The sequence below is a fragment of the Eubacterium segne genome, from assembly GCF_014287775.1.
Taxonomy (GTDB): Bacteria; Bacillota; Clostridia; order Lachnospirales; family Lachnospiraceae; genus Eubacterium_G; species Eubacterium_G segne.
Genome location: NZ_JACOOZ010000004.1, coordinates 1 through 57,671 on the forward strand (window position 1 = coordinate 1; position 57,671 = coordinate 57,671).

The 57,671-nt window shown below is 35.7% G+C and carries 61 protein-coding genes (1 of these 61 running past the window's edge); 9 read left to right on the forward strand and 52 right to left on the reverse strand.

Annotated elements, in window-relative coordinates; genetic code table 11:
- Window positions 1-369: hypothetical protein (locus H8S00_RS14070; RefSeq protein WP_366459529.1), on the reverse strand; the 369-nt coding region annotated here is incomplete at its 3' end.
- 9 nt (window positions 370-378) lie between these two features.
- Here H8S00_RS14070 and H8S00_RS14075 point away from each other — a divergent pair.
- The gene (locus H8S00_RS14075) at window positions 379-675 is read left to right on the forward strand and encodes a hypothetical protein (protein ID WP_366459531.1); all 297 of its coding nucleotides are present in this window, start codon (window positions 379-381) and stop codon (window positions 673-675) included.
- A gap of 403 nt (window positions 676-1,078) precedes the next feature.
- On the opposite strand, the gene H8S00_RS06300 is transcribed toward H8S00_RS14075, so the two are convergent.
- From H8S00_RS06300 to H8S00_RS06310, 3 genes are read right to left on the reverse strand one after another with little or no spacing between them, the layout of a single operon-like run.
- Complete coding sequence (locus H8S00_RS06300; RefSeq protein WP_118589413.1) at window positions 1,079-1,603, reverse strand: GNAT family N-acetyltransferase; 525 nt, start codon at window positions 1,601-1,603, stop codon at window positions 1,079-1,081.
- Between the two features lie 44 nt (window positions 1,604-1,647).
- Complete coding sequence (locus tag H8S00_RS06305) at window positions 1,648-2,253, reverse strand: YczE/YyaS/YitT family protein (protein ID WP_021885137.1); 606 nt, start codon at window positions 2,251-2,253, stop codon at window positions 1,648-1,650.
- The gene (locus tag H8S00_RS06310) at window positions 2,243-2,557 is read right to left on the reverse strand and encodes a nitrilase-related carbon-nitrogen hydrolase (protein ID WP_243053075.1); all 315 of its coding nucleotides are present in this window, start codon (window positions 2,555-2,557) and stop codon (window positions 2,243-2,245) included. Before H8S00_RS06310 ends, H8S00_RS06305 begins: the two co-directional genes overlap by 11 nt.
- A 435-nt stretch (window positions 2,558-2,992) precedes the next feature.
- On the opposite strand from H8S00_RS06310, the gene H8S00_RS06315 reads away from it, so the two are divergent.
- Complete coding sequence (locus tag H8S00_RS06315; protein WP_186840290.1) at window positions 2,993-3,229, forward strand: DUF6061 family protein; 237 nt, start codon at window positions 2,993-2,995, stop codon at window positions 3,227-3,229.
- A 56-nt stretch (window positions 3,230-3,285) separates the two neighbouring features.
- On the opposite strand, the gene H8S00_RS06320 is transcribed toward H8S00_RS06315, so the two are convergent.
- The 3 genes from H8S00_RS06320 to H8S00_RS06330 are packed head-to-tail and all read right to left on the reverse strand — an operon-like array spanning window position 3,286 to window position 5,253.
- A complete protein-coding gene (locus tag H8S00_RS06320) occupies window positions 3,286-4,188 on the reverse strand; it encodes a TlpA disulfide reductase family protein (protein WP_118589416.1) in 903 nt (300 codons plus the stop codon).
- 41 nt (window positions 4,189-4,229) lie between these two features.
- On the reverse strand, window positions 4,230-5,075 hold the full coding sequence (locus H8S00_RS06325; RefSeq protein ID WP_347497903.1) for a 4Fe-4S binding protein: 846 nt from the start codon (window positions 5,073-5,075) through the stop codon (window positions 4,230-4,232).
- 34 nt (window positions 5,076-5,109) lie between these two features.
- Complete coding sequence (locus H8S00_RS06330) at window positions 5,110-5,253, reverse strand: CD1871A family CXXC motif-containing protein (protein ID WP_009263530.1); 144 nt, start codon at window positions 5,251-5,253, stop codon at window positions 5,110-5,112.
- A 93-nt stretch (window positions 5,254-5,346) separates the two neighbouring features.
- Between H8S00_RS06330 and H8S00_RS06335 the strand changes: the two genes are divergently transcribed.
- Both H8S00_RS06335 and H8S00_RS06340 read left to right on the forward strand, forming a co-directional pair.
- Complete coding sequence (locus tag H8S00_RS06335) at window positions 5,347-6,027, forward strand: response regulator transcription factor (protein WP_186840291.1); 681 nt, start codon at window positions 5,347-5,349, stop codon at window positions 6,025-6,027.
- Window positions 6,024-7,181, forward strand: a complete 1,158-nt coding sequence (locus H8S00_RS06340; protein WP_186840292.1) for a sensor histidine kinase — start codon at window positions 6,024-6,026, stop codon at window positions 7,179-7,181. Before H8S00_RS06335 ends, H8S00_RS06340 begins: the two co-directional genes overlap by 4 nt.
- A 357-nt stretch (window positions 7,182-7,538) precedes the next feature.
- Here H8S00_RS06340 and H8S00_RS06350 read toward each other — a convergent pair whose 3' ends face one another.
- The 23 genes from H8S00_RS06350 to H8S00_RS06460 all read right to left on the reverse strand — a co-directional run bounded on the left by H8S00_RS06350 (window position 7,539) and on the right by H8S00_RS06460 (window position 27,050).
- Entirely contained in the window at window positions 7,539-8,327 is a 789-nt protein-coding gene (locus tag H8S00_RS06350; RefSeq protein WP_118589419.1) for a metallophosphoesterase, read from the reverse strand.
- Window positions 8,328-8,556: 229 nt separating this feature from the next.
- Entirely contained in the window at window positions 8,557-8,730 is a 174-nt protein-coding gene (locus H8S00_RS06355) for a hypothetical protein (protein ID WP_158576848.1), read from the reverse strand.
- Window positions 8,731-8,746: 16 nt separating this feature from the next.
- Complete coding sequence (locus tag H8S00_RS06360) at window positions 8,747-9,295, reverse strand: DUF4760 domain-containing protein (protein ID WP_118589420.1); 549 nt, start codon at window positions 9,293-9,295, stop codon at window positions 8,747-8,749.
- Between the two features lies 1 nt (window position 9,296).
- A complete protein-coding gene (locus H8S00_RS06365) occupies window positions 9,297-10,349 on the reverse strand; it encodes a hypothetical protein (protein WP_118589421.1) in 1,053 nt (350 codons plus the stop codon).
- A gap of 42 nt (window positions 10,350-10,391) precedes the next feature.
- Complete coding sequence (locus H8S00_RS06370; protein WP_147365744.1) at window positions 10,392-10,823, reverse strand: hypothetical protein; 432 nt, start codon at window positions 10,821-10,823, stop codon at window positions 10,392-10,394.
- A complete protein-coding gene (locus H8S00_RS06375) occupies window positions 10,792-10,953 on the reverse strand; it encodes a hypothetical protein (protein WP_158576849.1) in 162 nt (53 codons plus the stop codon). The genes H8S00_RS06370 and H8S00_RS06375 overlap by 32 nt, the downstream gene beginning before the upstream one ends.
- Window positions 10,935-12,047, reverse strand: a complete 1,113-nt coding sequence (locus tag H8S00_RS06380; protein ID WP_118589423.1) for a hypothetical protein — start codon at window positions 12,045-12,047, stop codon at window positions 10,935-10,937. Before H8S00_RS06380 ends, H8S00_RS06375 begins: the two co-directional genes overlap by 19 nt.
- 88 nt (window positions 12,048-12,135) lie before the next feature.
- A complete protein-coding gene (locus H8S00_RS14140) occupies window positions 12,136-13,359 on the reverse strand; it encodes a helix-turn-helix transcriptional regulator (RefSeq protein WP_118589424.1) in 1,224 nt (407 codons plus the stop codon).
- Window positions 13,360-13,560: 201 nt separating this feature from the next.
- Window positions 13,561-14,844, reverse strand: coding sequence for a group II intron reverse transcriptase/maturase (gene ltrA / locus H8S00_RS06390; protein ID WP_186840293.1), 1,284 nt, complete (start codon window positions 14,842-14,844; stop codon window positions 13,561-13,563).
- An 819-nt stretch (window positions 14,845-15,663) separates the two neighbouring features.
- Window positions 15,664-16,191, reverse strand: coding sequence for an SLATT domain-containing protein (locus H8S00_RS06395; RefSeq protein WP_118589426.1), 528 nt, complete (start codon window positions 16,189-16,191; stop codon window positions 15,664-15,666).
- Window positions 16,191-16,844: a YecA family protein gene (locus H8S00_RS06400; RefSeq protein WP_118589427.1), complete on the reverse strand. Its 654-nt coding sequence runs from the start codon at window positions 16,842-16,844 to the stop codon at window positions 16,191-16,193. Before H8S00_RS06400 ends, H8S00_RS06395 begins: the two co-directional genes overlap by 1 nt.
- A gap of 3 nt (window positions 16,845-16,847) precedes the next feature.
- Window positions 16,848-18,062 carry a nucleotidyltransferase domain-containing protein gene (locus tag H8S00_RS06405; RefSeq protein WP_118589428.1) on the reverse strand — a complete coding sequence of 405 codons (1,215 nt, stop codon included), beginning with the start codon at window positions 18,060-18,062 and terminating at the stop codon, window positions 16,848-16,850.
- Window positions 18,016-18,699, reverse strand: a complete 684-nt coding sequence (locus tag H8S00_RS06410; RefSeq protein ID WP_118589429.1) for a hypothetical protein — start codon at window positions 18,697-18,699, stop codon at window positions 18,016-18,018. The genes H8S00_RS06405 and H8S00_RS06410 overlap by 47 nt, the downstream gene beginning before the upstream one ends.
- On the reverse strand, window positions 18,689-19,966 hold the full coding sequence (locus H8S00_RS06415) for an AAA family ATPase (protein ID WP_118589430.1): 1,278 nt from the start codon (window positions 19,964-19,966) through the stop codon (window positions 18,689-18,691). The genes H8S00_RS06410 and H8S00_RS06415 overlap by 11 nt, the downstream gene beginning before the upstream one ends.
- 163 nt (window positions 19,967-20,129) lie before the next feature.
- Entirely contained in the window at window positions 20,130-20,747 is a 618-nt protein-coding gene (locus H8S00_RS06420) for a hypothetical protein (RefSeq protein WP_118589431.1), read from the reverse strand.
- Between the two features lie 20 nt (window positions 20,748-20,767).
- Window positions 20,768-21,190, reverse strand: a complete 423-nt coding sequence (locus H8S00_RS06425; protein ID WP_118589432.1) for a hypothetical protein — start codon at window positions 21,188-21,190, stop codon at window positions 20,768-20,770.
- Between the two features lie 285 nt (window positions 21,191-21,475).
- Window positions 21,476-21,793, reverse strand: a complete 318-nt coding sequence (locus H8S00_RS06430) for a DUF2651 family protein (RefSeq protein ID WP_117452273.1) — start codon at window positions 21,791-21,793, stop codon at window positions 21,476-21,478.
- A 61-nt stretch (window positions 21,794-21,854) separates the two neighbouring features.
- The gene (locus H8S00_RS06435) at window positions 21,855-23,303 is read right to left on the reverse strand and encodes a MobA/MobL family protein (protein ID WP_117908225.1); all 1,449 of its coding nucleotides are present in this window, start codon (window positions 23,301-23,303) and stop codon (window positions 21,855-21,857) included.
- A gap of 257 nt (window positions 23,304-23,560) precedes the next feature.
- Complete coding sequence (locus H8S00_RS06440; protein ID WP_117908223.1) at window positions 23,561-23,806, reverse strand: complexin-2; 246 nt, start codon at window positions 23,804-23,806, stop codon at window positions 23,561-23,563.
- Between the two features lie 223 nt (window positions 23,807-24,029).
- A complete protein-coding gene (locus tag H8S00_RS06445) occupies window positions 24,030-25,325 on the reverse strand; it encodes a virulence-associated E family protein (RefSeq protein ID WP_117908221.1) in 1,296 nt (431 codons plus the stop codon).
- A 119-nt stretch (window positions 25,326-25,444) separates the two neighbouring features.
- A complete protein-coding gene (locus H8S00_RS06450; RefSeq protein WP_117908219.1) occupies window positions 25,445-25,777 on the reverse strand; it encodes a plasmid mobilization protein in 333 nt (110 codons plus the stop codon).
- Window positions 25,761-26,852 carry a site-specific integrase gene (locus H8S00_RS06455; RefSeq protein ID WP_118564899.1) on the reverse strand — a complete coding sequence of 364 codons (1,092 nt, stop codon included), beginning with the start codon at window positions 26,850-26,852 and terminating at the stop codon, window positions 25,761-25,763. The genes H8S00_RS06450 and H8S00_RS06455 overlap by 17 nt, the downstream gene beginning before the upstream one ends.
- Window positions 26,853-26,864: 12 nt before the next feature.
- Window positions 26,865-27,050, reverse strand: coding sequence for a helix-turn-helix domain-containing protein (locus H8S00_RS06460; RefSeq protein WP_117910131.1), 186 nt, complete (start codon window positions 27,048-27,050; stop codon window positions 26,865-26,867).
- 201 nt (window positions 27,051-27,251) lie between these two features.
- Here H8S00_RS06460 and H8S00_RS06465 point away from each other — a divergent pair, with 201 nt between their 5' ends.
- The 4 genes from H8S00_RS06465 (at window position 27,252) to H8S00_RS06480 (ending at window position 30,831) form a co-directional block, all read left to right on the forward strand.
- Window positions 27,252-27,863 carry a helix-turn-helix domain-containing protein gene (locus H8S00_RS06465; protein WP_117910130.1) on the forward strand — a complete coding sequence of 204 codons (612 nt, stop codon included), beginning with the start codon at window positions 27,252-27,254 and terminating at the stop codon, window positions 27,861-27,863.
- A 31-nt stretch (window positions 27,864-27,894) separates the two neighbouring features.
- Window positions 27,895-28,554 (forward strand): hypothetical protein, encoded by a 660-nt coding sequence (locus H8S00_RS06470; protein WP_117910129.1) that lies wholly within the window; start codon window positions 27,895-27,897, stop codon window positions 28,552-28,554.
- Window positions 28,555-29,413: 859 nt separating this feature from the next.
- Window positions 29,414-30,124, forward strand: coding sequence for a helix-turn-helix domain-containing protein (locus H8S00_RS06475; RefSeq protein WP_117901064.1), 711 nt, complete (start codon window positions 29,414-29,416; stop codon window positions 30,122-30,124).
- 26 nt (window positions 30,125-30,150) lie between these two features.
- Entirely contained in the window at window positions 30,151-30,831 is a 681-nt protein-coding gene (locus H8S00_RS06480) for a hypothetical protein (protein ID WP_118024872.1), read from the forward strand.
- Window positions 30,832-30,960: 129 nt separating this feature from the next.
- Here the strand turns inward: H8S00_RS06480 and H8S00_RS06485 are convergent, their stop codons facing one another.
- The 6 genes from H8S00_RS06485 to H8S00_RS06510 form a co-directional block, all read right to left on the reverse strand.
- Window positions 30,961-32,193 carry a plasmid recombination protein gene (locus H8S00_RS06485; RefSeq protein WP_186840294.1) on the reverse strand — a complete coding sequence of 411 codons (1,233 nt, stop codon included), beginning with the start codon at window positions 32,191-32,193 and terminating at the stop codon, window positions 30,961-30,963.
- Between the two features lie 433 nt (window positions 32,194-32,626).
- Window positions 32,627-32,872: a complexin-2 gene (locus H8S00_RS06490; protein ID WP_117901523.1), complete on the reverse strand. Its 246-nt coding sequence runs from the start codon at window positions 32,870-32,872 to the stop codon at window positions 32,627-32,629.
- A 111-nt stretch (window positions 32,873-32,983) separates the two neighbouring features.
- Window positions 32,984-34,102, reverse strand: a complete 1,119-nt coding sequence (locus H8S00_RS06495) for an AAA family ATPase (protein WP_186840295.1) — start codon at window positions 34,100-34,102, stop codon at window positions 32,984-32,986.
- 5 nt (window positions 34,103-34,107) lie between these two features.
- Complete coding sequence (locus H8S00_RS06500; protein ID WP_186840296.1) at window positions 34,108-34,425, reverse strand: plasmid mobilization protein; 318 nt, start codon at window positions 34,423-34,425, stop codon at window positions 34,108-34,110.
- Window positions 34,425-35,507 (reverse strand): site-specific integrase, encoded by a 1,083-nt coding sequence (locus H8S00_RS06505; RefSeq protein ID WP_117901520.1) that lies wholly within the window; start codon window positions 35,505-35,507, stop codon window positions 34,425-34,427. The genes H8S00_RS06500 and H8S00_RS06505 overlap by 1 nt, the downstream gene beginning before the upstream one ends.
- 29 nt (window positions 35,508-35,536) lie before the next feature.
- Window positions 35,537-35,716 carry a helix-turn-helix domain-containing protein gene (locus tag H8S00_RS06510; RefSeq protein ID WP_021952314.1) on the reverse strand — a complete coding sequence of 60 codons (180 nt, stop codon included), beginning with the start codon at window positions 35,714-35,716 and terminating at the stop codon, window positions 35,537-35,539.
- Window positions 35,717-35,926: 210 nt separating this feature from the next.
- Between H8S00_RS06510 and H8S00_RS06515 the strand changes: the two genes are divergently transcribed.
- Complete coding sequence (locus tag H8S00_RS06515) at window positions 35,927-36,388, forward strand: helix-turn-helix domain-containing protein (RefSeq protein ID WP_117999861.1); 462 nt, start codon at window positions 35,927-35,929, stop codon at window positions 36,386-36,388.
- 156 nt (window positions 36,389-36,544) lie between these two features.
- Here the strand turns inward: H8S00_RS06515 and guaA are convergent, their stop codons facing one another.
- The 16 genes from guaA to H8S00_RS06595 form a co-directional block, all read right to left on the reverse strand.
- Window positions 36,545-38,089 carry a glutamine-hydrolyzing GMP synthase gene (gene guaA / locus H8S00_RS06520; protein ID WP_118589434.1) on the reverse strand — a complete coding sequence of 515 codons (1,545 nt, stop codon included), beginning with the start codon at window positions 38,087-38,089 and terminating at the stop codon, window positions 36,545-36,547.
- A gap of 247 nt (window positions 38,090-38,336) precedes the next feature.
- A complete protein-coding gene (uvrA, locus tag H8S00_RS06525; RefSeq protein WP_118589435.1) occupies window positions 38,337-41,177 on the reverse strand; it encodes an excinuclease ABC subunit UvrA in 2,841 nt (946 codons plus the stop codon).
- Window positions 41,178-41,212: 35 nt separating this feature from the next.
- Entirely contained in the window at window positions 41,213-43,192 is a 1,980-nt protein-coding gene (uvrB, locus tag H8S00_RS06530; protein ID WP_021952310.1) for an excinuclease ABC subunit UvrB, read from the reverse strand.
- A gap of 149 nt (window positions 43,193-43,341) precedes the next feature.
- Window positions 43,342-44,235, reverse strand: coding sequence for a hypothetical protein (locus H8S00_RS06535; protein WP_118589436.1), 894 nt, complete (start codon window positions 44,233-44,235; stop codon window positions 43,342-43,344).
- Window positions 44,236-44,238: 3 nt separating this feature from the next.
- Window positions 44,239-44,586 carry a DUF192 domain-containing protein gene (locus H8S00_RS06540; RefSeq protein WP_118589437.1) on the reverse strand — a complete coding sequence of 116 codons (348 nt, stop codon included), beginning with the start codon at window positions 44,584-44,586 and terminating at the stop codon, window positions 44,239-44,241.
- Window positions 44,587-44,605: 19 nt separating this feature from the next.
- Window positions 44,606-45,541 carry a type II secretion system F family protein gene (locus H8S00_RS06545; protein ID WP_158576855.1) on the reverse strand — a complete coding sequence of 312 codons (936 nt, stop codon included), beginning with the start codon at window positions 45,539-45,541 and terminating at the stop codon, window positions 44,606-44,608.
- A gap of 12 nt (window positions 45,542-45,553) precedes the next feature.
- Window positions 45,554-46,522, reverse strand: a complete 969-nt coding sequence (locus H8S00_RS06550) for a type II secretion system F family protein (protein WP_118589439.1) — start codon at window positions 46,520-46,522, stop codon at window positions 45,554-45,556.
- Between the two features lie 27 nt (window positions 46,523-46,549).
- Entirely contained in the window at window positions 46,550-47,953 is a 1,404-nt protein-coding gene (locus H8S00_RS06555) for a TadA family conjugal transfer-associated ATPase (RefSeq protein WP_118589440.1), read from the reverse strand.
- A gap of 11 nt (window positions 47,954-47,964) precedes the next feature.
- Window positions 47,965-49,104 (reverse strand): CpaE/TadZ family protein, encoded by a 1,140-nt coding sequence (locus tag H8S00_RS06560; RefSeq protein WP_118589441.1) that lies wholly within the window; start codon window positions 49,102-49,104, stop codon window positions 47,965-47,967.
- A 24-nt stretch (window positions 49,105-49,128) separates the two neighbouring features.
- Window positions 49,129-49,869 carry a Flp pilus assembly protein CpaB gene (gene cpaB, locus H8S00_RS06565; protein WP_021952304.1) on the reverse strand — a complete coding sequence of 247 codons (741 nt, stop codon included), beginning with the start codon at window positions 49,867-49,869 and terminating at the stop codon, window positions 49,129-49,131.
- A 60-nt stretch (window positions 49,870-49,929) separates the two neighbouring features.
- The gene (locus H8S00_RS06570; protein ID WP_158576857.1) at window positions 49,930-50,331 is read right to left on the reverse strand and encodes a TadE/TadG family type IV pilus assembly protein; all 402 of its coding nucleotides are present in this window, start codon (window positions 50,329-50,331) and stop codon (window positions 49,930-49,932) included.
- Window positions 50,332-50,413: 82 nt separating this feature from the next.
- Window positions 50,414-50,572: a Flp family type IVb pilin gene (locus tag H8S00_RS06575; protein WP_118589443.1), complete on the reverse strand. Its 159-nt coding sequence runs from the start codon at window positions 50,570-50,572 to the stop codon at window positions 50,414-50,416.
- Window positions 50,573-50,583: 11 nt separating this feature from the next.
- Window positions 50,584-51,267: a prepilin peptidase gene (locus H8S00_RS06580; protein WP_118589444.1), complete on the reverse strand. Its 684-nt coding sequence runs from the start codon at window positions 51,265-51,267 to the stop codon at window positions 50,584-50,586.
- A 221-nt stretch (window positions 51,268-51,488) separates the two neighbouring features.
- Window positions 51,489-51,644 carry a Flp family type IVb pilin gene (locus H8S00_RS06585; protein ID WP_021952300.1) on the reverse strand — a complete coding sequence of 52 codons (156 nt, stop codon included), beginning with the start codon at window positions 51,642-51,644 and terminating at the stop codon, window positions 51,489-51,491.
- Between the two features lie 372 nt (window positions 51,645-52,016).
- Window positions 52,017-56,672 carry a leucine-rich repeat domain-containing protein gene (locus H8S00_RS06590; RefSeq protein WP_118589445.1) on the reverse strand — a complete coding sequence of 1,552 codons (4,656 nt, stop codon included), beginning with the start codon at window positions 56,670-56,672 and terminating at the stop codon, window positions 52,017-52,019.
- Window positions 56,673-56,712: 40 nt separating this feature from the next.
- Window positions 56,713-57,671, reverse strand: the 3' portion of a protein-coding gene (locus H8S00_RS06595) for a pilus assembly protein TadG-related protein (protein ID WP_021952298.1). 373 nt of this gene lie beyond the right edge of the window; the window shows 959 of its 1,332 coding nt (coding positions 374-1,332); its start codon lies off the right edge, out of view — the gene reads right to left on this strand; its stop codon occupies window positions 56,713-56,715.

The window sequence follows — 57,671 nt, forward strand, 5'->3', positions numbered from 1 at the left end:
AAATATCATAAATTTCTGAAACCTGTACAGAGACGTAACGGCCGCACAATTTCCGAAGATATATGCTGTCCTGTCTGTGGTGCGCCTCATCACTACATATATGACAACAATGGGAATAAGGGTCAGTATCAGTGCAAAGTCTGTGGTCAGACATTCTCTTCCGGGGAACACACCACAACCCCATTGCGTTTCTTCTGTCCGCACTGTAGCCCCAGTCTTGTTGCTATTAAAGACAGATCCTTTTTCCGCACACACAAATGTATAAACCCTAAATGCCCTTACTATCTCCACAACCTTGATAACGTTGACCCGGAGCATCTGAAAGAAGACTTCGGGAAAAATAAATATAAACTCCACTACATCTACCATGAGTTCACTGTGGATTTCTTTAAGATGGACATTTCCTCTCTTCCGAAAAATGCATCTTCTCTTAAATTTACAAAACACAACTCCCATATTATGTCTCTGTGCCTGACCTTTCACATTAATCTTGGTTTATCACTTCGCAAAACCTCTCAGGCTCTGAAAGATTTATATGACACATCCATATCGCATCAACAGATTGCCAACTACTGTAAAACAGCTGCAATGGTTGTTAAGCCTTTTGTTGACAATATGCCGGGTAAATGGCAGCTGCTCATTTATCTGGGACAACAGACCATACTGCAGATGTAGCAACAGGACTGCTCCTAGATTCAGAGCCGGAGGTTATATAAAGCCACCACGAAGTGGTTTCCCTTGATAACACACAAAAGAACTGCTGTCAAGGGTGGCAGTACGCCATCATAAAACTTAAATATCTGCAATTTTCAAGGTTCGTATAAGCCTTTTTCTTTTGGCTCATTTTTTCATAGGTCACTTGACACTTTCCGTAAAAATTTACTCCTTTATAAAGCAGGATATTTATTGTATTTAAAAGTTCATTTCTGTACTGCTTTAGTATTTTTGCATATAGTCTAAGACGAAAATATTGTCATTTTATTGTCACGAGTCAATACCGTTGTAGTCGTTCTTGCATGTATGACAAACTTGAATTTGTTTGTACAATGTTCAAGATATAACTGTTATTATGTCTTGATTAGAGTACAAACTCATATAAGAAGAACTTCCTCGGTACTCCAATATCAACATATGTGATTTCAACCTTATCCACATGCTTAAATCCAAACGACATATACATTTTCTGTGGAATATCATTTCCCTCTATGCAATCAAGACGAATTGATTTAAGGTTTCTTTCCCTTGCTGTGTCTATTGCGTGTTGAACTAACTGCTTCGAGTATCCACGACCTCCATATTCCGGAAGGACACGCAAGGCATGAAGAACTACTGTCTCGTTATCATTTGCATCAATAAGCCATTTAACTGCGTGATACGCCTCATCACGATCATGATTCATAATATACGCCGCAACAATTCGACCATCTTCAATACCGATAAACTGATTTCTCTCTTTGATTGCATCTTTGATCATTTCATCTGGAGGGAAACCACCTTTATCTCCCTCCGGCAGAAAATCTTTTCCGCTCAAAACTTTACACATACCGTCATAAAACTGTCGCAATTCTATAAAATTTTTCTCTTCTGCATATCTGATAATCATAGAAATCTATCCCTCCAACTTCTAAGTTGTAAGTTTCTTTACTATCATATCTTTAAAACTTGTTTTGCTTTCGCATTAACAAATTGGATAATTGGGCCTGAAATGATAACCGTAATAAGCGTGCATACACCAAACTTTCCGCCAAACAAAACACCTGTAACAACAACCAAAATATCCAATGCCATTCGGACAAATTTAATCTGCCAGTGATTTTTTTCTGCTAGAGCAAAAGTGACTGCCTCATAGGAGCCTCTACCAAGGGATGCCGACGCATATAGTCCTGTTCCGACAGCAAACAAAACCACTCCTAACAACATAATTAAAAAATTGATCCACTTATAGGTACTGTAAATATGGCAGTTAGCAAACAAATCTACACAGGTACTGTATACAATCTGGTACAACACAGTTCCTATATGAATCTGACTTTTATCGTAAATGAGTGCAAACAAAATCATTCCCAATGCTACAACAAAAGATGCTGTGCCAATGCTTATGTGAAATGTTCTTGCAATCCCCTGCCACAGCACCGCAAGCGTAGCTCCGCCAAATCCAGCATACAGTGCAAGTGTAATTCCATAAGCCGCAATTATAGAACCTATTACAAGGATTGCCAATTTCTTTAGTGTTTTTTTATTGTTATTTTTCATTGACTTTTAATTCAAGTACTTCCGGACGGGCATAATGTCCGATTGCATCATGCTCCATTTTGCAGGCGGCAGGCAAATTCATATCAAGTTCTGCGTAAATGATAGTTCCTTTATCCCAGACAGGTTTTGTCAAATAATGCCCATATGGATCAATAATGCAGCTTCCTCCTCTGCACACAAGTCCTGGAAGTTTAGATACGATATTATACTCCTGCAGATCAGAAGGGTATGAACTGCGTCTGATAATCATATCAGCGTTGATAAAGAAACATTTTCCTTCGATTGCAATATGCTGAACTTTCATGCTAATAATTCACTCCTCGTATAATTTTCTTTGGGTTTAAAGCATCTGAAATCTATATCATCAATGTTTTTGACTTTACATACCGTTAGCAACCGCTCTAATTTATTTAATACCAGCAAATTACTCTCCTCCACAAATTCCGATTGAGATTTCACCTGTTTAAAGAAATTTAATAACAGTTATATTTTGTTATTAAATTCTCCGCAAACCATCGAAAACACTGGATTTGTCGCAGGTGAGCTTTCCCTTATTGTTTCCCTTGTGTTATATCGTCCCACCAGTGTTTACTGACTCTGGTAAGGGAAAAAGCAAGGGAAACAAAATCATATAACACAGTATAACACAAAATGAAACTGACATGGTGAACTGATTGAAATGCTTCTGATTTTTGTAGCAAATAATTGATTGAACGACAAGGAGATAAGATAAGATACGATGAGAACAATATTTGCAGAATATAATCCCGGACGAAACAGCATTGATGTTTATACCAGTGCAGACTATATGCTTCGCATTGACTGCTGGGAAGCAGAAAAGAATTTGAGAACCACACCCGGATCAGATTGTGCATTAAACACACTTGCCATTGATGAACCACAAGAATATGCGAGACTGTATCTTGATGGGAATTTACAGATGTGGGTAGATGCAGAAGATTCATTGACATTATAGTAATGTTCAAAAAAAGCTCTCTGTGCAATGCACAGGAGCTTTTTATATGTAGACCTCTATTTATTTGTGCTGTCTGCATCAATTACAGACTTAATCTGCTTCATAAGGGCATCATAGTTGTCCTTGTTATCAATTCCGCCGAGCATTGGTTCGCCTACAATATTGCCATTTCTGTCAACAAGTATAGTTGTTGGAAAGGCCATGATTTCTGAGGCATATTTACCGGCAGCACTAGAGGAGTCAATTGACAGATTACGATATTTGACACCCTGGCTTTCAAGAACAGAGGCAGCCTCTTTGATAGCTGTTTTATTGCCATCGAAGGTCTCAGTGTTGATGCCAACAACTTCTCCGCCCATTGATTTGATAGCATCATTTAATTCGTTAAGCTTGGATAATTCAGCGACACATGGTTTGCAGCCGGTAAACCAGAAATTGACGACTGTTACTGCATTACCGGAAAACAGGCTGTCATCAACCTTATTGCCATCAAAATCCTCACCGGAAAAATCACTGAATACAGATGAGGCTTTAGAGCTGTCCTTCTTGTTATCGTCTGATGATGTATTTTTGTTTTCAAGCTTTGCTATCTGTTCCTCGATTTTTCGTATGGTTTCAATATCCTCATTAAGTGTTTTAAGCTCATCGTCTGTGAATGAATTCTTGTTTGATTCTACGGTACCGGCAAGATAATCAGCATAATTTCCGTTTGGATCGGCGTCACTTTTGTTCATCATACCAAATGCCTTGTTCCACACATCAGCGTGATCTGCAAAAAGCTGATTTTCCTGCTGATATAAATCATCAAGCCTGGAATCTGATTTGCCGGATGCTTCTGAGCCGGCTTCAGTCTGAGTGTTCTTAGAATCTGTTGTGGAATCTTGCTTTACGCCACATGCTGTAAGTAATAATGCTATGCAGAGTGTAAAAATAGAAATAAATAATAATTTATTTTTCATGAGTAATTTCTCCTTTAAAATAATAGTAAAATGTTTAATAGCTATCTGTTGTCATTTTTTTGACATGATTTTCCCATAAACCGGTAGCAGATGGCGTCCTTCGGACAGGTCTTTATGCAGGCACCGCAGCGTATGCACTCGGGGTGATCCGGTGTCTTACACACATCCACATCCATCTTACATGCCTTTGAGCATTGACCGCATCCGACACATTTGCTGCTATCAACGGTGATTTTGAGCAGGCTGACCTTATTAAATAATGAGTAGATTGCTCCAAGCGGACAAATCCATTTACAGAAGGGCCTGTAAAATAAGATACTTAGTACAATCACTGCAATTAAAATCATACACTTGAAAGAAAAAAGCTTTCCCAGCGCAGAACGGATAGCAGCATTTCCAATAGATAACGGTATAGCACCCTCTAAAACACCCTGAGGACAGATATATTTGCAGAAGAACGGGTCTCCCATTCCTATAGAGTTCGTTACAAGCATCGGAAGAAGTATAACGAAAACAATAAGAATGACATATTTTAGGTACCTAAGAGGCTTTAGTTTGGCTGTGGATAATTTCTTTCCGGGGATTTTATGAAGTAAATCCTGAAACCATCCAAATGGGCACAAAAAACCACATATAAATCTGCCGAGAGTTACACCGAGTAAAATAAAAAATCCGGTTATGTAGTATGAAAACTTAAATTTTGATGATCCGACAACTGCCTGAAATGCCCCTATTGGACAGGCTCCTGTCGCGGCAGGGCAGGAGTAACAGTTTAATCCGGGTACGCATACTGTTTTTGCATTGCCCTGATATATTTTACCCTTAAATAAATTTGGAATATGAATATTGGTCAGCAGCGTTGCTGCGGCCTGTATCCAGCCACGCATTTTTGCCAATTTTCTTGATAGTAATTTCTTTTCCTTATCCAATTCCGACACACTCCAGACATAGTTTTATTGCTTTACCAAGCACTGTAGCCGCCTCACCTCTGACTGCACCATAGCTTATCATGGATACACCAAGGATAAGCAGAATGATTTGACATGTTTTTTGGTATTTCAACATAATGTTGCTCCTTTTTGTTGTATTGTTGACCAGCTGACTTTGGTATTATACAATATAGGTTGTAAAATTATTGTTAAGAAGCAGGAGAACATTTTGAGATTATTAATTGTTGAGGACGAGAAACAAATATGTGATATGGTTGCAAAGAGTCTGTATGCTGCCGGTTATGAGGTGGATACCTGTTATGATGGGAAAGAGGCTCTTGAATGTATACTGTCGGAGAATTATGATCTGATAGTTTTGGATTTGAATCTGCCGGGGATGGATGGCATGGAGCTTCTTAAGGAGCTTAGAAAATACAATGATGAAACTAAGGTTTTGATATTATCTGCAAGAGGTCAGATTGCTGATAAGGTAGAGGGACTGGATGCAGGAGCAAATGATTACATGGAAAAACCATTCCATCTGCAGGAGCTTGAGGCACGTATCAGAAGCCTGACAAGAAGGAAATTTGTACAGAATGACATATGTCTTAAATGCGGAGAAATAAAGTTTGATACGATTAAACGCGAGGCATATGCAAAGGAAGAGCCGGTTCCACTGACAAGAAAAGAGAATGGTATTTTGGAATATTTACTTATCAATATAGGCAGACCGGTGAGTCAGGAGGAGCTGATAGAGCATGTGTGGGATGCCACGGCAGACAGCTTTAGCGGAGCAATCAGGGTACATATGTCTTCACTTAGAAAAAAGCTTAAGGCGAAGCTGGGATATGATCCCATTCAGAACAAGGTAGGTGAAGGCTATAAAATACGGGAGGTGTCTGACAGATGAAAAGAATGTCGCTACAGTGGAGACTTACGTGCATTACTACATTGTGTATTGCTATTATATGTGGCTGCCTGACTATGTTTGTCTATAAAAATGGTGTGCATTACATCGATTCTCTGCAGGATGCGGTAGAGTCACAGGGGGATGAAAAAGGAAACAAATCAGATGAAATATATATCAGCATACCGGACGATAAGTGGAATGAGTTTGCGGATGAATTTTCGGTTCAGGTGTACAATAATAAGGCCGACTATAAAAGAAACAGTCTGATAATCACGGTTTTGCTGGCGCTTTTGGGAGGTGCCGTCACTTATTTTATAAGCGGGCATGCACTCAGACCAATCAGGGAGTTTTCAGATAAAATTGAAGAGGTACAGGCTCAGAATCTGTCTGATTCAAGAATAGAGGAAAACAATGTTAAGGAACTGAACCAGCTTGGTATTTCTTATAATAAGATGCTTGAGCGTCTGTCGGAAGCATTTGAGATACAGAGACAGTTTACTGCAAATGCAGCACATGAGCTGCGTACTCCATTAGCGTTAATGCAGGTACAGCTTGATTTATATAATTCTGCCTCTCACCCGGGAAATGATGCAGACACTTTGCAGACCATAAAAATGGTTACGGAACAAAATGATAAATTAAACAGGATGGTAAAGACTCTTCTTGACATGAGTGAGCTTCAGACGGTAGGAAGGGATGATAAAATTATATTGGATGCTATTGTTGAAGAGGTTTTGGCAGACCTTGAGCCTCTTGCCGTGGAAAAGAATATAAAGCTGATTGGAAAATGTGAGAATGCCACTATGATAGGCAGTGATATCCTTATTTACAGGCTTGTATACAATCTGGTTGAGAATGCCATCAAATATAATCATCCGCTCGGACAGGTTACAGTAACCGCATATCAGAGAAACAAGCATGTTTATCTGTCTGTAGAAGATACGGGAAGCGGAATACCAAAGGAACTTAGGGAGAGAGTGTTCGAGCCATTCTTCCGTGTGGATAAATCCAGAAGCCGGGAGCTGGGTGGCGTAGGGCTAGGTCTTGCTTTTGTCCGTGAAATCGTTAGAGTACATGATGGCAGTATTTGTATCAAATCAGGCAAGACTGGAGGAACGATTTTCGAGGTGACTTTTGCACAGCATTCAATGTAGCGTTCCATTTTACACATTTGTCAACGCTATTAAAACAGATTTGCTAAATGAGAAAAATAGAATAATTTGTTATTTGAGTGTGTGAGATAAAGTCTGTAAATAGACATTCTATGATAAGTGATGGAGCTGTAAGTTCATGAAATGAGCTTGCAGCTCTTGTTTATAAGGCAATGCGTAACACTGATTTACCATTAATAATACATACCGACCGTGGAAGCCAGTATGTGTCTCAGGCATGGCGTGAAGCCACCCAAAACATGCAACGCAGTTATTCACATAAAGGTTATCCTTATGACAATGCCTGCATTGAATCCTTCCATTCACTCATAAAAAGGGAATGGCTTAACCGTTTTAACATTAAGAACCATATCTATAACCTTTTATTTCTTTAAGTTTGCCATCCTCATCAAACTGATAATATTTCTTCTCTTTCTCATCATAAGCCAAACACAATACTCTTCTAAATTTCGCAGCTGAACCATCAATATAGTAATGGCTTTCACCATCAAAAAAGATTCCACTAAAGCTTAAGTCTCTAGCCAAATGAGATGCTGCCACATGGCCAGCAATGATATCCTTATAAAAATGTCCTACCGAAGGAGGAAACTTCCCAGTCATTACATAATCAGGAGTTCCAATAGTACACCACTCCGCTTCCTCTTCAGGAATGTCCTCATCAACTCCAGCGTGTACAAAAATCTGTGTATCTGTCTCATAAAATAGTCTCAACTTTTTCATCCAAACTAAGAGTTCTTTATGATCTTCCTTGATACATTTTTTTACATATTCAATGCGCACTTCTCTATTTGGAAGTACATCTAATTCTTTAAACTGTTCTTTTGTAAGAAATGTTCCCGAAGTTAAGAAATCTTTATCTTCTTCAAGCCAAACATCTTCATTTAAAAACAGGAACTCTTCAAACCATACCTCATGATTTCCTTTAAGAACGACAACTTTATTCCTGCCAAATTCCTGTTCAAGTTCAAAGGCTAGTTTTAGACAATCAAAGCTTCTATTTCCTCTATCAATAAAATCTCCAAGAAGAATTAACTTACTGTCGTTGTCTTCCAGTAATGGTCTTAGTTGCTCAATTCTTTTTTCAAACAGCTCATACTGACCATGAATATCGGACATTGCATAAATCATCTAAATTCCTCCCATACAAAAATACGATTATTCACTATTTAATTGAACCCTCAAATATGCCCTCGGTCACCCGAAGACCTTGAAAATACCTTTGTAGCTACAAATGTCAGCGCAGTGTATCTTGTCGAGGTATCCCTCTCGTCTCATCCGTCGATGAAACTCATATACTACGGGCCCTACACATAGATTTCTCTACTGTAGGCAGAAACCCTTACTGATGTAGACCAGTCTAGCTTTCACTATCCTCACGTCTCCGTTTGGATGAACTCCAACAGGTTCTCGTCTTGAAAAAACCTCTGCATTTGTTCATACACTTCTCTTCCTTTTGCATCTTTGCATAGTATGTTGCAATAGGAAATGGATATTTCTTCTTTACTAGCTCTTTATCGAATGTTTCTTCCATGATAAATGCTCCTTTGTTATTTCTTCTTTTCTATTGTTTTAATTCTTTCAACTAATGTTAAAAATTCAGTATGAAAAGAATTCTTTAATTCAGTATCTCTTACTGAACCTCCGTTTTTTACTGCTAAAATTGGTTGCAACTTCTTAAACAACATAACAAAATATGTAGTTGCTGCCCTCTCAGTAACCTTAGCATCATAAATACCTGTATTTACGCCTAATGCAAAATGTTCTATCCTTGCTAGATAGCCCGAAATCTTGCGATACTCATCTACCACAGAATCATACTCGTGATGCGATTCCCAGAAATCTTCTACAGTTCCCTCATTGTTCTCAACAAATTTATTCTTAGCCTCGATAGATGCAGACCACTGCTCTGCAATATTCTTGATTTCTCCAAATGTGTATTCATTTAAATTATCAAACACCTGCTCTTGAAGAATATTTAGCGCATCGAGTGTTGCTTCTTTTTTTTCTCTTTGCTCTCCCATATAGGTTACAAGTACAGAAAAAAGAAATGTGGCAAAAGATACAATAAAAGCTAAAATTGAAATTGTAAGTTCCATATTATTGTAAATCCCTCTCTAATAAATCTATTATTTCCTTAATGTTTATATCCAAATAACATGATTCTGCTTTTATTTTTTTAATAACATCTAAATAGTTTTTATACTGATTGTCTGTATTAAAAATAACATCGACTAGCTCTGCATAGAAGTTAGGATTAATTTCATTAATTTTAAGCATTGTAAGCATAAATTTACTACGACGAACTATCTTTTCGCATGTCTTCTCTAGAAAGATTTCTAGTTCTTTATGATTACTATATTTCGATAACACTACTGGTTTATATGATTCAGTATAATCCCATAGAAAGAAATAATTTATATATCTAACAAATAACTTTTTATCCCATACAACCTCATTATTATTACTAAGCCATTTTTCGTTTTTGCTATCCAATAAACATAATGATTGATCCCAGAAATCATCTACGGCAGACGCTCTATATGGATTAAAATATGCTGGAACCAAAACAAAATTGCCTAAGCTATGATACAAGTCTAGATACGATGATAATCCATTAACTTCATTAAGCCATACTTCCAAAGTTTTTTTGCTAATCTCGTTTGCAAACAACTCCAACATAAAATTAGCTGAAATTCGTCCTTTTTTTAGAGAAACAATATTTTTCTCGTTACAGCTTTCAAATGATTCCTTAATAATCATATTTACTATAGTTTGAGCAGAATTCATTGTTTCAGGGCCTACCAGACCAAAAGAATCAATTGCACTAATTCCATACCGACTAAGTTTTCCATTGCTTACATCATTCCACCCCCACAATGCTCTGTAAACCTCACGAGTAAGCATACATGTATCATTTTCGTTGTTCTCAAGCGTCCCATCGCAATCCGCGATATTACCAAATTTTTGGTTTACGACTTCTGCAAACTTCTTTCCATTTTCATAGCCACTATTTCTTGCCTTATCATTATTAGCTTTATATGTAAAATACCTTGAATATGTATCTAATCCGCTTTCTGCCAATAACTTATTTTCGAACTCAAAATTGTATTCTATTGGATTATTTAACTTAATAAAATCAGATAATTTCATATCAACTTATACCTCATCTACTTTCCTAACTTTCTCTCTAAATCAGCAATCCTCTGTTCTCCATATGATGCTTGCTGTGCATGCCAATTTGCAGTATCCAAATCCTTTCCTGCGTTTTTTCTCTTCTCTTTGCTGCTGTCTCTGGTAAGCTCGTTCTTTTCTATCATAAATCTTGTTCTTTCTTACTCGAATGTTATATTCATGTTCATCAAGATAATCCATATCTTCACTAGTAAATAACTTCTTTTGACCAAGTTTTATAATAATGTCAAAAATGCGGAAATGAATGTTTACTTTCTTATATGTACAGAAGAATAACTTAAATAACTGAACCACAAATAAAATTAAGAAGTAGCATAAAATTCCTCCAAGGAAGGAAGCAATCACTCCTGTTATAAACATCATTGCTTTTTGAATAACATTTTTACCCCAAAACAAATCTCTATTTGTGGTAAGCATCCATACTTCCATCAATTGCTAGTTGCTCCTGCATTCCTGAAAACTGTTGCAAAGTTATCCCTTGCTCTAAAATTCTTATATTTTCCTCAATATTGACATTTCCCATTTTATACTTTCCTATATATTCTAATTCTGCTTCATCCAAGGGATTTCACTACTCTTAATTTCTCTTCCAGACTCAGACTCATAAATATGAAACTTGCCTTTTTCAAACCATTCTAAGCTACATATTTCTCTTGTAATAATTCCATTATCGCTAGCGATATAATCGTGCATCATTCCATGTACCTTCCAAAGTTTAAATCCAAGCGTTCTATTAAAGTAAGGAACATACGCACATGTCTCTTCAATAACAAGTTCTTTGTTGGCACGTTTTTTCTCTCCTCTTTCACTTAGGTTTCCAGTATTAACCTTCTTTTCATTATGACTTGAACTCCAGCTGCCACCACCGGAAGATGAATCTGATGAGGATGGTGATGAACCACCTTCCCCACCACTACTTGCAACAATCTTAATACCAAAGAAAATAAGGGCTCCAATTACGACTAGCGCAACCGCTCCAGATACCAATGGAATTATATTTTGAAGAATTAAAAAGAATAACGGCATTACAATATTTGCAAAAACCAATGACAGCGCTGTATAACCAACCATCCATCTACATTCTGCTGTAATTAGCGTAAATACTATGAAGCAAATTACAGATACCAATGTCACTGCTACGTATGCAATCAAAATTGCTCTAAGATTTATTGTTACACCCTCAAATTTGCCAAGTGCCTGATATAACTGCTCTTCTGAAAAAACAAGTTTGCCAACAGCGATCCAAAAAACTACAGTTGATAACGCAATAACAACTCCCATTACAACAAGATCAACTATCATTGCTATTCGCATTCCCTTACCCCTGTTTTTAAAGTAATTGATTAGCATCACTATCAGTTCAGCTACAACTAAAGCTAATAATATTTTGCCTACAATTCCAGGAACCATCATTCCTGTTGTTCCACTAGTAAATCCTTCAGAAATGCCATCTAAACCGTTTTCTTTAATTGAACCAACCTGCGAAGAATAACCACCGTTTACGATGAACATAATATAGGTTACAATTCCAGTAACAATTGATGTCAAACAAATTGCCATTGGAATAAGAAATCCCAGATTATTAATAGGATCTGAACTAAATCCTTTTATTGACTCACCCGTTCTGCTAATTAATCCTTTAACTTTTTGAACCATTTTTTCATATGCTCCTTTGCATTTTCTCTTTGATGATTTGATATTACATCTATATAGCAATTTCTTCTTGACAAAAAAGATGCGAACTTTATCTATATCTTTCAGCTAAAGACTTACATTTTCCCAGAATTCTCTGGCGTAATGACTCTGGTTGCAATACCTCAACAAAATCTGAACACTGCATAGCCCACGATATCATTGCATCAGGAACACACTCCACTTCAATGCAATCCCATGTGTCATCTATATGTTCTACAAACTGATATCTGTCTCCAAAGTAATCATGTAATAATGTATATCTATCTTTATCTATCTTTAATGAAATACTTTCAGGCTTACCATAATACATATACAAGTGTTCAGTCTGAAACTTGCTAGCCTCCTTTGAATTCCACTCCATCGGTAGGCCTTTTATTTCAGATTTTGGTCTACGTTTCTCACTAATCATTTTTCCATCTTTTGCAAGCGATGCCTTGATTTCTGTTGTGATTTCACTCATCAAATCAATTCTATAAATTGCGACATCATCATGTGGTTCGGTAGCACAAATGAGATAAGGCTTGCCATTATACATAATTATGTAATACGGATTTACAACATATCTTAGCTTAGCCCCATTAGCATCCACTCTTGCCTTAAGCTTTTTGTTTTCGTCATATCCATTAAAATAAAAAGATATTTTTAAGCCAGCCCCTTTATTTGCCTCAATTGCCGTTCTAATAACTTGCAAATTATTTTTTAAAGCAATCTCATCTACTCTCGAATCTTCAAAAACACCTGCTATCTTTTTACTAATTGTTCTTGTATTCTCACTAATATAAGGTGAATACTTAGGAAAATTCTTACTAGATAAAGTAATTAGTTTTCTAATTATCTTTTCTTTACTTTCATCATCTATGGATTTCAAGAAAAGAACTCCTTCGATTACCTGATTTAATTCAGCAAAAGAAAGTATCTGATTATATCTAAGACTACGAAGTTGCAACTTTTTAGAGCCTTCTGTTGTAAGCCCAAAATCTCTGGCCTTAAGTTTCTCCTCTAATCCTTTTGCAATTATCACATAATCTTCAATAGATGCATTCTCATAAACATATCCGTCAACATCTTCAGGATTAAGCTCCTTCATGATTGTCTTCAAATAATCTGTCAATGTACGTTCTGAGCATGCGCAGTCTCTGTCTCTAAGCAACTCCAAAATCTCTGGCTGAGTAATTGTGTTAAACTCATCAGTTTCTTCCTGTAGGATTTTCATAATATTTATTAGTCTTCCTACAAACCCAAAGTCATGAACTGTTTTCTTTTCTGTTGCCATAAATGACTCCTTTCTAGATATTTTCTATTATACCACATTTTTTTGGCAACATCTCTCCATTTTTCTTTGTCTCTCATGACACACATAATAGCGCCCTCCTATATTAAATTATTTATAATCGAGTAGGAGGGAAATTTAACTAAATTTCCCGACCTCTCACACCACCGTGCGTACCGTTCGGTACACGGCGGTTCAATCAACTTAACAAGTAACACACCTTTCGGTGTAGTAATCTAACATTGAGACTAATCCAAATGAGGTTAGTCTCTTTGTACTTATAGCCTTTTGTATCCATCCATTGTGGGCAAGTCTTGCATATCTGTCTCCGCAATACGCTATTTTAAATGCTGCCCATCTTGGTACATCAAGCTTCATAAGGTTCTTTGCTCTGTTTTGTGGAGTTTTCCAATGTTTCCAAATGCACATACGAAGTCTATATCTGGTGTTACCATCTAATTTTCGACAAAGTGTTTTCATACTACCTATTTTGAAGTAGTTTATCCAACCTCTTATGAGCTGATTAAGTTTCTCCACTCTATAGCTGTTGCTAACACCCCAGCTACGACAGGTGAGTTCTTTCATTCTCTTCTTAAACTTCGCTACTGATTTTGCATGTGGTTTTGCCTTAAACTGATGTGCTCTTGTGTCAAAGTAGAACCCAAACCCAAGGTATTTAAGTCCGCTTTGTCTGTCTACTTTACTCTTTGTCATGTTGACCTTGAGACCTAGTTTCTCCTCAATAAATCGAGATATATTTCTCATTACCCGATTTGCAGACATTTCACTTCCAACCATGATAATACAGTCATCTGCATACCGCACAAAGTTAAGCCCTCGCTTTTCCATTTCCTTATCAAGTTCATTGAGCATGATGTTTGCCAATAACGGCGAAAGATTTCCTCCTTGCGGTGTTCCCACAATAGAATCCTCATATTCATCGTCAATCATGATTCCGCTGACAAGATATTTCCTTATGATAGAGATAACATCTCCATCTTTTATAGTTCTGCCTATGATAGTCATAAGCTTGTCATGGTTTACCGTGTCAAAGAACTTTTCCAAGTCAATGTCTACAATCCAATCGTTACCATCATTCATCATGTCAAGTGCTGTTAGGATTGCTTGCTGTGCACATCTATTCGGTCTGAATCCGTAACTATGTTCATGGAATTGTTCCTCGTAGATTGGTGTTAATACCTGTGCAATGGCTTGCTGTATGAATCTGTCTGTTACTGTTGGTACTCCTAGGTTTCTGACACCGCCATCAGGCTTTGGTATCTCCACTCTTCGTACTGGTTGAGGTTTATACTTTCTTGTCCTCAACTGTTCCTTGATGATTTCGCCGTTCTTTTCAAGATGTTCTTTGAGTTCCGGGTACTTCATTCCGTCCACTCCCTCTGCACCTTTATTTCGTACGACTTGCAGATATGCGCTGTTGAGATTACCGCTAGATAAAATCTGCTCCATTAGACTACTTGTGTCCATGCGTTCTTTCCTTTCCGTCTCGCTTGATTTGACCATCTTTTACCCGATTGGTTACGGCAGATGTTGCCATTTCTGCAATACGAGACATACTCAAACTTATTGATTGTTCGCCCCTTCGCTCCATTTCCATTACAGAAACTTCTTCACTACTATGGGCTCGGCTGAATTCTCACAGTTCGTTGTTACTAGGCTAATGGAACCTCTGTGAGACCTCCACGCTTAAGGTGCACGCTCTTTCTCTCCATATATCCGCCACATTTACTCTGCTACTACAAAAGTGATAGTTATTAGACTTCGTTGCTTTTAGCCAACTTATCTCTCATAGCCTAGCCTTATATGTGATTTCTGTCCGTCGGACCAGAGATTTGCTTACAGCTTCCTTCAGATTCCATCTCACGATGGACACCCTTGCTGTTCAGCTATACACTTCCCACTATCTGGGCGTGTTCGAGACTTTCACCCGTTAGAGCGCGCCCATGGCGCGCAAACTAAAAATAAGCGCAACTACATAGTTACGCTTATTTAATATCATATTGTCAAAACTGTGGACAAAAAATTATATAAAATCAAAATAACAATAATATTATATCTTAATATTATTATTTGACGCCAATTTGTCGCCATCTTTTTCGCAAATCCTTTATCTATGGGCTTTCCGGATGGATGATGTTATTCAAACTCGATTTCGGCAACTATATATCGTGTCTAGTCAAGTGTTATATTGCTATATTTTGTATAATTATTTTTGATATTCTATGTATTCTTCATCGTTTTGGAACTTTTTGCAAGCATTTTGCAAGCATATTCATTATATAAAAGCTATTCCCACAAATCTAATTCCTCTATCGTATAGTTTTCTTCTCCATTTTGTATACCATTTTTTGCCTTATTATAATCTCTTTGATTTGTCGGAAATTGCGATCCCATCTCATTCGCCTGACTTATTTCGCTCTGAATTTCCTCTGCCCTTTTCATAATATCTTGTTCCGACAACATTTTATCCTTTATAAAATTTAACATAAGACTAATCTTTTTACTAATTCTCAAATACATATCTGCAACTTTTGCATTTCCCTGGGCTTGCTTTTCATAATCTCCAATTTTTTGTATACTCGCCAATATAGTTGCTATTATAGTCAATATTAGGGCAATTATTTCAGCTATTTTACTTCCTTTACCAAACACTACTGTAAGCAAAGTAGTCCCCGTAATTGCATTTAAAAATATTTGTATAAAAGATAATGTTCTATAATATCTACGTTTTCTTTCAGCAGCATTGTAATGCTTTTTCTTTTCGTAAATTGCGTCTGCTTTAAACTGCTTTAACTGTTTAACTATACTATCCATCAGTTCCCCTTTCTATCATATATTCTTTTTAATTCTATCAAAATTTCTTTACACTCAGTCTTAAGACCTGCATTCATTACCTTCATTAATATATCCCCATGACAATTTCTTAACCTTTTTCCACTTCCACAAGGGCATAACAAGTGACCTCTATATGAAGAATTCGCTATAAAATGCATAATATCAAAGACTTGTCCCCATTCTTTAACATTAAACAATTCCTTTATATATTCCAAATCGCCCATAATACCATGCGATCTCTCTCCAAACGGATATATACCATATTCTTCATAATAACGATATGTATATAAGTAAGGTACTATATACATATCAACAAAGCTACTTATACCTGTATTTTGTGAAAAATACATCTTTAGCTCAAAATCAGAAGCCAAACACAACTGCCCATCATCGTACCGATGAGGATAATTTTTATCAATCCTATTTGATACCTCTTTTACTACTGGTATTTGCGAAGAACTATCACCTAAAACTGTAATTTCCAAATTAAATTTTCCAGTCAGCCGAACATCATTATAAATATGATCCAGGTCAAATTCTCCTGTAAAAATATATTCTTTTTCATGTTCAATAATTTTAAGCGTAGGATACTTTTCTCTCATGGTTACAATATCACGATTATCAATTTTCATAGACTACTTTCCCCATGGTTTAGGTGTATTAATAATGACATTTGGCACCACACTATCATAGTCTTCCAATTTTACATTCTTCTTCACATAGTCTCTTCCAAAATTATTTTCTAGCAATGCTACAAAATCATTGTCTTCAAGATTCATAGAATCTAGACAATCTTTTTTCATTGCTTTTACCCATTTAAAGAATATTTGTACCTTTTCCGGGTTATCATTCCATGAATCAGCCAAATTATCCTTTGGATTGACAGGATTTATAATATACCATATACCTTTACGTTTACGAATAATATTTTTATCTATATATTGCCTAGAGAACTCTTCTTCTTGCAATGTTTGATTATAAGAATAAATCTCAAAATCATTGGCAATTGCTTGCAGTAATTCAAACACATTCATTGATGGATTCATACCATATGCAATTTCTGCACAAATTGTAGTAATTATAGCAGAAGTTGGTTTTAAATTTTCTTTTTTAATTCTACAATAATATACATCTCTATGATGCTTCAAAATCTGTATAACGCGTTGCAATGATGAACGTTCTAAACCTTCTGGTATTTCTTCAATACTATTATAAATTGTTCTATTCTTTTCCAAAAGGATCTTTTTCCTATTTTCCCGATTAAAATCCAAAAAAGGCTTATTTATTGTTTCAAACCAATTTTTATATGCTCTCGGATTACTTGTGAACCAATAATAGTTCTCTCCTCTTTTATCTGTAATCGCAACCGCAAGTTCAGCGTTTTCTCGAGCTACCCCAAGATTTATCATTGATTGAACAACATCATTTGATTCAGAAACACCCGGTACAATGTCAATATTAAATCCTATACCATTAACTTCAGCATATTCCAAAGTCCAACATTTATCCCACTCTCTATTCTGTAATTTTTCTTTATATACTTCCGATTTACAAATAGTTTCTTTTATGATATTTTTCACATATTTAGCAGTTGTTTTTTCCTTTAACTTTCCAAGACAACAAATAAAATCCAAATCATAATCTGCTTCTTTAGATTCCCTATATGGGCGAACTACTGTACCTAAGCTAAAAGAACCTTGTGGGAAAATATCACATTCTACCCCTTGCTCCTGTAAATATGTACCAACAGCCTTGTATTTATCCGTTGCATTTTTATACATAGTCGGTGATATATCCAACCCTTCAATCAATTTTAGTATATCCTGTTGTCTTAATTCCGTCTTTCTCATATAAATCCTCCTCTATTTGCATATTAATCTCCTCAATCCACCCACTGTCATCACTCTCAAACAGCTTTATAAATTTTCCAAAATTACTGCTACCAGTAACAGTATCATCTGAATCCAGCTTATTCACCCTCTTACTCATATCTTTGTAATTCTCTACAGTAACATACTTCATAACCTCATTGATCTGGTCTGCTCTTCCTTTGTAATTCTCCACCCCTGTATATTCCTTTATCAAAGGAGCATTCACTGGTTTTGCTGGAGATTTCAGATTTTCATCGGTCCAATGTTTAGATATAATCTGCATCGTACATGGATTACCAAATATAATCACTTCATTCGCAGCACTATCCACACCATGAAACTCATTAATTTTGCGTTTAATGTCCTCATACTGCTCGTGAGGTTTCTTTTCCGTATCACAAAACACAAGCACAAGTTCGTCTGCTCCATTTTGATATCGGTCTTGATACCTCGCCGGGATATTTCCATTTCCACCGGCATTAACTAATGAAATATCATATTGCTCGTTCCACACTTTCAAATCTTTCAAACGCTTAAGATACTCATATTCCTCATTGCCTTCGCAGATAATGCAGATTTTGTGATTATCCAAAAACTTAGGGAGCTTATTTGGCATCGGCATCATCCCCCTTTACACCACCTTTAATACTAAGCAAGGAGTTAATCAATTCGGGATCAGGTAAAGCCCCAAGTGCCCCTTTCCTATATTTTTCCATAACATCCGTCGTATCTCTCACTCCCTGCTGTGCAGTAAAATCAGCAAGTGAATATACATATACACCTTCTTCATCCTTATGAACGAACCAAATCTGTTCCTTTCGGAACATTCTCTTGCAATCCATAAGATTTATATCATGAACTGTAAATATCATCTGTGCACTTGTATTCAACTCATTATTAAACATCGCAACTATTGCCCTGGTAAGCTTAAAATGAATACTGCTATCCAACTCATCCACGACTAAAATCCTGCCTTGTTTAAGTGCTTCAATTACATAGCTGGCAATAGCTGCAATCTTCTTGGTTCCTGTGGAGTCAAACATCATACTTGGTACATGGACACCCTTATATGTGGATACCAATCGGATTTGATCCATAATATTCTCCGGAATATCAAGCACTTTCTCATCTGGTTTTTCATCACCTTCACCAGTTTTCAGCTGTATCTTATCCATATCCACATATTCAAAATTATCCATATATAAATCAGCATTTTTTATGAACTCAACAACCTTCTGCTGCAACTGATTCTTATTCTTCATGAGTTCAATCGTGTGCTGCATAGGTATGTTATTCATATTGATGATATCAATTTTCTCAGCAAATCCAACAAGAATCTGTTTCATCTCATTGATATGTTCAAATTTACTTGTATCTACCACATAGCATAACAAATTATTCTTCGATACAACAGAAATCATAGTCTGAACAGCTTCGTCAATGCATTCATATATTTCACTAATGGTATCCTTTTTCAACCAGCAAACTTCCTTTTCATTGTTATACTGATCTTTGAATATTTCAGAAAATGATTCATATATATATTCTTCTTTTTCTGCATCATACTTAAAATCATACGAAAACTTTCTTCCAGATGCCATAAATGTAACGCCTAACTCACAAACATCACTCTCAGTAAATATATTAGGCATCAGACCATTCTTCTTATTTAAAAGTACGTTTCTTATTGCCCTAATGCACTTGATTAGACATGTTTTACCGGCATTGTTTGGTCCGTATATTCCTACCGTTTTAAGCACATTAAAATTGTTTTCTTTATGAACGTTTGCTCCAAATTTTTTATTTCGCATATCTGCTTTCATCGAAAATGTAATGTCATCCTCAAATGCATAACAGTTTTTTGCTCTTATCTCTATAATCATGGCTCATTCCTCCAAGTCACTTTTCTTCTTTACTTATCATTATTATATCATTAATTATTTTTTATGCAACTTTTTTTCACAAAAAATATAGTTCAGATATTAATTAAACTTAATATAGCAAAAAGGACAGCCTCCCAGGGAGCAGTGCGACTGCTCCGTTTTGTTATATGTCAAGTCTCTCTGGTACCAATTTTTTCCAATACATAGAATGATGACGAAGATACAAGTAATAAGTTGTATTGTCGGCACATCCCTCTTTCACAATTTCATAAATACTATTATCGAGTTTTCCTAAGAAAATAACTATCTCTGGGTTAATTATTTCAACTTCTTTTACAATAAAATCTCTATACGTTTCAGCATACGTTTTAAGCCTATTCATGTCACACGTACTATCTCCACCCCGTTTGTTTATATTTATATATGCACATTCATCAATAGTTGATTTCAATTTCAAATCTTCCAAACATTTAATTGGAAGGTTATAGTACTCCGTACTTTTATTTTTCACAGCACATTCCTTTACCCAAAAGAATTTACCATTCTTCTCATCTTTACTTTTTTCCGTATCATAAATATGTGGCTCCCTGCAAACAAATAAAACCTTAGCCTTATCCTCATTGCCAAGAAAACCATCTTTAGAAAAGATATATTTTCTACTAACATCATAATTAAAATATGTTTTTTTAAAAGACTCATCACATTCGTCAATTTGGGCTTTTTTCCAAACTTTAAATAGTTGGTCCAAAATATTACATCTATCAATTTCTTCTTTATACATTTTTCCTCCCAAATGAAAAACTAATCCCTATACTTTTTCCAAATATAGAAAAATATTTTCTCTGATTTTACAAATAACTCATAGGTTCTATTCTCGTCTCTTTGAAGTCTCTGTGCAATTTTTTGAAATTGTCTTTCTCTTTCTCTATTATTATTTATATATACAAAATCCAGATAACACTGATGGCACCAGTAATTTCTTATTTCTCTAATATCATCAATGAAATCATAATCATCGTCAGACAATTCTGGACGATCATCACTATAATCTAAATTTTCTAATTCTCTAGCTATTTTTCCAAGATTGCTTTTCTCTAATCTATTAAAATTATCATCAAAATTCCCCTCATGCATTGCGGCATAGGTTCTTCTTAGATTAAACTCAATACATTGTACTTGCTGTATCAATTCACTATGTATTAGTTTAAATGTATCTCTATCCATGCAATTATTCTCCAATTATTACTGTTTTCCTGTAAATAGAATCACATTAATATAAAAACATCCCACAGTGCCTATAAATAAAGGCATTGTGGGATCATAGTGTCTACTCAAACTCCTACTCACAAAAATTTACTCCTTTATAAAGTAGGATATTTATTGTATTTAAAAGTTCATTTCTGTACTGTTTTAGTATTTTTGCATATAGTCTAAGACGAAAATATTGTCATTTTATTGTCACGAGTCAATATCGTTGTAGTCGTTCTTGCATGTATGACAAACTGGAAGTTATCTTTTTCTTAATGGCAATGCTATTAAATTTCCCAATAATGCAATAACAGCATATCCAACTACATAAACCCATGCACTTGAGTTATAAAATATAAATATGGATGGCGCAAACATTATTGCTACAATCAAAATATACCAGAAGTTAAAACCATTCCTAATCCCATAAAAAACAGAGGTTATTAAACATATTAGAGGAATAATTACTAACATAACAATCATTGCACTTCCTGTGTCTTTTATAAACCAAGGAACGATATAAAAATCTATCAGCAACAGTAGGTAGAAAACCATGTTCTTTTTTAATTTATCCATCATATCATCATCCTTTTAAATTCCGATTTGTATATCAAATCTATTTCTACACATTATATCATCTTCATCTTCTAAATTCCATTTTTTTCTCACCTCGTACATCTCTACTTTTTTCTCTCGCTGATACCTTTTCTTGTACATTTCCCATATACTCCCTAACGTTCTCATCCAACATTTCTTTAGCATCCTCCGCCCTGTCAACGGAATCTTTATACGCATCCATTTCCATTCTCTTTCGATTAAATTTTCTTATAACTTCTTCAACATTTGTACCATTTAATTTTTTCAACAACCTTTTTTCTAAGTTCTTGGCTGTTTTCTCCTGCTTTTCCAACTGTACAATTTCATCCTTTAACTTTTTCTTTCCTCCAAATATCCTGTGTTCTTTTCGGTCCATTTGGTCTTTTGCCTCTCTTATTGCCATATGCACTCTGTTTAATACTCTATGATTTTCCAATAATTCATCTACCTTTTTTGCATATTGCTTGTACTCCTTAACCGGTTGTGGTGGCTTTGGTGCAATTGCTCCTCTAAATATCTTAATCAGTCCCTTTAAACAATCACACGCCATTCCAACAGCCTTTTCAAAAACTCCGGCAAATATTCCTACACCTGCACTTTCCCTTGATGACTTGTTTTTCCTTAATCCACCAACTGTCTTTGTTTCCGTCTTTCCAAATTTATTTACATTCTTAAGTATCTTTTCCTCTTTAATGGTTCTGATGTGTTTTCTTGGAACCTGATAAAACAGTGCTTCATCAACTGTACTGTTCCACCTCATTCTCACCTGATTGTTTCTTCTTATCTGCTCTGCTTTTGGATTATTCTTTCCAATCTTTTTTGTTGGCAGATAAATATCTTTATTGTTAAACACCTGCAGTTTGTCCTTATCATTTAAGAATGAATTGATGTGCTCAGTGTACAGTGTTTTCACACCCTTTAGAAATGACCTTGCCTTAAACTCCGCTTTCTTTTTTGAAAATCTGTTGTACTCATAAACCTGACCTTTTCTTATGATGTTACAGCCTTTTCTCACATTCCCACTATCATCCAGTATCTCCTTTTTGGTCCTTACATGCTTTCCTGTTTCGTCATAAAACATGTTTCTTGTGGCAATTTTCTTTATGTCGTTTTTTAATTCCTCTCTTTCCGAAAATATCAAATGAATGTGTAAGTTTGTTTTTGTCTTGTTGTGATGCATTGCTGCAATGCAGTTTACTCCGTAAGTTCTTCTAAACAGCTCGGTAAAATCTTTCAATACCTTTTGTTTGTCCATGTTACAGAATGGTTCAGGCAATGCAATAATCAGTTCTCTTGATTCGATACACTTTCCGGCACTTCCGCTTTTCTTAAATTCCAATCTGTTACACCTTGCAAGTTCATGCCAAAATGTATCGTCTGTTGTATTGTAAACTGCGTACAGATTTTCCTGCCTTTTGGGATTTGTAATGTAATCTATGCGCCCCTTTAAATTGCCTAACTTGCTTATCTGAATAAATGAATTTCTTGCCATATGTTTGTTCCTCCTGTTCTTTAAATCTTTATGTTTAAGTAAAATAAAAAGCCCCCTGCAAGGGCGAAATGCAAACCCTTAAGAGCATAAAATCGTAAGATTTTGTGCGATGGGTGTATTTCGCTCTCAATCGCCGAGGGCTAATCCTCTTTTCTTTTTCCTTTAGTTTTTCCGTTGCTACCGCATATATTATTTCCGACTTGTCTGCTCTACCACCTGCAAGTGCCACTTGCAGGTCATTAACATTAAGCAGAATTTTACCAACGGAAATCCTCCGGGATTTTCTTTCTGTCAAGATAATCTTTTCTTGCATTTTCTCTTTCCTCTACCGATTCGGCAGTCTTGCTTTCTGTATAAATGTTTCTCAAAATCATCTTATCCATCTTATCTTTAAGACCTGCCTTAATCAGTTCCGTTTCGTCCTCACGACCATATATAAAATACTGATAAATCATCCTAAATAAGTCCTCATCTATTTTTATCTGTTTAACCTTTTCAACCATACAAATCTCCTTCCGTAAATTGAAAATGTAAATCGGCTTTAAAAAACTTTATTTTTTTAGTTTTATTTAGCCAATTTACAATTTACGATTTACAAATTTCAAAACATCCCATAAATAAAGGGATTGAAGCCATCCACATGTAAATTGGCTCTTCTTTTTACGTCATTTCCAATTTACAAATCCATCTTTCTGATTTACAAACCACCCAATTTACATAACAAATTTACATTTTTCTCTTCCACGCAAGCTGGGTTCCGTATCCTTCCTTAATGAATCTGTGACTTTTAACCTCTTCCCACTGCTCTGCGAATTTAAGTCTCATGATACTTGTTATCTCTCTGGATTCGTACTGTTTCGGCTTGCAGTTTTCGTGGTGCAACGCTCTCTCGTAAATCATCTGAACACATACAAACTCCTCATCCGTCATTTCAAGAAACATCTCAATGATGCCCACAAGAGTATCCTGAGGCATGCATTCCTTCTGAAATTCAATAAGTTCCTTTTCCAAATCCTTATTAAATACAAGTTTAGTGTTTATGCCCTTTTTATACATATTCATTATTTCAGCCCAGCACTGTTCTATGTATGCCCTTGTTTCTTCCTCATTCTTCAGCGGATGATGCAACGCCTTTTCCTTATTTACCATTACCGGTACAAATCTTCTGTTACCTGTACGGTCAAATGGCAGAAAATCAGCATTATTGGAAGAACCCACAAATATGCACTGTCTTGGTCTGTCCTCAGGATGGGTTTCATAAGGAACCTTGTAAGTTTCACTCTGACGGCTTAGAAATGACTTAATGTCCTCAACGCTTCTTGCGTTACAGGTTGCAAGCATTTCCGCCATTTCAATAATCCAATGTCCCTGAATCTTACGGAACACGTTGTCATCATCAAGTTTTCTTAAGTCATCCGAAAACCACTCATTTTCCATTGCAAGAAGTCTTAAAAAACTTGACTTTCCTGCACCCTGCCCGCCTACCAGACAAACCATGTATTCAAACTTGCACCCGGGATTGTAAACTCTGTGTACTGCACCCATCATCATTATTCTTGTTGCTTCAAATATGTAATCACTTTCATCTGTTCCAAGGTATCTTGGTAACAGATATCTAAGCCTTGATTTTCCGTCCCACTCCAGACTTTCCAATTTGTCTATAATGGGATGATAATGGTTGTTGTTGCCTACAATGTCAATTGCACGTTTTATGTTTTTATCTCTTGTAATGCCATAGAATTTCTCCATTCTAAGCATTATGTTGTTAAAATCCGTATCGGTAAATGTCTTTGAACGTCTTCTCCAATCCATCTTCTTAACAATGTCTGTCTTACAGGAAAGTTCATTACGCCTTATTGCATCCTTTAACATTGGGTCCTTATTTAAAACCTCAATGACATTTTCAATGGTTTGTCTCGGACTTCCATCAGGACGTTTTTTTAGGCTATCTCTTATAGCCTCGATTTCTTTATTATCTGTGTCCTCCGCATTGGAGGATTTATTTATTACTGTGTTATTCATTTTTCCTCCGTAATTTAAAAATTTTGTTGTTATTGGAGGTAACCCCTGCTATAATTTAATTGGTAATAAAAGTAGCGGGGACAACCTCCTTGTTACCTTGTAAGTCTTAAGCTTATTGCTTAGGGCTTTTTTCTTTCTTCAAATCCATCTAATATATCCAACATTGTTCTAATTGGGACAAATACCTCTTCATCAATTTCTCCACCAGCCTCAATCCTCTTTAACTGTGCTATTATTTCTTGGAGATATTTTCTGAAACTAAGCATCATTAGCGGATTCCCCACAGCTCTTATTTTTGTATAAAGTAATGATTGAACAATAAATTCCTGCTTTGTCTGAAATCCACTTAGTTTTGCCCTCATATTTATTTCTTCGTTTTCTTCTTGTGACACCCTAAAGGCAACTGTTACATTTCTCCATCTGCCTTTTGCATCATTATTCTTCGCACTCATCTAATAAAGCCTCTCTTTCTGCATCCATAGTTTTTGCCATATCTGTTTGTACAGTTGGAAATAGATGTGCATATTTATAAGTGATGTCTACAGCCTCGTGGCCTAGTCTGTCGGCTATGGCAAGTGCTGTATAGCCTTTATTAATCAAATATGATACATGTGAATGTCTTAAATCATGTATTCTTATTCTTTTAACTCCTGCAGCTTTTGAACCTCTTATCATTTCATGGCGAAAATAGCTTTTTGAATTTTGAAATATTCTGTCATTTTCTTTGATGCCATATATACTTGCCAAATATTCCTTAATTTCTTCTGCCAAAAATTCAGGAATTACTATATCCCTTATGCTTTTAGGTGTCTTTGGGTCCGTCACAATGTCTTTACCTTTAACCTTTTTATATGACTTTGTTATTTTCAAAACATTATTTTCAAAATCAAAATCTTTCGGTGTTAAGGCAAGAAGTTCACCAATTCTAAGCCCACACCAATAAAGTATTTCAAATCCATAATATGATTGTGGTTTATCTGCCACCTGCTCAATAAATTTCTGGTATTCCTTCTGCGTCCAGAAATCAACATTTCTATCTCTTGCACTGCCCATGTTCCCAGCCTTGCTTGCGACATTCCATTTAAGCCCATAATATCTGACTGCATGATTAAGCATTGCACTTAGCTGATTATGAATTGTTCCAAGATATGATTTTGAAAAGCTCTTACCATTTTGAGTTGTTAAGCTCTGAATTTCTCTTTGCCACTCAAAAATGTCCGTTACCTTTAATTCATTTATTTTTCTCTTGCCAAGATAAGGAAGAATTTTTGTTAAAATTATGTATTCCTTTTCTTCCCAAGTGTTTGGTCTTACCTTATGACTTACATCTCTTTTATATAATTCAAAGAAATCTTCAATGGTCATATCCAGGTCCTGGTGGTCTTGCAGTTTGAAATGTCTTTCCCAATCAAGAGCTTCAGATTTTGTTCTGAAGCCTCTTTTGGTTTTCTGTTTTCGCTCACCTTTATAATTTTTGTAATAACATCTAACTTCCCATTTATCTGTTTTGGGATTCTTAAAAACCATTTATTTCACCTCCTATTTAGTCTTAATTCCATAGATTCGTTCTTCAAAATACTGTCTGCTAAGTCTCCCCTGAACAGTTACAAACCCCTGCTCTTTAAGTTCATTATTAAGTTTTCTAATAATCTTATAAGCCATAGCTTCTGAAACTCCCATTTCCTTTGCTACATCGCTTGCTCTAACAAAAAGTGTATCTGCCATAATATCACCTCCTACCTATTTAAATTTCATCACTTTGTACAGTGCATTTTTGAACTGTGTTGTACTCATTTTATCAGTTCACTTTTGCACTGTCAAGTAAAACATTTCACTTATGACTGTTTTGTAATCTTTATATTTCACAAATGAACTGTTTATGATATAATACAAGCAGTTATAAAATGATATGGAAGGATATGTTTTATGGGAAAAAATAAAAGAGATTTTTCTTTAAATGCTAAAAATCTTGCCTCAGCAAATTTAGGACAAAAGATTAGATTTTACAGACAAATTGCCGGCATGACTCAAAAAGAATTGGGATCTGCCTGTGGTGTAAATGAATCAACTATAAGAAATTATGAACTTGGAAATCGCTATCCGGATTCAGACACTATATTTGAGATTTCAAATGCTTTGGAGATTTCTCCATACGTGCTTGCAACTCCTGATCCTATTTCAGCTGCAAGTTCTCTACAATACTTATTCAGTATGGAAAAAACTTTGGATTTGACTCCAACAACTATAGATGGAAAAGTTTATTTAGAGGTATCTTCCGACATAGACGTAAACGATGCTACTGTTGCTCCTCTTTCAAATCTTAAAAGAATGTTTAGCCATTGGGCAACAATGTATGAGAAATTTATCAATGAAGAAATTGACGAGGAAACCTACCTATTATGGCAGGCAAAGTATTTAAGCTTTGGAACCGATTCAGCTGACTTCTTATTGGATGCAGAAAACGAAAAAGCTATCGAAGTGGATAAGAATATCTCTGATGCAAAGAAGAGATTTAGGAAAGCTAATTTGAAGGATTAAATTTATATGTTTATTTAAGAGAGATGATAAAATGGGAAAAAATATCAACGAATATATCAATAAATTTATTGATAGTTACCATAACGATAAAAACGGAAGATATAGATCATATGATCACTGTAGAGAAAGTTTCTTAAAATATAAAAATGATGAAACCATGTACAATTATATAACATTAAATTTATATGCCTACCTAGCTAGTTGGGGTATGCTACGAAATTCTTTTTTAATGCAAAAAGATTATTTATTTAGTAAGCCTGTTGTCGAAATACTTTGTAAGGATAAATATTCAAATTTAATAAGTTTTAATCCTTTTAAAGAGAATATTATCACAGATCTTGAAACTATAATGAGTTTAAGAGATGAAATAAAAGAGTACTATATGGGTCAAACTTATATAGAAGATGGTACTAACAAAACAAAAACAATTTCCAATGTAACAGATACATTAATTACTAAAATCATATTAGGAACTCTTGGATGCGTTCCAGCATATGACCAATATTTTGTAAAAGCGCTACGTCGGAACAAAATAAATGGGGTTTTCAATTTAAATAGTATGAAGCAAATAATTCAATACGCCAAAGACAACAAAGAAGAAATCGAAAAAGCTTGTAATAAACTTGGTGATTTGTACACCCCTATGAAAATTATAGATATGTATTTCTGGGAAGTTGGAATTGAAAAATAGAATATTGGTATTTCAGTCATAACCACCCCTGCGGTGTCACTGCAGGGTCTTTTTATTTTATAAAGGAAAAATATGTAATTTTATCAGTTCATAAATGTACGCTTTTGAACGTTTTTTATAAAAAATAGCAAAAAATATTGTCATTTTATTGTCACTCTAAAAAAGAAAAAACCTACAAACCCTTTATTTATGGGGTTTGTAGGCATATAGAATTTATTTTTGCATTATTCAAACTCGGCGTGTACTAAGTTTGACTTAAACATTTTTGTTTAGGTTGTATGCGTTTTTATCTGTTAACTTACCTGTATTATATTATTTGTATTATCCTTCTGATTTCGTGTTGCCATAGTGTTGCCACGAGGGTATTATAACATAAGTTATATCTTATTTCATTAAGTTATTTTTATTATCTTCAATTTGGTTTATTTTTTGCCACTAATCAATATACTTTCTTACTTTCTCTATCTTCTCTTGTTTTACAACGTACAGAAATTCTTGCAAAATATTTTTAATTTTTTACACTTCAGATAACAAATTAAGAAATACTCTCGAAGGTAAATGCTTCAAAATAATTTGAATCTCTCCTAATATTTATGATATTATAAATTGCAAATGTATAGAATTTACATACGAAAAATACAAGAGAAACGCCTAAAATAGGCAAGATGCTACTGTGAGTTGCGCAAATTCCACCTTTAAATGGTTGAGGATTTTCATTTTTTCACTAAAATTTGTAACAGTACATTTACTCATATCAGAATTTATAGATTGCGAGATAGGGGGTGCTCACTTTTTAAGCAATTTGGTAGCTTGAGTTATTGTACTATACAAAAAACAAGAAGGAGAGGAGATATAAATAATGACGTTTTCTAGTAAATTGCAAAAATTAAGAAAGGATAATAACTTGTCGCAAGAGCAACTAGCTTCTGAGTTATGTGTATCCAGACAAGCCATCTCAAAATGGGAACTGGGAACCCTACCGGATATTAATAATTTAGTAAAGATAAGCAATTTTTTTGATTGCTCTTTAGATTATCTTATGAATGATGATAAGGAAGACCAATTTGAGGAGGAGTTTAGCAACGAACACAATAAAATTGCAAATAATAAAAATGTAGGCACAAAATCCACTGCAATCAAAAGGCATCTCAAATTCATATTGCCTGGATCTGGAATGACTATTTCGATCATTTTCCTTATACTAATAAAATTAATATCAACATTTTTTCCAACTCCCATTGCCAGACAGGCAGAATCTGGAACCTGGTATACAGGTTTTATAGGGTTCATCGATTATTATAATTTGTATGGAATTGTTAATATAGCATTGCTTTTGTTTATGTTATCATTTACATTTTTTTCTTTTTTTATTGTTAAAAAGAAAAATAAATCCAAGAAAAATATCTTATTAACCTTAATTGGATATGCAATGATTATGATATTTTGCATAAAATCATTATATGAAATAAATACAAAACCTTTTGTTTCACTGAATTTTTTAGAAATCGTTATATCAATTATTTATATCGCGTGTGCAATACTTTTATTCTCTCGGGAAATTAAAGATTGATAACAAATAACAGGAGGTAAAACACTATGAAGAAATTATTAAGCTTAATTACAATTTGTATGATTACTACATTATGTATTTCTATTAATTCATCCGCAGCTACATTTGGAGATAATTTGACTTATGACAAAGTTAGCAATGCTGAAATAGCTACAAAAACAAATCAATTTTTCCAGGAAGGAACTATACATATTACAAATAAACAGGAAATAAAAGAATACCAAGAATCAATGGGGCTGAAATACGATCCAGATGTAATAGAAATATACAGACATATCGATGTTCCTAACGAAAATGCTATGATACAAACATTATATTTTGGTGATGATTATTGTATAAAAAACAAAAAAGTAACTAGAAAAACAGATAAAAGTAATGTCTTAAGACAATATAAAAGACCTGCTGGAAAAGTAAAAATTTCAGAAAGCGTTAGCATAAGTAACACATTTTCTGCATCTGGTGGAGTTACATCAAAAATATTAAACGCACAGTTGGGATACAACGTTACCAAAACAAATAAATTTAGTATAAGTTGGAGTAATACTTACAAATATCCTGTAACAATAAAAATATACCCTATTTACTCTATTACAACTGGAGAAGTATGGGAAAAAGATTTATTTTTTGATGACCACGTAGGAAATTTCACTGCTAAAAAAGCAATCGGAGACGATATTGTCGTTAAGCAACGAAAAACAAAAAAATAAATCTTTATACTTAACTAACTTAAGAATCAATCATATTACAATACGATTGATTCTTTTTAGTACATAGTATTGGTTATACTAATTTTTGTGTCTGATATCTAACTATATATTTTTATACTATCACATACGTTACCTGCTTCTAACATTTCTCTTATAATTTTCCTCACCCATTTCAATTACCTTATTGTAATCCTCCCTCTTCAGGAATTTCTTAAAATATCCAAGTTTTTTCCTGTCATTATACAGTCCGTCAATCTCTTTTTCCTGCTCATCAATGCTTTCTCTTAGTCTGCTATTTTGTTTCCTTAGCATTTCATTTACTTCAAGTTGTTCATTATATTTTTCTGTCAGTTCCTTAAGTTGCGCAAAACATCCCTTTGCAAATTTAACCACATTTTTAAATGCATCATACATTTTATCTATAAATGGAATGACAATCCTTTCCCGATAATTCTTGGCAGACATGATTTCCTTTGGATTGTCCGGTCCTTTTCTAATCATGGTTTCAAGTTTTTTCACATTTTTTCCTAAGTCAGCCACATTTTCAACTATTTTTAATTCCTCATACATGTCTGCTAATTCTTTTTCAGCCGCTATCTGCTTAATCATCGTTTCCTTAAGTTCCTGTTCAGATTCAGCATTTTCCCTGGCTAACTGATTTGCTTTTTTTGTTTCTGCCAGAGTTTTATATTCTGCAACTTGTAAATCATTATTTCTGCCCTTTTCTTTTCCTTTCAGGAACTCTCCAATCCATGTGAATGACCTGTCCTCTGCATATTCTCTTATTCTGCCCTGCAGTACTTTTTCAAGAAATTCCTTTGTGCATACCTTTCTCTTTGACACTTGCCTTGACATTCCCTTTTTAAATCCGTCAGCTACGGGAACTGCCACCACGTGCATGTGTGGGCTTGCCTCATCATAATGTATTACTGCATTTGCCACAACAAGATTTGGTGCTTCCTTCTGTAACATATTAAGCATTTCCTTAAATGCAACATCCATCCTTCTTAGCTTGTCAGGATTCTTATCCCAGAACTCCTTGTCTCCTATCTGAAAAATAAGTTCCACTGCCATGTCCTTGTTTGACTTTGCTGTCTTTTCAAAATAATCATCAATCTTTCTGTCATCCCTTGTCTGCTTTTTGTTATATTCCCTGACTGCTTCGTCAAACTGTTCCTTATATACTTTTTTTACATCCTGCACTAATTTATCCGTACCCCATAAAATTACAATGTTCTCCTTATCGTATTCCAAGGAGCGGTACTTTCGTAAATTGTGCTTTGCAACACCTGAGAGTTTTGCCTTGCTGTTAATGGCACTGTTTTTCTGACTCAGGTGTGCTGAATATGATAATCCTGCCATAATCTCACTCCTTTTTTCTTTTATTGTTTTGATACGTGCGGTGACACCTGCACGTTGTTAGTCTTTAGTAGTCTGCCCGAGGCTGTTGAAAACGGGTGGTTCTTATCAATTTGGCTCTGCCATAATTGATAACCCCCTAGCAGTTCTGTCATAGACACAACTGCGGGGGCTCTGCCGAGGGCTTATATAGCTGCTATCAATGCCTTACTCATAACCTGTCAAATGGCATTTAGTGGTTACTGTAATTGTAATGGCAGCTACATTATGTTTAACCTCGGGACTCCGGGTCCCGAGGTCCTTAGTGATATGATGTCACTAATTTCTAACTGTAACCAATCCTTTTTGGTTCTCCCTGATTATTCTTTAACCTGCAAGTGTCACTTGCAGGTATTGATATTATCAACGGGAACCCTATTTATGTTGCAAGCTGTTACTACCATCTAAAGTCCCGGTGCATTCCAACGTTGTCAAGATATTTCTGTCTGTACTCTTCCCTCTCTTCTTCTGTAGGTGCCATTTTACTTTTTGTGTAATCCTCGTGCCTTGACATCTTGCTTAGTTTTTCTTCCAATTCAAAAATTATAAGATTATTAATTTCTTCATTATCTTTCATATCTAATACATGATACTTAATCAAAGCCATCATTAATTCATTGCTTATCATTCTTTTTTTGCTCATTTTCAAACCTCACTGTTTTGTAACTAATCTTGTTCCGTGTCGATGCGTGACGGTTGTGACGATGATTTACGTACCATAAAACATCGTCACCATCGACACCATCGTCACGCTTTACTCTTTTTCATATTCCAACGTTATTATTCTGCCATCGTGACAACGCTTATTGTCATACCTGATGCCATAATCCTCATACAGCCTTCCTGCCTTAATGTTCAACTGTCTGGTCAGTTGATTTGGAACCAAATCAATCTCCGGTATCTTGTCCATCAGTTCACTTGCCGTTCCCTGAAAACATCCTGCTTCCATCAGATATGTATTAATGGTAGAAAGTACTTTGTCTTCCAGCTCTTTCCACAGCTCTGTTTCAGCCTTTTCAAATTTCCACAAACATAACTTTGGGTCAAACTTAAGATAAAGTTTCTGGTCCTGCTGGTCTCTTCCTGTGATGTCAACGGTAGCCTTTAAGTCAGTTCTTTTTTCCTTCTGCATAATAAACGCTCCGTCAGCTGCACCAAGCAGTCCGTTGGTTCCCGATATCATTTCAAAAGCATCTGATGAATCCATCTTTCTTGTGTGATGAACCACCAGAATGCAAATGTTATGTTCATCAGCAAAGTGCTTTAGCCTTGTAATGATGTCATAATCATTTGCGTAACTGAATTTTTCTCCACTTATTTCCTTGATTTTCTGAAGCGTGTCAATTATTACAAGTCTTGTATCAGCATGCGCCACAAGAAACTCTTTAAGCTGTTCTTCCAGACCTTCATTGAGATTTTTGGAACGTGTGGCAAAGTAAAAATGCTCTGCCACATCAATTCCAAACATTCTTGAAAGCCTCTGCTGAAGTCTAGCATAATCATCTTCCAGTGCCAGATACAGCACTGTTCCCTGATTGGTCTTATGCCCCCAAAGATCGACTCCTGCACTTACACAGAAACCTATTTCAGCCATTAAGAACGACTTTCCGACCTTTGGTGCACCGACAAACAGATACACTCCGTTGTAAATCAGATCCTCAACCAATGGCTTCTTAATGGGATATACCGTATCATAAAGTTCTTCCATTGATACTGTTTCCAGATTTTCACCCACCGGGGTACCGGTGGATTGCAAATTGCGGGCACAATTATTATCTGTTATACTGTTAGTGTGTTTGGTAACACTTGGTGACTGCCCGTTATCTGCGCCAACAGATATGTCATGGGCAGTCGCTGTTATTTTATTATCCATTATTCTTAATCCTCCTTCATTCCGTTCATTGTCACTGCAATAAGTTCAATTACCTCTGTCAAAACATCATCAACCTCACCTGCACCTGTAATTCTTTTTAACTCCTCGTACACCTCATTAAGTCTGTTTTTTAAGGCAATATAAACCCTTGGATTTCCATTTACCACAATTTCCTTTTCACACAGCCTGCGGATAATGTATTCCTGTTTTTTAAGTCCTGACAGGGCAACCTTATCATTAATGATTTTTGCCTCTTCCTCAGAAACCCTGAATGATACTATCCTGTTTCTCCACCTGCCGTGACTATCTAATACTTTTTCCATTATTCCTGACTCCTTTCCTCTTCAAGTTTTCTTGCCATTTCATCCTGCTTGTTTGGATACATGTGGGCATATTTGTAGGTAATGCTTATTGCTTCATGTCCTACCCTTTCAGCTATGTCAAGTGCCGAAAATCCCCTGTCCATTAGTAATGAAATATGAGAATGTCTAAGGGCATGAATGTTGATTCTCTTAATTCCCGCCTTCTTTGAACCTCTTGTGATTTCGTGTCCAAGATACCCTTTTGACTTATAGAAAAGTCTCTGGTCAGGCTTTAAATCATAAAAGCATTTCATGTAATCCTTAATCTCATCTGCAAGAAACTGTGGAATCTTTACCACCCTGTTACTCTTTTTTGTTTTTGGGGAAGTAATGATTTCACGCCCCTTTACCTTCTGATAATTCTTGTTGATTCTCATTGTGTTATTGTCAAAATCAAAGTCTGCCGGAGTAAGTGCCAGTAGTTCTCCTTCCCTGACACCTGTCCAGTACAATACTTCAAATGCATAAAACGATAATGGCTTGTCCATGACTGCTTCCGAAAACTTCAGGTATTCTTCCTTTGTCCAGATTTCCACTTCCTTTTCAACGTCATTTTTCATTGTTCCAACTATTGCCGCAGGATTTGTGGATAGCCCATAATATCTTTTTGCAAAATTAAATATTGCGCTAAGCTGTGCGTGAATTGTTCTTAAGTAACCTGATGAATAAGGCTCTCCCTTTTCATCCCTGTAATTAAGCAGTTCATTCTGCCACTCCATTACATCCTTTGGTTTAATCTCATCCATTCTTCTGTCCTTAAAGTAAGGAAGGATTTTATCTCTTGCCACATATGATTTTGTCTCAAAGGTGGTTTCCTTTACCCTTGCCTTCTTGTCCCTTTCGTATATTTCATAAAAACTTCCAAATGTCATGTTCAATTGTCCGTTTTCGGCTTTCTTCTTATTTTCAAGCCAAAACTCCGCTTCTCTTTTTGTGTTGAAGCCTCTTTTCTGTGTCTGTCTTCTTTTTCCGGTAAAGTCAGTATAGCGATAAACAGCTCTCCATTTTTTCTTATTATTTGCCATGTAAGAATAAACGCTCATGTTCATCACCTTCCTTTAATAAATATTTTCTAATCACCGCTGTACATTACTTTTTTTCTGAAATAAGAAGTACAGACACGTCCTGCTACCGTGATGATGCCTTTTTCTTCCAGTTCCTTATTAAGCTGTCTTACAATCTTGTAAGCCTTGGACTTTGAAACAGAAAGTTCTTCGGCAACATCGTCGACTGTCATAAAGTTCTTTTCCATGTTTTTTTCCTCCTGTATTATATTTCTTAAACATATTTGTTTAAGATAATGTGCATTATATTAAACTTTTTAGTTTAAGTCAATAGAAGAATTAACTTTTTTTGTTTAAGTTTTTCTTGATATACATTTTCACCTATGTTATACTGACCATAGCGAATTTGTTTAAGTTATCCCACATTGGGAATTTTTATGTTAAATTGGAGGTTTGTTATGGCAATTGGTGAAAGAATTAGAACTTTTCGCAAGCGTAAAGGTTTAACTCAAAAGGAATTGGGAGTTCAGTTAGGTTTTAAGGAAAGTACTGCTGATATCCGCATGGCTCAATATGAAGCAGAGAAACGTGTTCCCAAGGACGATTTGATTGAAACTCTTTCTTCCATTTTGGAAGTTTCTCCTGCGGCCATTAATGTTCCTGACATTGATACTCATGTGGGAATTATGCAGCTTCTGTTCACTCTTGAAGATATTTATGGTATATCCGTCAGACAGGAAGGAAGTCATGTTACCCTTGACTTAGGTGCCATCCACGACGCTTTAGGTCATGAGGCAAAGTCCTGGGCAAAGATGAAGTCCAAGCTTGATGCCGGAGAAATCTCCAAGAAAGAATACGATAATTGGAGATACAACTATCCGGCTAATACTCACGGATATCATAAACTAATTGATTTATAAAAGAGCATAAAAAAACCTTACTGACTCCTCAAAATCAGTAAGGTTTTTTCATTTATACATATGGGTAAATTGTTTTAGTGTTGCCATATCGTTGCCACGATATAATCACTACCTCTCACAATGCCCATAAATAAAGGCATTGTGGGATTTTTGTGTCTATTCAAACTCTATCGTTCCAGGTGGCTTACTGGTCAAATCGTACATTACTCGATTGACCCCCTTCACCTCATTTATTATTCTGTTCATTACCTTATTAAGCACCTCATACGGTATTTCAGCTGACTCTGCCGTCATGAAATCAATTGTTTTTACGGCTCTGAGGGCTATTGCGTAGTCATATGTTCTCTCGTCCCCCATTACACCTACTGAACGCATATTTGTCAGTGCTGCAAAATACTGATTGATTTCTTTATCAAGCCCTGCTTTCGCAATTTCTTCTCTGTAAATTGCATCTGCATCCTGAACTATTTTCACCTTTTCAGCTGTTACTTCGCCTATTATTCTGATACCAAGTCCAGGTCCAGGGAATGGCTGACGGAATACCAGATATTCCGGAATACCCAGCTCCAGACCTGCCTTACGGACTTCATCTTTGAACAGGTCACGAAGCGGCTCAATTATTTCCTTAAAATCAACATAGTCAGGTAATCCACCTACATTATGATGTGACTTAATTACCGCTGACTCGCCACCCAGACCACTTTCAACTACATCAGGATAAATCGTTCCCTGAACCAGATAATCCACGGCTCCGATTTTTTTGGCTTCCTCTTCAAACACACGGATAAATTCTTCACCTATTATTTTACGTTTTGCCTCAGGTTCTTCCACACCTGCCAACTTTTTATAATATCTCTCCTGGGCATTTACACGGATAAAATTCAAATCATATGGACCATCAGGTCCAAATACTGCCTCAACCTCATCACCCTCATTTTTTCTCAAAAGGCCATGGTCAACAAATACACATGTCAGCTGTTTTCCAATTGCCTTCGCCAAAAGCACTGCTGCCACTGATGAATCAACACCACCTGATAAGGCACAAAGAACCTTACCGTCGCCTACCTTTTCACGAATGGCCTTAATGGAATTTTCCACGAAAGAATCCATCTTCCAGTCCCCTGCGCAACCACATACGTTAATTACATAGTTACTGAGAATTTCCTTACCACGCACTGTGTGAAGCACTTCCGGGTGGAACTGTATTGCGTAAAGCTTCTTTTCCGGACATTCAGCTACAGCCACAGGACAATCCTTTGTATAACCTGTAATTTTAAATCCAGGTGCAACCTTTGAAATATAGTCGAAATGACTCATCCAGCAAACTGTATCTTCCTCAATTTCCTCAAACAATTTAGATGTTGTATCTACATGAACTTCCGTCTTGCCATATTCACGAACAGGAGCTTTTTCAACCTTACCACCTAAAATATGTTGCATAAGCTGCGCTCCATAGCAAAGTCCAAGAACCGGAATACCTAATTCAAACAGGTCTTTTGTATATGTTGGTGCACCTTCTTCATAACAGCTGTTTGGTCCACCTGTCAAGATAATTCCCTTAGGATTCATAGACTTAATCTTTTCAATATCTGTTTTATATGAATAGATTTCGCAATATACGTTGCATTCACGGACACGACGTGCAACCAGCTGATTGTACTGTCCGCCAAAATCTATTACAATAACTAACTCTCTTTTCATTTTGCCTCCTCTATCATAAGAATATTGCCCAAGTAAAGCACTTCTTGTTATTTTACTTCATTTTCCCTAAATGTACAAGAAAGTTCTGCTATATTAAAGACATTTCCCTATGTAAAATATCTCATTCTACAGCAAAACTTTCTTACAAACTTTATTTTTTTATTTTCATGGTCTTTTTAATTCCTGTTTTCTTTCCCAAAAGCTTTTTCCGTTCTTCTCCGTTGTTTCCTCCTTCGTAAATAATTAATTATTTGTTTTTCTCTAACATCATTTTGACGTACTTTCCGGTATAACTCGTCTTATGTTCAGCTACCTTTTCCGGTGTTCCTGCCACAACAACAGTACCTCCCCGGTCTCCTCCGTCCGGTCCCATATCTATAATATAATCTGCCGCCTTAATAACGTCAAGGTTGTGTTCAATAACTATTACAGTATTCCCCTCATCAGTAAGACGTTGGAGAATTTCCACTAATTTATGAACATCTGCAAAATGAAGTCCCGTAGTTGGTTCGTCCAAAACATATATGGTTTTTCCTGTGCTTCTTCTGCTAAGCTCCGTAGCTAACTTAATACGCTGCGCCTCTCCACCGGAAAGCTGGGTTGAAGGCTGTCCTAACTTAATATAGCCCAAACCAACATCATAAAGAGTTTTTACCTTATTATATACTCTTGGAACATTTTTGAAGAAATCCATTGCCTCTTCCACTGTCATTTCCAACACATCATATATATTTTTGCCCTTATACTTAACTTCCAAAGTTTCTCTATTATATCGCTTTCCGCCACATACCTCACATGGGACGTACACATCCGGAAGGAAATGCATCTCAACCTTCAGGATTCCATCACCGGAACAGGCTTCACATCGTCCACCTTTTACATTAAAACTAAAACGTCCCTTCTTATATCCCCGCTCTTTTGCATCCACCGTTGCTGCAAATAAATCCCTTATCATATCAAACATTCCTGTGTAAGTAGCCGGATTTGAACGGGGTGTTCTGCCAATAGGTGACTGGTCTATATTAATAACCTTATCCAACTGTTCAATTCCTTCAATACCCTTGCATTTTCCCGGAATAATCCTTGCCCTGTTGAGTTTTCGTGCCAGGCTCTTATACAAAATCTCATTAACCAAAGAACTTTTTCCTGAGCCGGAAACTCCTGTTACACAGGTAAAAACTCCCAAAGGAAACTTAACATCAATATTTTTAAGGTTATTTTCTTTTGCACCTACTACTTTAATAAAACCTGTAGGCTTTCTTCTTGTTTCAGGCACCGGTACCTGCAATTTTCTACTAAGATATTTGCCTGTAATGGAATCTTTATTTTTCATTATTTCTTTAGCTGTACCTGCTGCCACAACTTCGCCACCGTGTTCACCGGCTCCCGGTCCGATATCAACCACATAGTCTGCCGCTAACATTGTATCTTCATCATGTTCAACCACTATTAAAGTATTTCCCAAATCTCTCAAATGCTTAAGGGTTGCCAACAACTTTTCATTGTCATTCTGGTGCAAACCAATACTAGGTTCATCCATAATATAAGCCACACCAACCAGACCGGAGCCAATCTGGGTTGCCAGTCTTATTCGCTGTGCCTCTCCACCGGAAAGGGTTCCGGTAGCCCTTGACAAACTTAAATAATCCAGACCTACATCTATTAAAAACTGAAGTCTGCCCTTTATTTCCTTTAATATTTCCTTACCTATTGCCAGTTGCGCTGAAGTAAGCTGTACCTCATCCAGAAAAGCCCTTAAATCCCTGACAGGCATTTCCGTCATTTCGTAAATATTCTTATCTCCAATGGTTACAGCCAGCGACTCAGGTTTAAGCCTCTGTCCATGACAGGTTCCACAAGGAGTAATTCTCATATATGTTTCATATTCTGCCTTACTGGATTCCGCTCCTGTTTCACGATATCTTCTCTCTACATTTCTAATTAAACCCTCAAAGGCAATATCATATGTTCCTATTCCCCTTTGACCCTTATAATGAACCGGCACCTTCTCTCCGTTGGTTCCATTAATAAGAATATCCTGAATATTTTTAGGATATTCTTCAAAAGGAGTATCAAGGTCAAAGTCATACCTCTTACACAAAGCCTGCAAAATAGCATTGGTAAAACTCTTTGGATCATTGGCACTTTGCCATCCCAAAACAACTATTGCCCCCTGATTTATACTTAAACTTTTATCAGGAATCATTAAATCCACGTCAAATTCCATTTTGTAACCTAATCCAAAACAATCAGGACAAGCTCCGAAAGGATTATTAAAGGAAAAACTTCTTGGCTGAATTTCGTCAATGCTAATTCCACAATCAGGGCAGGCAAAATTCTGGCTAAATGTAACGGTTTCGCCACCTATTACATCAACCTCCATTAATCCATTTCCCAGCTTCAGGGCATTTTCAATGGAATCCGTAAGTCTTTTTTCTATTCCCTCTCTGATACTTAATCTGTCAATTACGATTTCTATGCTATGCTTAATGTTTTTATCCAGTTTTATTTCCTCTGACAACTCATACATATTACCATCTACACGGACTCTTACATAGCCGCTTTTTTTTGCACTTTCAAATACCTTTTCGTGTCTGCCTTTTTTTCCTCTTACTATAGGTGCTAATATCTGAAATTTAGTTCTTTCAGGCAATTCTAAAACCTTATCCACCATTTCATCTATTGTCTGCTTCTTGATTTCCTTGCCACACTTTGGACAATGAGGTAAGCCTGCTCTGGCATACAAAAGTCGCATATAGTCGTATATTTCTGTTACTGTACCCACTGTTGAACGGGGATTTCTGTTAGTGGATTTCTGGTCAATGGAAATGGCCGGTGGCAATCCCTCAATGCTCTCCACCTGGGGTTTTTCCATTTGTCCTAAAAACTGTCTGGCATAGGAAGACAATGACTCCATATACCTTCTCTGTCCCTCTGCATAAATAGTATCAAATGCCAAAGATGATTTACCGGAACCGCTTAATCCTGTAATAACCGTAAATTCATCCCTTGGTATGTCAATATCTATATTCTTCAAGTTATGCTCGCAAGCACCTTTAATTCGTATATATTTTTTCTTCTCTGCCATGTCAATCCTTTCCTTACTGTCTTACTTACCAATTATCATTTATTATACATAAGCTTCAACTCTGCCAATTTTTCACGCATTTCTATTGCAGTTTCAAAATCTAATTCCGCTGCTGCCTTCTGCATCTTCTTTTCTACTTTATCCATAAGCTTCTTAAGTTCCTTCTTATCCATAGATTCAGGATCTTTTTCAATGTCATTAATTCTCTTATCAACTTCCTTAGAAATACTTATAAGGTCTCTAACTGCTTTCTTAATGGTAGTTGGCGTAATGCCATTCTCCTTATTGTATTTTTCCTGTATTTCACGACGTCTGTTTGTTTCAGAAATAGCCTTGTCCATAGACTCTGTAATGGAATCTGCATACATAATTACATGACCTTCCGAGTTTCTCGCCGCTCTTCCTATAGTCTGTATCAGCGATGTTTCTGAACGCAAAAAACCTTCCTTGTCAGCATCTAATATGGCAACAAGGGATATTTCCGGTATATCCAGACCTTCTCTTAAAAGGTTAATTCCAACCAAAACATCAAACACGTCTAATCGCATGTCACGTATTATCTCAGTTCTTTCAAGAGTATCTATGTCAGAATGGAGATACTTAACCCTGATGCCCACATCCTTCATGTAATCCGTAAGGTCTTCCGCCATTCTCTTAGTTAATGTAGTAACTAAAATTTTATTTTTCTTTTCCACTTCTTTATTTATTTCAGATACAAGGTCATCAATCTGCCCCTTAACAGGCCGCACATCAATTTTCGGATCTAACAGTCCTGTCGGTCTGATAATCTGTTCTGCCCTAAGCAGCTCATGCTCCTCCTCGTACACATTAGGAGTAGCTGACACAAAAAGCATCTGGTCTATCATTCCCTCAAATTCCTCAAATTTAAGAGGACGGTTATCTTTGGCTGAAGGCAGTCTGAACCCGTAATTAACTAAGGTTGTCTTTCTTGACTGGTCGCCATTATACATACCACGAACCTGTGGAAGAGTAATATGGCTTTCGTCAACTATCGTTAAAAAATCGTCTCCAAAATATTCCATTAAGGTATGAGGTGTAGCTCCCGGCTCTAATCCTGCCATATGTCTTGAATAATTCTCAATTCCTGAGCAGATTCCCGTTTCCCTGAGCATTTCCATGTCAAAATTGGTACGCTCCGCAATTCGCTGCGCCTCTATCAGCTTGTCCTCTGACTTAAAATATGCCACCTGCTCAGCCAGCTCTGCCTCAATTGCCTTTATAGCCCCTTCCATTCTCTCCGGTGGAATAACATAATGTGAATTAGGGAATATGGCAACGTGCTCTAGCTCCCTTTTCACCTCACCTGTTAATGTATCAATTTCTGTAATTCTTTCTATTTCATCATCAAAAAATTCCACTCTCACTGCACTGTCCGTGTAAGATGCCGGAAAAATCTCCAGATTCTCCCCCCGGACTCTAAATGTACCTCTTTTAAAATCCATATCATTTCTATCATATTGGATTTCAATAAGCTTGTGGATAATGTCATCCCTGTCCCTTATGGTTCCCGGACGCAATGAAATGACCATGTTCTTGTAATCTATGGGATCACCTAATCCGTAAATACAGGAAACAGAAGAAACTATAATAACATCTCTTCTTTCAATAAGTGCCATAGTAGCCGAATGTCTAAGCTTATCAATCTCATCATTTATGGCACTATCCTTTTCTATATAAGTATCTGTACTAGGCACATACGCTTCCGGCTGATAATAATCATAGTAGGAAACAAAATATTCCACTGCATTGTTTGGGAAAAATTCTTTAAATTCCCCATACAGCTGTGCCGCCAATGTTTTGTTATGTGCTAAAATTAATGTAGGCTTATTAAGTTGGGCGATAACATTCGCCATGGTAAAGGTCTTTCCTGAGCCTGTAACTCCCAACAGTGTTTCAAACTGATTGCCCTTCTTAAATCCCTCAACCAACTCCTTAATTGCCTGGGGCTGGTCTCCTGTAGGTTTATATTGTGACACTAATTCAAAATGATCCATAAATGCTCCTAATCCGCTCTAATCCGGCGATTATATTTTAGAAATAGTAATTGTATTCTTAGTATGTTACTTGTCAAGTATATCATTCAAATAAAAAAAAGTACAGAACAAATCGAATGTTTGTTCTGTACCTTCTTTTAAAATATACCTTATTCTTCCTCAGCCTTAAACTGATCCTTTATAATCTCGCTTGTTTTTTCAAACTGACCTGACCAAACAGAAATAATATCCTGCATTTCAGAGAGTTTAGCCTTAAGCATGTCATCTAATTTTAAGTTTAATGAATCAAGCATTTTCATATTGTGATCCAGATTACTTGAAGCCAAAGCCAGTTTTTCTTCTAAATCCGCAATAATAACTTTTTTTCTGTTGTTTTCTTCCGTTAATTTGGCATTTGATTCTTTGTAGCTCTCAATTGCACTTTCCTGAAGCTTTCTTTCTGTTTCCTCTCTATTTTGAAGCTTGCTTGTAAGATTTTGAATTTCTCTATCCTTCTGTTCAATAGTTTCAGCTATGTATCTTTCTTTTTCTGCAATGGTATCATTAACATATTTGTCTTTCTCAGCCATTGCTTTTTCGTATGCCTGCTCTTTTTCCGCAAGTGCTTCCTGCAAACTAATGTTCAAATCAGCTTCCATTCTCCTTATCTGCTGATTCTTCTCTTCAATAATAGAATGGATACGGCTTTCCTTCTCAATATTCTCATTTTCCAGCTTCTTAGTAGCTTCTTCTATTGCACTTTGAAGCTTAGCCTCATATTCTTCCCTAGCCTTATCAACTTCCTTTTTCTTCTGTATTTTTACAAGTTTAATTTCCTGCTGCCAGCTTAAATAGCTGTTTTTCATATCATCTCTCTCGCATTCAGCGTCGTGAACAGCATCTTTTAACTTTTCTATTTCAAGCTCTGTCTCTCTTTTTAATGTCCTTATATATTCGTTTACACTTTTTTTATCATAACCTCTATAAGAAGTTTTAAACTGACTCTCCATTTCAGCATCGGCTCTTAATGATTCTATGGAAACCGAATTGTCTTTACCCAACATTGTTTATTTTACCTCCAACATATCATCTTTTTTTATGTTAAACCTTTTTGCCGTTCCTTCCGGAAACTCTATAAGGTATTTTGCCTTCTTTACCCTTTTGCAACACTTAGCTTTTGGTACTGCTTCATCCACCTGAACAACTTTGCTTTCTTTATTTATGTAAACCACATCAATGGGTGCCTTCATAAAGAAAGTGTGTATCTGGGAACATGGTTTTATCATTAATCCCCCCATACTGCGAATCTGCCCTTCTGATTTTCCCATAAGTCCCATAAATCTTGTCCAAAAATTGTTTGCCAGGGAAATTTTACAGATATTTACGTTATTTATGTATAAGTCTAATCTCTGCATTTTGTCTTCCTTCTTATATTTAGCCTAAAATATCCATTATATTCAAAGCTGCCGGTCCCAGCAGAACGATAAATATAACAGGGAATACAAACAATACCATAGGAATGAGCATCTTAACCGGTGCCTCCTTTGCCTTTCTTGCAGCTGTTCTCTTTCTTTCATTTCTAAGAACTTCCGCCTGAGACCTAAGAACTGTCTGTATAGATGTACCTAACTGATCTGCCTGAATCATTGCAGTAAGAAATGTTGTAAGTTCCTTTACTTTACAACGCTGTGCCAAATCAAGGTAAGCTTCTCTCTTACTTACACCACGTTGTATATCTCTGGTTGCCTGTATAAGTTGTTCCATAACAACGGTTTTATTTCTCTCATACAATCTCATTAATGCAGCATCAAATCCAAGACCTGCTTCTACACTTACAACCAGCAAGTCCATTACATCCGGCAAATCTAAACGTATACTTTCCTGATACTTTTTAGATTTTCCTTTAAGCATTTCTCCCGGAATTAACATTCCAACTAATCCGCAAAAAATCATTGCCAGCACAAATTTATTGACACCCACATGTAATCTCATGCATATAATCATTGATAATATAACACCAACAAGTGCACATACAAGTTTAATAACTAAAAACTGCTCCGATGTTATATCCCACTGAACTATTGCTAACATATCATCAACTGTGCTATGCTTGTTCTCTTTTTCCTTCTGTCTGTTTCTTTTTGCAACTTTTTTTCTATTTTCTTCTTTCTTACGCTTTATTGCCTCTGAAACTTTAACTTTTTCTTTTTTAACATCATCAGCAATACTCTTTTCTTTTTCATTTCTAATATCTCTTATTCGCTCATTCTGTCTGTCAACGCCTGCTCCAACTCCCGAAAACAATCCTAAAAACAGTCCGAAAATAGCTACAGCAACAAGAAATGATATTAATAATGCTAATATATCCATAAACATACCTCATTAATACTTAATGTCTACAACCTTATTTATCATTATAAATCCAATAACCTCTAAAATTACACTTATAAGAAGTAAAATATTTCCTATAACTGTATTAAACAGCGGTCTTGCATATACCGGATTTATCATACTGATTAAAACCAATAAAATAACCGGAAGTGCACCAATTATATATCCTGAAATTTTTCCACTTGACGTTAATGTCTTTATTTCTTCCTTAAGATCTAATCTGTTACGAATAGTTTCTGATATTTTATCAAGAACTTCAGTTAAATTACCACCAACTTTTCTTTGGATAAGTATGGTCTGGCAAAGCATTTCCAAGTCATCACTTCCGATTCTCTCACATAAAGAGTTAAAACTTGCCTCTAATGTCATACCTCTTTGAGTTTCCCTTGTTACTCTCCCAAATTCCTCTGCCATAGGTCCTTCCATGTCAACTGCTATATTTCCCATTGCTGTCTGAAAAGAATGTCCCGCCTTTAAGGCATTTGTAATAACAGTTATACCTTCTATTAACTGTGACTCCAAAGTTTCCTTTCTCTTCTTTTTCTTTTTTTGAATAAAAAGTAATGGGCCAAATGCTGCTATAAGTGCGACAATGATACAAATAGCAATGTACACTCCAAGCATCATCATTATGGTTGGTAAACCAATTGTTATTGCCACCCATAATGTCACAAAGGTCTGAACCGGCATCTTCATGCCAAGATTATAAAGTTCTTCCTCTAAAAGCTGTAATTTCTTATGAGTAGTAGCAAATACACTGACCTTCTTCTTTTCCTTTTTTATTTTTAAATTTAATTTTCCCTTTTTCTTATCGCTTTTATTCCTTTCTTCTTCGCTAACCAAACCCATAACTCTGTCTTGAGTTTTTCTTTTACTTTCCGTAAAATTCTGTATTAAAATCACATACAGGCAAAAAAGAAATACCATTGCACATAAGCAAATCATTAATATTCTTATCATAGACACTCCTATCTGTTCTGCAAATTGCTAGAAGAACCAGTGGTCATCTACCTGAACTCCACTTGCTGTTATCTTCTCACAACATTTCGGTCTGATACCGGTACTGTAAAAATCACCAACAGACATATTATTTTCATCATAGCCTTCCTGACGATACTTAAATATTTCCTGCATGGTAATGGTATTCCCTTCCATACCGGTTACTTCACATATACTTGTAATTTTTCTTGATCCATCTCTAAGTCTTGCCTGCTGAACAATAAGATCAATGGCACCTGCAACCTGCTGTCTGATAGCTGATACCGGTAAGTCCATTCCTGCCATCATAACCATTGTTTCGATACGTGCCAAACAGTCTCTTGCTGAGTTAGCATGAGCAGTAGTTATAGAACCTTCATGACCTGTATTCATAGCCTGAAGCATATCTAATGTCTCGCCTCCACGAACTTCTCCGACGATAATTCTATCCGGTCTCATTCTCAATGCATTACGAACCAAATCTCTTATGGTTATGGCTCCATTTCCCTCTAAGTTAGCCGGTCTGCTTTCCAATGTAACAACATGTTCCTGCATCAGTCTAAGTTCAGCTGCATCTTCTATTGTTACAATTCTTTCATTGGACGGTATAAAGGCAGAAAGCACATTAAGTAATGTTGTCTTACCTGAACCGGTACCACCGGATACAAGAATATTTAACTTGCCCCTAACTGCCGCTTCAAGAAACTCTGCCATATCATCTGAAAGTGAACCGAATTGCTTTAAATTTTCTACTGAAAGTGGTTTCTTAGAAAACTTTCTTATTGTAATTGTTGTTCCGCCTAATGCTAATGGTGGCATTATGGCGTTAACACGGGAACCATCTTCAAGTCTGGCATCAACCATAGGATTTGAATCATCTATTCTTCGTCCTAAAGGTGTTACTATTCTGTCAATAGTTCTCCTAACATGTTCTTCATTTTTGAAAGTTACATTTGTTTTCAGTAACTTTCCCTTACGTTCTACATATATCTGCTTAGCACCATTAACCATGATTTCAGATACGCTGTCATCATTAATCAGGTTTTCAAGAGGTCCTAATCCAACAATCTCATCTATTACATTTTTTGTAATAGTCATTTTTTCAGTATTATTTATCTCCGGATGACTTTCTGTTAAATACTCGTCAATAAGAGATTTTATTGTATCTATTGTAACTTCATCCTGCTTGGCTAACACCTTTGTAACTTCTCTGTGAGTTTCATCCTGCACTGCTACAAACTGTTCGTCATCTGCTCCCGGAATTATATATGTATCATTTGCGCCTACCGTACCGGCAGTCTGCTTTAATGAATAATTTTTTTGTTCTTCCTTTTCTGCCGCAGCTATTGCCTCTTTTTTCTGCTGAGCTTCCTTTTCATTGTTAGCTGTAGTAATTCTCTCTAATAATCCCATCTAAAATCTCCTTATATGTCCTGACTGTTTACATAATTCAATATGGCTTTTGATGCTTTAGAGCGAGGTGCAACATCTACAAGAGGAATACCTCTGTTAATAGCCGAGATTGCACTTTTAGAGTCACGTGGTATTACTAAATCCATGTCCTTATTCAAAGTGGACTCCATATCTTTTCTCTTTATGTATGATTCTCCATCCTTATTCAGTACCATCTTAACTTTATCAAAATGTCCTAATGTCTTCAAAACATCCAAGCACACTTTTGTATTCTTTAATGTTGATATTTCCGGATTTGTAACAAAATAGATACTGTCTGAAATATCTAATGCATGCAAAACAAACTCGTCAATTGTAGGACTCATATCGAAAATAATATAGTCAAATTCCTTTTTTAGTACATCTGCAATCATGCTTATATGCTCAGGTTTAACTATTTCTGCAAGCTCCGGAGATGCTGGTGCACATAAAATACTTACCCCTGTATTATGCTTATAGAGATAACGTTTAATTGATGAACGGCTAAAAGAACCTTCCTTTACTAAATCTGATATGGTTTCAAATCTTGGTACATTCATAAAAATTCCAACGTCACCAAACTGTAAATCTAAATCAATAAGCACTACATCTTTTCCTTTTTCCTGCAATGCAGTAGCTAAATTAACTGATACAGTGCTTTTTCCCGTTCCACCTTTCGTACCAAAAACGGAGATAGTTTTTCCATTCTTAGTTCCAACAAATCCATCTTCTGATTCTTCGCTGTCATCTACTGTTGCAATATTTTCCTTTTCAATTTCACCTACAATGCTTCTGTATATGGAATCTTCATTATCGTCCTTAGAAATAACCTTTGTTATTCCACATTCCATAGCTTTAGTTAATACATTAACATCATAGTTTCCTGTAATCAAAATCAAAGCCTTATCTTTTACAGTTCTATTTATTTTTTCTACAAAATTACTCTCTGCATCTGCAAACTGCTCTGAATATATGATAATGGCGTCACAATCACTGACTGTAATTTTATCTAAATTTCTAGGCTCAAGTTCTAACAATCCTGCAAATTCAAATCCACTACCATTTATAATCTTTTTTAAATATGCATTACCGCTTTCAGTGGTAAGCCCTAATACTTCGTACTTTCCTGCCATTACATTATATTCCTTTCTTTAAATTTATTCTTTTATCATATCTGATGAAGAGTAAGGTCCACCATGAATTACACGGTTATTATTCTTGTATCTAAGAGAGATTGATACCTTGCCCATTTCTTTTGCAGTAGCAAGTTTTGCACACTGTTTAGGTGAAAGTTCAAGAGTCAAACTTGTATAAACATCTAAAGGTGTTGTTGTATATCCCTCGTCACCGACGCGAAGTACCTTTACTGCTTCAGCTATAACTGATGTAACCTTTCCTTTTACTTCCATATTCTGTCTGTCTTCTGTTCCAACCTTCTGTACAGGTGAACCATCCACTACTGCTATTACATCTACTAAGTCACCGGCTTCTATATAACCTGCAACCCCTGTATCATGGTCAACTTCCACTGACATTGCTCTTTTTCCTTCCGCAATCTGATAAGATAAAGATGCACCGCCGTTTTTACTTGATACAAACTTAGATGTTATAAGCTGTTCATCAGCCACAATATCGTCTTTTGCAACAGAGCCAACTACATCTGCTCTCTGTCTTGCAGCCTTTGGATGAATACCGTCTACAGGCATATCAACTTCTTTTACCATCTTGTCTGTAACCGTTGTATTAGCCGGAATATCAGTTAATGCCACTACAACTTTCTCTGTTTTATAATTTACGCTGCCGTCTCCGTTCTTCTTGTCATAGGAACTTAAGAATCCATATATTAATACTGAACTTAATAAAGCTGCAACTACTGCTATTATGTATATTTTTTTCATTATTTTTTACTCCGTTCTACCGCATAACCAATGCGATGCTTTTTATATTTTAATTGTCTTTTACCTTGCTCCTACATTTTTAGACTTAGCCTCATAATATTCGCCAAAAGCTGTCTGTCCTACGAATGTAAGCATTTTAACTTTACATTCCACACTGACCGTAACCTTTTCATTATCTATGTCTACGTCAATTTTAGGAGATTCTGCACCCTTGCTAAGGTTATCCCTAACTCTTTTTTTTGTATCATCAATTAATTTGTTCTTTTCAGAATCTTCAATGTCTGCACCATTTATAACAGCATATCTGACTCCTGAAAAAGCGGCACTCTCTATTGAATATTTATTTGAATATGCCCATCCCATATCTATTATTCCACACAATATGGTCAAAAGTAAGGGTACAACAAGTGCAAATTCCACCATAGACTGACCCTTTTCGCTTTTAAGAATTTTTTTAATCACATTATTACCTCCCACCATCTTATATGTAAATCAATCTCGCAAGTATAAATATTTTAAAAGGTCTAAACTGCACCTTTTACACTTATTTTATTACATTTTTGTTGATTTCTGCATATTTGCTATCTAATTTAGTGCCAACGGTTGTAAGTGCTGCAACAACTACCAATGCAATAAGACCTATTATCAATACATACTCTACCATTCCCTGACCTTCCTCATTTCTAAGAAAACTTCTAAGCATTGTTTTTTCTCCTAATTCATTATAAATTTCCAAAAATCAATCATTACACTTTCTTTTATAAGCATTACAACCATCATTGCTACCGCCATAAATGGTCCCATTGGTATCATTTCATACATTGCATTTTTTAATGATGTTCGTCCTTTAATAAACTCATAAATTAAAACTCCGATTCCCATGAGAACTATCGCATATAACAGCCCGTTTATTCCTAAACAAAATCCCATAACAGCTGCAAGTTTTATGTCTCCGGCACCAACAGATTTTCCTATAAACGCCGGAATCATAAACACTACAAATCCTGCCACAAAACCGATTAAAGAACTAATTATATTAAACTCCGGAACCCATGTAACACCAAACAAAGCCGGAATACCTATAATTAATTTTGCCACAAGCATCAATAAAAGTATTTCATTAGGTATTATTCTGTGATGTAAATCTGTAACAAATATAAGAATGCACGCTAGTAGCATTAACAATATATATATAATTTCCCATATTCTATTAACATTAACAACTGTAAAACAACCTACAACTATTGATAATATTGTGATAATGCTCTCTTCCTTTTTGCTTGTTTTAAACACCCGGCTTCTTTTTTCTAAAAGAACCTTTTCAAAAAAAATACTAATAAGACTGCATCCAATACCGGATATCATTCCAATTAACATTTTTATTGCCACTATCTCCATAATTTAACACCTCATGTAAACCAGATTAGTTGCTCACCAGATAACGTCATATTCACATCATGTATAAATTTTATATTAAATAAGGCGAGTCCATAAGACCCGCCTTATCATCAATTATGATATATAGGCAATCATACAAATTCCTATATACCCAACCTTAGTATGTAACCCATCCTAGGTCATCATGATTATCAATAACCAAATCATCTGGTTGTTTTCTCTTATTTAAGATTGTTTGTAACCTGGCCGAATTTTCCTTCAATTCCTTGAGATAAAACTGTGATAGCTCCGATAACTGCAACAGCGATTAATGCAATGATTAATGCATATTCTACCATTCCCTGACCGCTTTCATCCTTTAAAAATCTCTTTAACATAATGTTCTCCCTTCTTAACTTATAATTTTTTATAATACTTTCAACAACTCAATGTTGAAAAAATTACTTAAATCGGTAATTTTCAACTCATAACCAGCATCTATACTTATTTATGCACCGTCATTTTAAACAAATATATTTTTAATATATTCAGTTTTTGTTCAAAATAGAACAATTTATTTTTTTTGATTTAACGTTAAACTTTAAAAATCTGCACATTATTTTGTCTGCTTGTTATGTTTTTTAGTATAATGTTCACAATTTGTTTTGTCAACACCTTTTTTGCACTTGTAACGATTTCATTTAGTGAATTTTTTAAATTTATAAATATTGCACTAAATTCAGCCCTGTCAACCGGTGCTATATTGTATATTATTTGGTCTTGACTGCCTTAATTCCACTCCATTTGCCATATTTTGTGACACCGGATTTTTTAACAAAGGCTCTTATTCTAAAATAATATTTCTTCTTTTTCTTAAGTTTTTTAATTGTGCACCCCAAACTCTTTCCGCTGTTTATCTTCTTAACAGTTTTATATCCACCTTTTTTCTTTTTTGATATCTGTATCTGATAACCGGTAGCTCCTGAGACTTTTTTCCACTTCAATGATATTTTCTTTTTTCCACCTTTGCATTTTGCCCATTTTGCCTTACCAGGTGCTTTCACTGAAACAGACGGCTTCGACACAACTATTTTAACTGTTTTTGATGCCTGCAAAATTCTGTTTTTATTAGCACGTATTTCTAATACAACAGTACCTGCATTTATACCTGTTACGGAAAGTGTCTTCTGATCCTGACTTAACTCCCATTTTGCAGTCACATAGTTACCCTCAACCAAATCAACAATAATATCGTTGTAATCACCTGTATGTGGCAATATTTCTATTCCCAATTTTACAGTCTGACCCACCTTAATATTAGTATTTCCTGTAATTTTAACTCCGGTTACCTTAGGTTTTTCTATAGTTATAGTTGTTGACTCTGATTTTATTATTTCCCCATCATCATTGTAAACATTACATGTGATGGTGACGGTTCTCTCATTTTCAGAATACTTTTTAACTGTTACATTACCATAATTATCCACAACAGCTTTATCCGGGTTGCCCGAAACAAACTCAATTTTATTATTTGTAATTTTCTTATAATTTTCCTCTGTAGCTTCAGTTATTCTGTCTCTAAAATTATTAGTCATGTAAGAGAATACTGATTCCGTTGCCCCTTCCTGAATACTTTTACTTGAAAGGCGAATATCCGTGATATTACCATTTACGTGCATCGTAAAAGTTACGCCGTTTTCTTCGTTACCAACAGCCGGATAAATGGTAATTTGCGACTTTCCAACCTTAAGTGGTCTAAAACTAATCTTATTGGCAAAAGTATTTACATTAGTTTTTACAACATCTTCATTACTGCTTTTAACTATAATATCATTACTTAATAATTCCTCATTAAATCCATAAATGTAAGATATTTCATCTGTGATATAAACTTTACCATTATTCTCTATTTTTAACTCGTTTCCTTCTCCATCATACAATTTGATTCTCAAATTTTTTGAAGATACGCATACCTTTAGACTTGCCTGACCTCTTCCTGCCATAGCTTTCGCATTTATTGTAGCTTCTCCCGCTCCAACAGCCTGTAAGGTACATACAAACTTTCCGTCTACCTCCGTAGTTTTTGTAACTTTTACAATTTTTTCATTACTACTTGTAAACTTAATGGTATCTCTATATTCAGCATTTTCATCATCACCTAGAAGTATTTCTGAAGCTTCAATGTCAGTTGTAGTTCCATACATCATATCTATAGAGCCTCTAGGACTAATTGTAATAAGATTTGCAGGCGAAACCACATTAATATATATAACCTTGGTTACCTGACCGGCTTTCACCCTGATACTTGCAGTACCACAGCTTCCGCCTTTAGGTGATATCGTAACTGATAATCCATCATCCGCTACCGTCATTGATATATAATCCGCACCGGTTAATACATCCCATTCAACAGTATCTGTAATATGATCACCGGTTTTTGATACAAATTTAGGTGATATTTTCACACCGGCTTTCTCATCAACACTAATATACTGTTTATCATCCATTACTATATCAACACAAGGCACCCTTGTTACATCTGCCACATAGCTTACAGTTGGTGAATATACCAAAACAACTCCATCCGCTGTTCTCAACTGAAGGTATTCCTGTATGTTCACACCTATTTTTTCTCCTTCACTTAATCCCTTAAGTGCTACGGCATAGGCTGAATTCTGGTATGCAGCAGTGTAGTCATTTTTATCTGCTTTGTTTACAGCTATCTTTTGTGTTGGTACCATCTTTGTTCTTTCCGGATTTTTTTCACCATCAAGGTTGCCTATCTTTGCATCATATAAATACGAATTATCTGCTATTTTAACCTGTGAGTAATAACCATTTGAATCCGAAGCGATAGTATAAAGAGGTATAATTGTTTCCTCATTAAGTCTGACTGTTATCTGGTCATTTAATGGTGTAATAGCCAGGTTAAAAGTATATGTTGTTAAATAGAATTTTCCATTGCTGGAATATCCAATTCCTGACCATTCGGTTATCGGGAATTTTTCATTATCAATTCCACCCTTTATGGAATCCGTTTTAAATGTGCACTTATCATAAACATTTACCGATTTTAATCTTATGCATGCTCCAAGAGCCTGATTATCGACACATGCTACAGCTTTACTTAATACCACTGTATCCAAATACTGACATCCATAAAAAGTACTTCTATTAATTATTGTAAGCGGTGCATTTTTGTCCATAACAAAGCTTCTTAATCCACTATTACTAAATGCTCCTAATCCAATATATTGTAATTTTCCTGCATATGATGCATCCAAATTCAATTCCTTTTTGTCTGTCATATATTTTTCCGCAATCCTTGAAGAATCTGCAAATGCATTATCGCCTATTGTTTCCAGATTCCTAGGTAACACAACACTCTTTAGAGACTCGCATCCCTGATATGCACCATTCTCTATTACCTTTAAAGCCTGCGGCAACTCATCATCTATAACAAGATTGAAATCGTTATAAAATGCAAATCGTCCAATTTTTTCGATATTGTCACCCATCTCAACAGTTTCAAGTCCTGTATACCACTCATCATCTATGGCTTTTACGCCTAAACTTGAAACAGCTAAGCCATTTCCCATTAAAATATTTGTTGAGCATTCTGCAAAAGCATACTCCGGAATAACCTTTAATTCTTTAGGTAATGATACCTTTTTTAAATTCAAACACCTATAAAACGCATATTTTCCTAATGTTAATTTTGAACATTTAGATAAGTCAGCGTTAGGTAACCCTACCACATATTGATAATGGAGTTCACTCGCAAAAGCATAACTCGGATCACTCCGAGATATTTGAATATATACTACAATGGAACCTTCTCCTACCTCTTTAGCAGATTTTTTTAATTTGTCCGGATTAACATATGCTTCCTTAGGCTGATAATAATTTGCATTTTCATTTGAAAATAATATAACCTTGTTGTCTCCATCTTCTTTAGAAGTATGTATATCATCAGGCATGATATAATATCTTACTGCCTTGTTTATTCCTATAAACTCATCATTATCTTTAGCCCAGTCAGTTACACTATATCCGCACTCATTAAAGGCATAGTCTCCTATTTTTGTGAGATTTGCCGGAAAATTAATACTTTCCATACGACTACAACCGCTAAAAGCATAATCACCGATTTCCAATGTTACCCTCTGGTTGTATTCGTTATCCGTAGGTAATTTTATTGTTTTAAGATGTATTGAATCTGAAAATGCATAATGTCCTATCTTCTTTACAACATCTCCCTTTACCTCCGGGAAATCGTCAACAACCAGTTCTTCCATTGAACCATTTCCAGAAAATGCATATGTACCAATGGATTCTACGGTTCCTGGTATTTCCACAGACCCAAAACCACAATGAGAAAATGCACTTCTTCCTATTGTCTTAAGTTTTGTAAGTTTTGTTACAAAAGAAAAATCATACAAAGAGCTACAACTATTAAATGCCCCTTCCTCTATTCTTTCTATACTGTCAGGAAGCTTTACACTATATAATTCTTCACACATTTCAAATACCGAGGTTTCAATAGCTGTAATTCCGGTATTTGCAGACAAATCTATTTTCAAAAGTCCGCTTCCGGAGAATGCACTATCCATGATTTTTACAATTTTCTCCGGTATTTCTATACTCTTAAGGCTAGTAGTGTTGGATAAAAATCCTGCCGGAATTGCTGTCATTCCTGCACCTAATTTAACCGAATCTAATCTTATACATCCATCAAAAACGCCACCACCAATTCCTACAACCGAATCATCTCCGGCATTTTCTATGGCTGCATTTATACCATCAGGTATAACTATAGACTTTAAATTCTCACATATAGCAAATGCATTATTTCCAATTTTAGCTATTTTTTCCGGAAGCACTATCCCATCTAAAGCCTTACAATTTCTAAATGCCTCACTTTGAATTGTAACCAGTGTCTGTGGTAAATCAACAGTTTCCAAATTGGCACAGTTAAAAAATGCTTCTTTGCCTATTTCCACAATATTTGATGGCATTCCAAACTGCTTAAATCCACAATTTTGAAACTCATTTGCCTCAATCCTTTTAACTTTTGACAGTCTTGAAGCATCAATCGCCGAAGCCTTTCTTGCATATCCCAAGCCTTCCAAGCTTTCTATTTTGTCATAATCCGGGTATGTTGACAAATCGATTTTACCTGTATATGTCCTTAAATCCTTTACTGTAATATTTGCGTACTTATCTCCACCAATTATATACCTAACTGCATAACACAATTGCACATCAGGTATTATATTGGTTGTAATCTGTATATTATCATCAACCATTGATTCCGCTGCACTTACGTTTTTTATAAGCCCTGAAAAATCTGTTCCGGGAATAATTGAAAACGTCATAGCCACAGCCAGTGTAATGCTAAAAAACTTCTTTGAAAATTTTCTCATAATTAATACTTCTCCTACCCTCGTATCCGTAAATACTCTATTACTCAACTAACTTTGCACTTTTCTTTGCTTTACCGGACTGTGTTCTTCCTCCAAAAGGCCAATTTGGATCATTTTTTGGAAGTTCTACAGTTAACGTTCCATTGTTTGTACCAACCTGATTAGCTGTTATTGAACCCTTTACAGTTACTTCTTTTCCACTCATAATACACTCACCATTAGGTGAATAAAATAATGCCTTAACATCCATTTTGTCACTGTTCAGGTTAATATGAGTGTTTCCTCTTCCCCAAACAGCTGAATATTTTCCATCTACTGAATTATCAAGTACCTGCTTGCCATTAGCAAAGTTGATTTCCTGACCGTCAGCAACAATTGTTGCTCCACTAAGCACAACATCATTGGCAAATACAATATCTGCCTTACACATCATAACACCACTAATATCAGCTTTGCCCTGTATTCCTAAATATCCTTCCGAAAACAGACTTCCTTCAACCACCAACTCGGAACTTATCTCCATTCCATTTACTTTTAAAATTCCTTTTATAACTAACTTTTTAATTCCATTGTATTCACCAATATTCAAATGGCTGTTTGCATATATTTTTTCTCCACTTTCAATTGTAAGAACCCCATCATGTGTATGACTTTTTGCGAACTGAGTATCCGGGAAATTTCCATCAATAACCTGATATTCCGAATCTTCTACATAAGGAATTCTTTCATTTATAATGTCTTCATAGTTAGGCATTTCTATATAGTTGTCCTCATCTTCATATGTTTCATAATTACCTGATGAACCCTTGTTATTAAACTTCGGCACCTCTATAACTCCATTGTCAATATTAAGGGTACCTGATATGTCAGCTGCACCATTGGCATGAATATCACCATCAGGAATATTAACACTTCCATGCAATCCAAAATATGCCTTGGTTCCTGAGAAAATAGCATAATCCTTGGCTCCTTTTTCGCCTGCTGCTGCAACTGCCTTAC

What these genes read in the sequence shown, in the direction of transcription:
- H8S00_RS06420 (WP_118589431.1), bottom strand. Translation starts at nt 20,747, where the DNA reads ATGTATAAAGAAGAAATTGATAGATGTAATATTTTGGACCAACTATTT.
- H8S00_RS06430 (WP_117452273.1), bottom strand. Translation starts at nt 21,793, where the DNA reads ATGATGGATAAATTAAAAAAGAACATGGTTTTCTACCTACTGTTGCTG.
- H8S00_RS06300 (WP_118589413.1), bottom strand. Translation starts at nt 1,603, where the DNA reads ATGATTATCAGATATGCAGAAGAGAAAAATTTTATAGAATTGCGACAG.
- H8S00_RS06535 (WP_118589436.1), bottom strand. Translation starts at nt 44,235, where the DNA reads ATGTTGGGTAAAGACAATTCGGTTTCCATAGAATCATTAAGAGCCGAT.
- H8S00_RS06330 (WP_009263530.1), bottom strand. Translation starts at nt 5,253, where the DNA reads ATGTTGAAATACCAAAAAACATGTCAAATCATTCTGCTTATCCTTGGT.
- H8S00_RS06495 (WP_186840295.1), bottom strand. Translation starts at nt 34,102, where the DNA reads ATGGATAATAAAATAACAGCGACTGCCCATGACATATCTGTTGGCGCA.
- H8S00_RS14140 (WP_118589424.1), bottom strand. Translation starts at nt 13,359, where the DNA reads ATGGCAACAGAAAAGAAAACAGTTCATGACTTTGGGTTTGTAGGAAGA.
- H8S00_RS06425 (WP_118589432.1), bottom strand. Translation starts at nt 21,190, where the DNA reads ATGGATAGAGATACATTTAAACTAATACATAGTGAATTGATACAGCAA.
- H8S00_RS06365 (WP_118589421.1), bottom strand. Translation starts at nt 10,349, where the DNA reads ATGAAATTATCTGATTTTATTAAGTTAAATAATCCAATAGAATACAAT.
- H8S00_RS06485 (WP_186840294.1), bottom strand. Translation starts at nt 32,193, where the DNA reads ATGGCAGGATTATCATATTCAGCACACCTGAGTCAGAAAAACAGTGCC.
- H8S00_RS06350 (WP_118589419.1), bottom strand. Translation starts at nt 8,327, where the DNA reads ATGATTTATGCAATGTCCGATATTCATGGTCAGTATGAGCTGTTTGAA.
- H8S00_RS06465 (WP_117910130.1), top strand. Translation starts at nt 27,252, where the DNA reads ATGGGAAAAAATAAAAGAGATTTTTCTTTAAATGCTAAAAATCTTGCC.
- H8S00_RS06460 (WP_117910131.1), bottom strand. Translation starts at nt 27,050, where the DNA reads ATGGCAGATACACTTTTTGTTAGAGCAAGCGATGTAGCAAAGGAAATG.
- H8S00_RS06590 (WP_118589445.1), bottom strand. Translation starts at nt 56,672, where the DNA reads ATGAGAAAATTTTCAAAGAAGTTTTTTAGCATTACACTGGCTGTGGCT.
- H8S00_RS06470 (WP_117910129.1), top strand. Translation starts at nt 27,895, where the DNA reads ATGGGAAAAAATATCAACGAATATATCAATAAATTTATTGATAGTTAC.
- H8S00_RS06585 (WP_021952300.1), bottom strand. Translation starts at nt 51,644, where the DNA reads ATGTTAAAGAGATTTTTAAAGGATGAAAGCGGTCAGGGAATGGTAGAA.
- uvrB (WP_021952310.1), bottom strand. Translation starts at nt 43,192, where the DNA reads ATGGATCATTTTGAATTAGTGTCACAATATAAACCTACAGGAGACCAG.
- H8S00_RS06555 (WP_118589440.1), bottom strand. Translation starts at nt 47,953, where the DNA reads ATGGGATTATTAGAGAGAATTACTACAGCTAACAATGAAAAGGAAGCT.
- H8S00_RS06505 (WP_117901520.1), bottom strand. Translation starts at nt 35,507, where the DNA reads ATGAGCGTTTATTCTTACATGGCAAATAATAAGAAAAAATGGAGAGCT.
- H8S00_RS06500 (WP_186840296.1), bottom strand. Translation starts at nt 34,425, where the DNA reads ATGGAAAAAGTATTAGATAGTCACGGCAGGTGGAGAAACAGGATAGTA.
- H8S00_RS06435 (WP_117908225.1), bottom strand. Translation starts at nt 23,303, where the DNA reads ATGGCAAGAAATTCATTTATTCAGATAAGCAAGTTAGGCAATTTAAAG.
- H8S00_RS06515 (WP_117999861.1), top strand. Translation starts at nt 35,927, where the DNA reads ATGGCAATTGGTGAAAGAATTAGAACTTTTCGCAAGCGTAAAGGTTTA.
- H8S00_RS06415 (WP_118589430.1), bottom strand. Translation starts at nt 19,966, where the DNA reads ATGATTATAGAGATAAGAGCAAAAAACTGTTATGCATTTGAGGATGAC.
- H8S00_RS06400 (WP_118589427.1), bottom strand. Translation starts at nt 16,844, where the DNA reads ATGAAAATTGATAATCGTGATATTGTAACCATGAGAGAAAAGTATCCT.
- H8S00_RS06405 (WP_118589428.1), bottom strand. Translation starts at nt 18,062, where the DNA reads ATGAGAAAGACGGAATTAAGACAACAGGATATACTAAAATTGATTGAA.
- H8S00_RS06325 (WP_347497903.1), bottom strand. Translation starts at nt 5,075, where the DNA reads ATGCGTGGCTGGATACAGGCCGCAGCAACGCTGCTGACCAATATTCAT.
- H8S00_RS06510 (WP_021952314.1), bottom strand. Translation starts at nt 35,716, where the DNA reads ATGGAAAAGAACTTTATGACAGTCGACGATGTTGCCGAAGAACTTTCT.
- H8S00_RS06310 (WP_243053075.1), bottom strand. Translation starts at nt 2,557, where the DNA reads ATGAAAGTTCAGCATATTGCAATCGAAGGAAAATGTTTCTTTATCAAC.
- H8S00_RS06575 (WP_118589443.1), bottom strand. Translation starts at nt 50,572, where the DNA reads ATGCTTAGAAGTTTTCTTAGAAATGAGGAAGGTCAGGGAATGGTAGAG.
- H8S00_RS06490 (WP_117901523.1), bottom strand. Translation starts at nt 32,872, where the DNA reads ATGAGCAAAAAAAGAATGATAAGCAATGAATTAATGATGGCTTTGATT.
- H8S00_RS06480 (WP_118024872.1), top strand. Translation starts at nt 30,151, where the DNA reads ATGAAGAAATTATTAAGCTTAATTACAATTTGTATGATTACTACATTA.
- H8S00_RS06305 (WP_021885137.1), bottom strand. Translation starts at nt 2,253, where the DNA reads ATGAAAAATAACAATAAAAAAACACTAAAGAAATTGGCAATCCTTGTA.
- H8S00_RS06455 (WP_118564899.1), bottom strand. Translation starts at nt 26,852, where the DNA reads ATGGTTTTTAAGAATCCCAAAACAGATAAATGGGAAGTTAGATGTTAT.
- H8S00_RS06540 (WP_118589437.1), bottom strand. Translation starts at nt 44,586, where the DNA reads ATGCAGAGATTAGACTTATACATAAATAACGTAAATATCTGTAAAATT.
- H8S00_RS06580 (WP_118589444.1), bottom strand. Translation starts at nt 51,267, where the DNA reads ATGGAGATAGTGGCAATAAAAATGTTAATTGGAATGATATCCGGTATT.
- ltrA (WP_186840293.1), bottom strand. Translation starts at nt 14,844, where the DNA reads ATGGACACAAGTAGTCTAATGGAGCAGATTTTATCTAGCGGTAATCTC.
- H8S00_RS06395 (WP_118589426.1), bottom strand. Translation starts at nt 16,191, where the DNA reads ATGGATAGTATAGTTAAACAGTTAAAGCAGTTTAAAGCAGACGCAATT.
- uvrA (WP_118589435.1), bottom strand. Translation starts at nt 41,177, where the DNA reads ATGGCAGAGAAGAAAAAATATATACGAATTAAAGGTGCTTGCGAGCAT.
- H8S00_RS06550 (WP_118589439.1), bottom strand. Translation starts at nt 46,522, where the DNA reads ATGATAAGAATATTAATGATTTGCTTATGTGCAATGGTATTTCTTTTT.
- H8S00_RS06315 (WP_186840290.1), top strand. Translation starts at nt 2,993, where the DNA reads ATGAGAACAATATTTGCAGAATATAATCCCGGACGAAACAGCATTGAT.
- H8S00_RS06450 (WP_117908219.1), bottom strand. Translation starts at nt 25,777, where the DNA reads ATGAGTGCGAAGAATAATGATGCAAAAGGCAGATGGAGAAATGTAACA.
- H8S00_RS06445 (WP_117908221.1), bottom strand. Translation starts at nt 25,325, where the DNA reads ATGAATAACACAGTAATAAATAAATCCTCCAATGCGGAGGACACAGAT.
- cpaB (WP_021952304.1), bottom strand. Translation starts at nt 49,869, where the DNA reads ATGAAAAAAATATACATAATAGCAGTAGTTGCAGCTTTATTAAGTTCA.
- H8S00_RS06340 (WP_186840292.1), top strand. Translation starts at nt 6,024, where the DNA reads ATGAAAAGAATGTCGCTACAGTGGAGACTTACGTGCATTACTACATTG.
- H8S00_RS06545 (WP_158576855.1), bottom strand. Translation starts at nt 45,541, where the DNA reads ATGGATATATTAGCATTATTAATATCATTTCTTGTTGCTGTAGCTATT.
- H8S00_RS06560 (WP_118589441.1), bottom strand. Translation starts at nt 49,104, where the DNA reads ATGGCAGGAAAGTACGAAGTATTAGGGCTTACCACTGAAAGCGGTAAT.
- H8S00_RS06475 (WP_117901064.1), top strand. Translation starts at nt 29,414, where the DNA reads ATGACGTTTTCTAGTAAATTGCAAAAATTAAGAAAGGATAATAACTTG.
- H8S00_RS06440 (WP_117908223.1), bottom strand. Translation starts at nt 23,806, where the DNA reads ATGGTTGAAAAGGTTAAACAGATAAAAATAGATGAGGACTTATTTAGG.
- H8S00_RS06360 (WP_118589420.1), bottom strand. Translation starts at nt 9,295, where the DNA reads ATGGAACTTACAATTTCAATTTTAGCTTTTATTGTATCTTTTGCCACA.
- H8S00_RS06320 (WP_118589416.1), bottom strand. Translation starts at nt 4,188, where the DNA reads ATGAAAAATAAATTATTATTTATTTCTATTTTTACACTCTGCATAGCA.
- guaA (WP_118589434.1), bottom strand. Translation starts at nt 38,089, where the DNA reads ATGAAAAGAGAGTTAGTTATTGTAATAGATTTTGGCGGACAGTACAAT.
- H8S00_RS06355 (WP_158576848.1), bottom strand. Translation starts at nt 8,730, where the DNA reads ATGGAAGAAACATTCGATAAAGAGCTAGTAAAGAAGAAATATCCATTT.
- H8S00_RS06380 (WP_118589423.1), bottom strand. Translation starts at nt 12,047, where the DNA reads ATGGTTCAAAAAGTTAAAGGATTAATTAGCAGAACGGGTGAGTCAATA.
- H8S00_RS06410 (WP_118589429.1), bottom strand. Translation starts at nt 18,699, where the DNA reads ATGCCAAATAAGCTCCCTAAGTTTTTGGATAATCACAAAATCTGCATT.